Source organism: Bifidobacterium thermophilum, from assembly GCF_002846655.1.
Classification (GTDB): domain Bacteria; phylum Actinomycetota; class Actinomycetes; order Actinomycetales; family Bifidobacteriaceae; genus Bifidobacterium; species Bifidobacterium thermophilum.
In genome coordinates this window covers 1-57,671 of the sequence record NZ_PCGX01000007.1, presented here as the reverse complement: position 1 = coordinate 57,671, position 57,671 = coordinate 1, and the positions used below count along the sequence as shown (strand labels likewise).

General features: G+C 57.7%; 33 protein-coding genes and 1 pseudogene (1 of these 34 running past the window's edge). 12 read left to right on the top strand and 22 right to left on the bottom strand.

The annotated features are described in order from the left end of the window. The 3 genes and pseudogenes from galT to CQR48_RS02320 all read right to left on the bottom strand — a co-directional run. Window positions 1–101, bottom strand: partial view of a galactose-1-phosphate uridylyltransferase gene (gene galT, locus CQR48_RS02330; RefSeq protein ID WP_101451872.1) — the start only. The gene continues 1,183 nt to the left of window position 1, outside the view; the window shows 101 of its 1,284 coding nt (coding positions 1–101); it begins with the start codon at window positions 99–101; its stop codon lies off the left edge, out of view. Between the two features lie 351 nt (window positions 102–452). Beyond that, window positions 453–1,244: pseudogene (locus CQR48_RS02325) on the bottom strand (DeoR/GlpR family DNA-binding transcription regulator); the annotation flags it as partial. A 295-nt stretch (window positions 1,245–1,539) separates the two neighbouring features. Then, window positions 1,540–2,313 (bottom strand): polyprenol monophosphomannose synthase, encoded by a 774-nt coding sequence (locus tag CQR48_RS02320; RefSeq protein WP_240932217.1) that lies wholly within the window; start codon window positions 2,311–2,313, stop codon window positions 1,540–1,542. A 175-nt stretch (window positions 2,314–2,488) separates the two neighbouring features. On the opposite strand from CQR48_RS02320, the gene CQR48_RS02315 reads away from it, so the two are divergent. Then, the gene (locus CQR48_RS02315) at window positions 2,489–3,634 is read left to right on the top strand and encodes a quinone-dependent dihydroorotate dehydrogenase (RefSeq protein ID WP_044092419.1); all 1,146 of its coding nucleotides are present in this window, start codon (window positions 2,489–2,491) and stop codon (window positions 3,632–3,634) included. A gap of 953 nt (window positions 3,635–4,587) precedes the next feature. Here the strand turns inward: CQR48_RS02315 and CQR48_RS02310 are convergent. Further along, a complete protein-coding gene (locus tag CQR48_RS02310; RefSeq protein WP_101451870.1) occupies window positions 4,588–5,622 on the bottom strand; it encodes a hypothetical protein in 1,035 nt (344 codons plus the stop codon). Window positions 5,623–6,311: 689 nt separating this feature from the next. Between CQR48_RS02310 and CQR48_RS02305 the strand changes: the two genes are divergently transcribed. From CQR48_RS02305 to CQR48_RS02285, 5 genes are all read left to right on the top strand, one after another. Beyond that, window positions 6,312–7,712 (top strand): serine/threonine-protein kinase, encoded by a 1,401-nt coding sequence (locus CQR48_RS02305; RefSeq protein WP_101451869.1) that lies wholly within the window; start codon window positions 6,312–6,314, stop codon window positions 7,710–7,712. 50 nt (window positions 7,713–7,762) lie between these two features. Continuing rightward, on the top strand, window positions 7,763–13,951 hold the full coding sequence (locus CQR48_RS02300; RefSeq protein WP_101451868.1) for an Ig-like domain-containing protein: 6,189 nt from the start codon (window positions 7,763–7,765) through the stop codon (window positions 13,949–13,951). 242 nt (window positions 13,952–14,193) lie between these two features. Further along, window positions 14,194–15,465: an AAA family ATPase gene (locus CQR48_RS02295; RefSeq protein ID WP_425513408.1), complete on the top strand. Its 1,272-nt coding sequence runs from the start codon at window positions 14,194–14,196 to the stop codon at window positions 15,463–15,465. Between the two features lie 43 nt (window positions 15,466–15,508). Further along, window positions 15,509–16,729: a DUF58 domain-containing protein gene (locus CQR48_RS02290; RefSeq protein WP_101451866.1), complete on the top strand. Its 1,221-nt coding sequence runs from the start codon at window positions 15,509–15,511 to the stop codon at window positions 16,727–16,729. Continuing rightward, the gene (locus CQR48_RS02285) at window positions 16,726–19,227 is read left to right on the top strand and encodes a transglutaminase TgpA family protein (RefSeq protein WP_244898899.1); all 2,502 of its coding nucleotides are present in this window, start codon (window positions 16,726–16,728) and stop codon (window positions 19,225–19,227) included. The genes CQR48_RS02290 and CQR48_RS02285 overlap by 4 nt, the downstream gene beginning before the upstream one ends. Window positions 19,228–19,407: 180 nt before the next feature. Here the strand turns inward: CQR48_RS02285 and CQR48_RS02280 are convergent, their stop codons facing one another. The 13 genes from CQR48_RS02280 to CQR48_RS02220 all read right to left on the bottom strand — a co-directional run bounded on the left by CQR48_RS02280 (window position 19,408) and on the right by CQR48_RS02220 (window position 38,534). After that, window positions 19,408–20,580: an NADH:flavin oxidoreductase/NADH oxidase gene (locus CQR48_RS02280; RefSeq protein WP_425513406.1), complete on the bottom strand. Its 1,173-nt coding sequence runs from the start codon at window positions 20,578–20,580 to the stop codon at window positions 19,408–19,410. A 326-nt stretch (window positions 20,581–20,906) separates the two neighbouring features. Beyond that, the gene (locus CQR48_RS02275) at window positions 20,907–23,033 is read right to left on the bottom strand and encodes a transglycosylase domain-containing protein (protein ID WP_101451864.1); all 2,127 of its coding nucleotides are present in this window, start codon (window positions 23,031–23,033) and stop codon (window positions 20,907–20,909) included. Window positions 23,034–23,224: 191 nt separating this feature from the next. Then, the gene (locus tag CQR48_RS02270) at window positions 23,225–23,944 is read right to left on the bottom strand and encodes a Crp/Fnr family transcriptional regulator (protein WP_015449959.1); all 720 of its coding nucleotides are present in this window, start codon (window positions 23,942–23,944) and stop codon (window positions 23,225–23,227) included. A gap of 617 nt (window positions 23,945–24,561) precedes the next feature. Beyond that, window positions 24,562–25,680 (bottom strand): lipoate--protein ligase family protein, encoded by a 1,119-nt coding sequence (locus tag CQR48_RS02265; protein ID WP_101451863.1) that lies wholly within the window; start codon window positions 25,678–25,680, stop codon window positions 24,562–24,564. A gap of 11 nt (window positions 25,681–25,691) precedes the next feature. Next, a complete protein-coding gene (locus CQR48_RS02260) occupies window positions 25,692–26,582 on the bottom strand; it encodes a TM2 domain-containing protein (protein WP_101451862.1) in 891 nt (296 codons plus the stop codon). A 748-nt stretch (window positions 26,583–27,330) separates the two neighbouring features. Next, on the bottom strand, window positions 27,331–28,368 hold the full coding sequence (locus CQR48_RS02255; RefSeq protein WP_015449955.1) for a 3-isopropylmalate dehydrogenase: 1,038 nt from the start codon (window positions 28,366–28,368) through the stop codon (window positions 27,331–27,333). 220 nt (window positions 28,369–28,588) lie between these two features. Next, on the bottom strand, window positions 28,589–31,138 hold the full coding sequence (locus CQR48_RS02250; RefSeq protein ID WP_101451861.1) for a S9 family peptidase: 2,550 nt from the start codon (window positions 31,136–31,138) through the stop codon (window positions 28,589–28,591). Window positions 31,139–31,274: 136 nt separating this feature from the next. Continuing rightward, window positions 31,275–32,489 (bottom strand): App1 family protein phosphatidate phosphatase, encoded by a 1,215-nt coding sequence (locus CQR48_RS02245; RefSeq protein WP_033493907.1) that lies wholly within the window; start codon window positions 32,487–32,489, stop codon window positions 31,275–31,277. Window positions 32,490–32,676: 187 nt separating this feature from the next. After that, on the bottom strand, window positions 32,677–33,090 hold the full coding sequence (gene gcvH / locus CQR48_RS02240; protein ID WP_033493926.1) for a glycine cleavage system protein GcvH: 414 nt from the start codon (window positions 33,088–33,090) through the stop codon (window positions 32,677–32,679). Window positions 33,091–33,313: 223 nt separating this feature from the next. Continuing rightward, window positions 33,314–34,993: a L,D-transpeptidase gene (locus tag CQR48_RS02235; protein ID WP_244898898.1), complete on the bottom strand. Its 1,680-nt coding sequence runs from the start codon at window positions 34,991–34,993 to the stop codon at window positions 33,314–33,316. A gap of 248 nt (window positions 34,994–35,241) precedes the next feature. After that, window positions 35,242–36,354: an NAD(+) diphosphatase gene (gene nudC / locus CQR48_RS02230; RefSeq protein WP_015449950.1), complete on the bottom strand. Its 1,113-nt coding sequence runs from the start codon at window positions 36,352–36,354 to the stop codon at window positions 35,242–35,244. A gap of 129 nt (window positions 36,355–36,483) precedes the next feature. After that, window positions 36,484–37,305: an alpha/beta fold hydrolase gene (locus CQR48_RS02225; RefSeq protein WP_180335102.1), complete on the bottom strand. Its 822-nt coding sequence runs from the start codon at window positions 37,303–37,305 to the stop codon at window positions 36,484–36,486. A 602-nt stretch (window positions 37,306–37,907) separates the two neighbouring features. Next, window positions 37,908–38,534, bottom strand: coding sequence for a DUF4916 domain-containing protein (locus CQR48_RS02220; RefSeq protein ID WP_015449947.1), 627 nt, complete (start codon window positions 38,532–38,534; stop codon window positions 37,908–37,910). Window positions 38,535–39,375: 841 nt separating this feature from the next. On the opposite strand from CQR48_RS02220, the gene trxA reads away from it, so the two are divergent. From trxA to CQR48_RS02205, 3 genes are all read left to right on the top strand, one after another. Then, the gene (gene trxA, locus CQR48_RS02215) at window positions 39,376–39,714 is read left to right on the top strand and encodes a thioredoxin (RefSeq protein WP_015449946.1); all 339 of its coding nucleotides are present in this window, start codon (window positions 39,376–39,378) and stop codon (window positions 39,712–39,714) included. Window positions 39,715–40,266: 552 nt separating this feature from the next. Continuing rightward, the gene (locus tag CQR48_RS02210; protein WP_033493931.1) at window positions 40,267–41,271 is read left to right on the top strand and encodes a resuscitation-promoting factor; all 1,005 of its coding nucleotides are present in this window, start codon (window positions 40,267–40,269) and stop codon (window positions 41,269–41,271) included. A 1,485-nt stretch (window positions 41,272–42,756) separates the two neighbouring features. Beyond that, on the top strand, window positions 42,757–43,668 hold the full coding sequence (locus CQR48_RS02205) for a hypothetical protein (RefSeq protein WP_143252459.1): 912 nt from the start codon (window positions 42,757–42,759) through the stop codon (window positions 43,666–43,668). Between the two features lie 856 nt (window positions 43,669–44,524). Here CQR48_RS02205 and CQR48_RS02200 read toward each other — a convergent pair. Both CQR48_RS02200 and CQR48_RS02195 read right to left on the bottom strand, forming a co-directional pair. Then, window positions 44,525–46,690, bottom strand: a complete 2,166-nt coding sequence (locus CQR48_RS02200) for a hypothetical protein (RefSeq protein ID WP_101451857.1) — start codon at window positions 46,688–46,690, stop codon at window positions 44,525–44,527. A gap of 205 nt (window positions 46,691–46,895) precedes the next feature. Further along, a complete protein-coding gene (locus tag CQR48_RS02195) occupies window positions 46,896–48,305 on the bottom strand; it encodes a tyrosine-protein kinase domain-containing protein (protein ID WP_101451856.1) in 1,410 nt (469 codons plus the stop codon). A 366-nt stretch (window positions 48,306–48,671) separates the two neighbouring features. Between CQR48_RS02195 and CQR48_RS02190 the strand changes: the two genes are divergently transcribed. The 3 genes from CQR48_RS02190 (at window position 48,672) to CQR48_RS02175 (ending at window position 53,313) form a co-directional block, all read left to right on the top strand. Next, complete coding sequence (locus CQR48_RS02190; RefSeq protein ID WP_101451855.1) at window positions 48,672–49,127, top strand: hypothetical protein; 456 nt, start codon at window positions 48,672–48,674, stop codon at window positions 49,125–49,127. Window positions 49,128–49,470: 343 nt separating this feature from the next. Further along, the gene (locus tag CQR48_RS02180) at window positions 49,471–52,224 is read left to right on the top strand and encodes a sulfatase-like hydrolase/transferase (RefSeq protein ID WP_101451853.1); all 2,754 of its coding nucleotides are present in this window, start codon (window positions 49,471–49,473) and stop codon (window positions 52,222–52,224) included. A 60-nt stretch (window positions 52,225–52,284) separates the two neighbouring features. Next, on the top strand, window positions 52,285–53,313 hold the full coding sequence (locus CQR48_RS02175; protein ID WP_101451852.1) for a glycosyltransferase family 2 protein: 1,029 nt from the start codon (window positions 52,285–52,287) through the stop codon (window positions 53,311–53,313). Between the two features lie 52 nt (window positions 53,314–53,365). Here the strand turns inward: CQR48_RS02175 and CQR48_RS02170 are convergent, their stop codons facing one another. The 3 genes from CQR48_RS02170 to CQR48_RS02160 form a co-directional block, all read right to left on the bottom strand. Next, window positions 53,366–55,342 carry a rhamnan synthesis F family protein gene (locus CQR48_RS02170; RefSeq protein ID WP_101451851.1) on the bottom strand — a complete coding sequence of 659 codons (1,977 nt, stop codon included), beginning with the start codon at window positions 55,340–55,342 and terminating at the stop codon, window positions 53,366–53,368. A 74-nt stretch (window positions 55,343–55,416) separates the two neighbouring features. Next, window positions 55,417–56,652 (bottom strand): ABC transporter ATP-binding protein, encoded by a 1,236-nt coding sequence (locus tag CQR48_RS02165; protein ID WP_244898896.1) that lies wholly within the window; start codon window positions 56,650–56,652, stop codon window positions 55,417–55,419. Between the two features lie 11 nt (window positions 56,653–56,663). Beyond that, the gene (locus CQR48_RS02160; RefSeq protein WP_101451849.1) at window positions 56,664–57,479 is read right to left on the bottom strand and encodes an ABC transporter permease; all 816 of its coding nucleotides are present in this window, start codon (window positions 57,477–57,479) and stop codon (window positions 56,664–56,666) included. Window positions 57,480–57,671 lie beyond the last annotated feature (192 nt).

Sequence of the window (57,671 nt, the reverse complement as noted above, 5' to 3'; positions counted from 1 at the left end):
GTGGTCGGTGTGATGCGGATGTTGGCGCTCGCATATGCGCCGGGCTGATAGTACTGCCATGCCGGCGTCTGCTGGGCCGATTGGGATGATTGGGTGGTCATGTCGTCTCCTTTGTTGGACGGTTGAGCTTATGTTGTCTGTTTCTTTCACAACAGAATCGCATGCGTCGCCAAGACTGAATGCGCCGCATTGCGCCTCTGTCGCGGCGACGGGCTGCGCTGCCCGCCGCCGAGTCTGGTTGTGGTTGTCTGCTACTTGCCGACCGGCCTCGGCGTCCCCGTTGTCCGTCCGGCCTTCGTCTGTCTGCCGCGGGGTTCACGATCCGCAGGAAGGTCATACTCGTCATCGACGGAATCGGGATATCCCGGGCCTCCCGCGGCAGCATGCGCCCCGACATGTTCGGCGACCACGCCGTTCTCGTTCGGGCGTATCCGGCGGGGCGAACGGACTGATTCGTCCGACTCGCCCTGTTTGGCGAGCACGAGTTCCTTGACCAGTTCGCGTGTTTTGGTGACGGAATCAGGATCGAGCCCGTCATCGGTAATCACAGTGTCGACCTGGTCGAAGTTGGCGAACAGGGACAGCGAGGTGCTGCTCCATTTGGTGTGGTCGGTGAGGATAATCGTCCGGTCGGCGATATCCATCATCGCCATGTCGGTGGCCGCTTCCAATGAGTTCGGCATGAGGAAGCCACGCGGAATGGACACCGAATGCGTGCCGAGGAACACGGTGTTCACGCGCAGGGATTGCACGACCTTGTCCGCAATCGGCCCGACCAGGGAGTTGGAACGGGTGATGACGCCACCGGTGACAATCACCTCAACATCCTTGGATTCGAGCGCCTGGACAAGTTCGGCGACGGGAATCGAGTTGGTGAGGATGGTGACGCCGCTGGACTGCTGGGATTCAAGCAGGTGCTGGGCGAACACGTAGGCGGTGGTGCCGCCGCCGATGGCGATGACGTCGCCCGGGGAGACGTAGTTGACTGCCTCCTGTGCGATGGCGTCCTTGAGGCCGATGTCCATCTGCGATTTTACGGAGAACAGAGGTTCGCTCAGCAGGGTGCTGGTGGTCACTGCGCCGCCGTGGACGCGTTTGAGCAGGCCCTTGTCGGCGAGTTCGGCGATGTCCCTGCGTACGGTCATGGCTGACACGCCGAGCTCTTTGGACAGCGCGGTGATGCGCACCGCACCGCGGGTGCGCAATCTGCTGAGAATCAGATGCTGACGTTGTGACGAAATCATATGAACATTATCGCACACAATTGCGCACACAAGTGACAGCATTGAGCGGATAACGCTCGACAACATCATGAAAACTCACAAAAACGCTAAGTTTTCCGCACTTTCTGTAAGCAAGATGAACATAAACGAACGCATCTTCGTTGTGGTCATCGGCGTGTCGCCCGCTGCGCGTCGCCTGTTGCGCGTCACCCGCTGGGTGTCGTCTGTCGGATACCGTCTGCTGGCTATCTTCTGCTGCGTGTCACAGGCTGAATGCTCTCTACCGCGCGTTACCCGGCACCCGCCAGTCGATCCGCTAATCGGCACGACGGCTATGGGCCGAACGCATCCGCGCAATCCCCCACAAGGTGACATTCCGCATCGCCTCAACGACAATCGCCGAATCCATCTTCGACACACCACGGCGACGTTCGGGGAAGACGATCGGCACCTCGAGAATCCTGCCGCCGACCGCCGCGGCGCGCCTAGTCATATCAATTTGGAAGACATAGCCGTTCGCCTCAACGGACCGCAAATCCATATGCCTGAGCAAATCGGCCCGGTACGCGCGAAACCCGGCGGTCATATCGCGCACACCCAACCCCAGCATCCTGCGCGCATACCATGACCCGCCCCTGGAAATCAAATCGCGATACCACGGCCATCCTTCCGTACGCCCGCCCGGCACACGTCTCGATCCAATCACCAGATCCACGCCACGATCGCAGCGCATCACCTTGAGCATGCGCGCCAAATCCTGTGGGCGGTGCGAACCATCCATATCCATCTCGCATACCACGGCATACCCGCGATCCAACGCCCATGCAAACCCAGCCAGATACGCCGGCCCCAGGCCGCCTTTGCCCCCGCGATGCAGCACATGGATACGCCCATTGTCCTGTGCCATCTGATCGGCAAGCCCACCCGTGCCGTCCGGGGAGGCGTCATCGACGATCAGCACGTCAACACCCGGATTGTAGGCGAACACACCATCAAGGGTTGTGCGGAGGTTCTCGCGCTCGTTATATGTCGGCATCACCACGCACACGCCGTCCCCCGCCATGCCGGTTCCACTTGCAGATGCTGTCATGACTCCCCTTTCAAGCTGCTTCACGTCGTTTCATATCACTTCATGCCACGTCAAACGATTTCAAGCCGTCTGTGCCGCCTCAAGCCGTTTGATGTCACCAGCCCCAATTGGACTCTGTGCTCACTGTACCCGCGTTTGTTGCGAACACGCTGACAACAGTGCCACAATATGAGGCATGAGTTACGTTTCCGAACAGCCGTTGCACGACGCCGTCAACAAGGCGACCACCGACCTTTTCACTTTCGGCTACAAGCACATCGTCAAGCCGTTCTTCGTGTTCAACCACACACCTGACGTGGCACACGACCAGATGATTGAATTCTGCCGTGTCACCCGCAATATTCCGCCGCTCATGTGGCTGCTGCGCGAAATGCTCGACTACACCGACCCGATTCTCGAAACCGATGTGATGGGCGTGCATTTCGATAACCCCTTCGGTCTGTCCGCCGGCCTCGACAAGAACTGCGACATGCCGGTGCTGCTCGACAACGCCGGATTCGGCTTCGAAACGGTTGGCTCGACCACCGCACGCCCGTGCGCGGGCAATCCGAAGCCATGGTTCCACCGGCTGCCGGAATACGATTCGATGATCGTCCATGTCGGGCTTGCCAACGACGGCAGCGAACGGGTTATTCCGCGGGCCGAACGCGCATGGGACAAGGCGAAAAGTATGCAAGTGTCCGTGTCCATCGCACGAACGAACGACAAACTGTGCGGAGACATCGACGAAGGCATCGAAGACTACTGCACGTCGATGCGCCGAGCGGCTGGGCACACGGCGATGATTGAAATCAACATCTCCTGCCCGAACACCTATGTCGGCGAACCGTTCGGAGAGCCGGAAAACCTCGACCGGTTGTTCAGCGCGTTGGACAAGATCGACCGCCCACAGCCGGTGCTCGTCAAGATGCCGTTGAATAAGACGTGGCCCGAATTCCGCGAGCTGCTTGACGTGCTGGCGGAACACAATGTGCAGGGCGTCAGCATCGCAAACCTGCAGAAGGACCGCAGCGGTATGGAGATACCAGCGATGTGGAAGGGCGGACTGAGCGGTGGGCCGACCTACCGAGCGAGCAACGCGATGATTCGGCAGGCTTACCGCGAGTACGGCGACCGCTTCGCCATCGCGGGCATCGGCGGCGTGTTTACCCCCAAGCAGGCGTACGAGAAGATCCGCGCGGGCTCCAGCCTGGTCATGTTTATCTCCTCGCTCATGTATCGCGGACCGCAGCAGATCACGGTGCTCAAGCGCGGACTCGCTGAGCTGTTGCGCCGGGACGGGTTCGAGCACGTCAGCGAGGCGGTCGGCGTCGACGCTTGATCAGGGCTTGATTGGGGCTTGATGGCGGTGTTGTACTGCGCCTTGATTGCGCTTGATTGCGCTTGATTGTGCTGGGGTTCACGTGGCAGGGTTCGCGCGGCGGATGAACTCCACATCAAGCATGTCACCACATACAAAACACGACAGAAAACTGACGGTCCGACACTGACCCGCGTTTTCTGCTGGATTGCGTATGCCCCGACATACAAAACTTGCCTGAAAACTGATGATCCAACACTGGCGCGCGGCATTTGCTGGGTTGCGTATGTCGGGGCACGCACAATCCGGCAAATGCCTCGGGAATCAGCCGCCAAGCAAGCCAGTCAGACGGTTCGCGTATGTCAGGAGATACACGAACTGACACCACCGAACCGCTCACCAACCCATCCAACAACTCACCGACCCACTGCACCGCTGCAATCACCCATCCGCTCCCTTTCTACAAACTGGTTACGCTGACAAAGGAGTTAGCGTAACCAGTTTGTAGAACGCGCGAAGTCCCCACATTGGTCTCGCAAGAAACGGAATTCATGACTGATTCGACGCCCCACCGTGTGAGTCAATCCTCACACAACGACCTCCGACACTGCAAAATCAGCCATCCCCGACCGTCCAAACCGCCAACGTACGAACGAATCCTCACACAACGACTCCCCGGACCGACAAACCAGCCAATCACAGCCCCCAAACCGTCAGTGTGTGAGTAAATCCTCACACACTGTCCCTCTAAGCCGACCAGAAACCAAAACCGGGCCACCCAAACCGCCACCATGCGAGCCAATCCTCACACAACGACCCTCAACGCCACCAAGCCAACTATCCCCGACCGCCCAAACCGCCAACGTGCGAGCCAATCCTCACACAGACGCACTCTCGCGCAGATTGGAATCAGCCGATATTCCGACCAGTACCACCAAATGGGCGGCGCCCGCAGACGCCCCGCGCCACCCCGCTCATTCGGCGAGTGTTGGCGCGGGATCAGGCACCAGGATTCCCGTCCGCGGGTAGTACGTCAGGGTGACGCGCTGACCGGATTCGAGGCCTGACGGCATGAGTCCCTCATCACCGTTCGCCAACGAAATACGGAATTTCCTGCCGGAGTCAGTCCGGAATTCGTAATAGGCACTCGTCGTGGAACCGCTGAACGTACCCCTGTCCACGAATGTGACCGTGTCGGTCACCGGGCCGGTCGAATAATCCGAGGCCGTGAACGCCGTCAAGACTCCGCCTGCCGCCAGCACAACCGCTGTCAGCACCACCGCCGTCCGCCCGGACATGCCAACCTTCCAGCCGCACCCCACGTCTTTGGCCAGACGCAGTCGCGGCACCGCATTGACAAGCATGTAAACGATTCCAACCACACCGACCACAAGCAGCACCACTGCCAATATGAGCTTGCCGCGCAAACCACTGGCACCAACGCCCCAAGAAAGGCCGGGCAGGAACATGATGAACAACGATACGACGCTGAACACGATATTGACGATTCGATTGGGTAGCAGGTCGAAACGATGATCCTGTGATTCAATCACCACCACACCAGCCGCAGGATTGGAATCGCTATACGGTCCGCTTTGCTGCGGGACTTGCTGTGGAACTTGCCGCAACCAAGGTGACCGTTGCATGGGTTGTGGTTGCTGCGATATCGGCGATTGTTGCAAAGGCTGCGATTGCCCGGAAACCGCCGGCTGCTGCAGCCAAGGAGATTGTTGCGGGGCCTGAGCATACCTCGGCATCGATGGCGTGGATGCACCCGGACGGGAGGAAGATTGCGCCAGCGGACCCGGCTGTTGCGGCACTGATGGCATCGCAGATTGCTGTGAATACGACCCGTACGGAGACGGCGCCTGCACATACCGCCCTTGCGGATACGGCAGCTGACCGGACGAACCGAGTTGCCCCGGTACTTGGCCGCCGGACGGCATCCGTCCATCGTGCGGCATCAGTCCACCGCGGCCAACCGGCGGCATCATATTTGGATTGCCCATATTCTTCCTCCATGCGTCGTGACAGTCATCACCGACCAGCCGGCCACCAGTCTCCGTTGTCTTTCCATACATGTCAGCCGATCGTCGGCGGCATCAATGCTCATGAATATACCTCAGTAGTACCAATCACGCATTGCCATTCCCTCTTATGCGGGCCACTTATGCACGCCGATGTCCCGATTCCGCATCGGGACATCAACCGCACGCGCCCGACACGCCGTCTCAACATACGGGCACGCTGCGTTTCAAGGAAATCAAGAGCCTGTCCAGCCGATAGACACGAATGCGAACAGATGATGAAGTGAAACGTTTGACGACGCAGAACATCGCCGTTTTCCAGAATCATTGCTTCGCGTCAGAAGGCAATTCGTTACCGGCGAGATGTGACATTGCGATCCTCGGCACAGGATACGATTTCGACCAATACATTCGCGCGAACACCAACGCGCATGGGGGACAATGTATGCACAATTCTAGGGGGAACTGTCATGACTATCAGTGCACCGCTGTCACTTGGTGGCCCACACGAGCGACCTGTTGCAAGGACGGATGCCGAGGCCTGGTATTCGTCGTGGAGTGCAAAGAGCACGCAAACACACCGAACCGTCGAGGCTTTTCGGACAACCCAGGCGGACCAAACGGGCATCACGGAACACGCAGTCGGGCGCATCCCTGGCTGCTCACCCATCATGCGGCTCGGATCGGGCTCGGAAGCCGACGTGTACCTGTACCGTCAGCATGTCCCCGAACATCTGGTCGCCATCAAGATCAGCAAGCAGCGGTTGGATTCACAGGCGGCGAATCGTTTGCGTTCCGAAGCTGACTTCATGGGACGGATCTGTACGCACCCGCATATTCTGTCCATTTACGGAAGCGGCATCACCGCGACCGGACACGGATACACCGTGTTCGAGTACGCCCCGGGAGGCAATTTCAAGGCCTTCCTCGAGCATGACAGACTCACCGCAGACCAGATGCTCACCATCGGTATCGATCTGGCGAGCGCTCTGTTCACCGCACATCGTAAAGGCATTATCCACCGCGATATCAAGCCAAGCAACATACTCATCAACGCGCAACATATGCCCATGCTCGCTGATTTCGGTATCGCGGGCACCATCTATGGAGGCCCCGGTGTGGGATTCACCGTTGCCTGGGCACCGCCCGAGGTACTGGCCAACGGCGGAGGCGGCAATGAGGCGTCCGATATTTATTCCCTAGGTGCCACACTGCTCGCTATGGTGACTGGGCAATCCCCGTATGAATACGCGTATGCCGACGAGTTAGGCAATTCCCGCGGGAAGGAACGGTCGGAACGGTTGCAGTCCATCATCATGGCAAAGCCGTTGCCGGCATTCCACCGTCCGGACATTCCCGCCCCCGTTGAGCGCGTGTTGCACAAGGCGATGAGTCCGGCTCCCGAGAACCGGTATTTTTCGGCGCTGGAATTCGCCCGTGCCATGCAACGCGTGCAACTGCAAATGTACGGTCATGCCGAGCGTACGACAATCGAGGGCGAGGCGGATATCCCCACGGACCTCGCCGCGCACGCACACCAGACTACGACGGCAACACCGACGACTGCCAAATCGTCCCGCCGCGGCACATCACGGACGAAACCGCTTGCCATCGCATTGGTCGCCCTTGCCGCAATCGTCGCGATCGCGTCGGGATTCCTTTTCCTGATTGCCCCGCATATGGATACAACCTCAGACGACCGCGCCGCGCAGGTCTCGGGCAGCGGCCCCGGTGGCAAGACTTCGGGGCGAAATAACGGGAATGTCCCTGATTCGGGGGTCGTTGCAGGCTCGGTCCCCCAAGTGCGCGGTCTTTCCGGCGCGTACAACGCCGCCGGCACCAAAGCGACGTTCTCGTGGACCAATCCCGATCCCCAGGATGGCGACGTATATGCGTGGACGATTGTGGGTGGCACGGACGAATCCGCGAGTTCGCAAACCGCGCTGACCTCGTCGACATCCATCGACATCGCCCCGTCCGGTGAAGCACACACTTGTATCCAAGTGAGTCTGATCCGCGCGGACAGACGGATGTCCGACACCCCCGCGATGGCATGCGCCATCAGACCGTAATCGCAAGCACAAGAACACAGCACATTTCACGCCCAAGGAAGAGCCAGAATATGAGCAGCAGCAATTTCACCGAACGTCAACCGTTGCCGCCGCCCAACGAGATGCGGAAGCGTTTCCCTGCCATGACGCGACGGCTGGTACCGCCCGGCAACCGGCGGTGGATTACCCCGGTCGTCATGCTGGTTCTGCTGCTTGGCATCGTCGCCGGTTGCGTCATTGTCAGTTCAGTGACGCAGCCGCACGTGCAGCTTGATGACGGCACGGTATGGGTCACTTCGCTCAAGGACCATAAGGCCGCGCGGTTCAACGTGAAGAACCGGGATGCCGATGCCGGTATCGCTTCGACTGCAGCGCGTTTCGAGATAGCCCAGCACGATGGCGACACCGTGATTGCCGAGGGAACAAAAGCGAGCAATATCGCGGCTTCCACAGTAAGCGTACACGGAAACACCAGCATCACCGCCGATATGGAAACCGTAATCGGCGGGAAGACGGCGGCGGTTATCAACACGAAAACGGGGAACGTGTGGGTGGGTTCTGCCTCCGATATTGCCTCGGTGAACCCGACAAGCGGCAGTCCGACCATGAAACTCGGCTCCTCGGGTGCGATTGCCGTGACCCATGATGGTGTCGTGTACGGGTATCGCCCGTCCGATCATGCGGTGTTGAGCGTTGACGGCCCACAGGGCTCGTCGAACGAGGTCGCTCGAATCGAGAACGCCACGGGGGTTGAATCGTTCACGGTCATCGGCGGCACGCCGGTCGTCGGCGGCAATGGTAAGGTGTTCTGGCCGAAAGGAAACGCCGACATCGGCTTGCAAGGTAAGGTGACGCTACAGGCCCCATCCACCGATGGCAAGCAGAGCAGCTGGGTAGCGGCGGCGACCCCGCGCGGCCTCGCCTTGGTCAATCTACATTCCGGTGCTGTAAACACATTGCCGAAAGCGGGCAAGGGCGACGCGGCACGACCGGTGTCGACCGGCGGATGCGTCTTCGCGGCGTGGGCACAGCAGGCGGAAAACTATGTCAGTGCATGCGCCACAAACGGCAAGGGAGCGACATACTCATCACTGGAATCCATCGACCCTACCTCGCAACTCGTCTTCCGCACCAACCATCGTCTGGTGGTGCTCAACGACGTAATCAACGGCAATGTGTGGAACCCGCGGGATTCCGCCAAAGTCATCAAAATCCAGTGGAACAAGGTGGAAACCAAGGAATCCAAACAGCAGGAGCGCAACAACGACAGCGCCAGCAATCAGCGTCATTTCAGCAAAAGCTGCTCCTCCCAGTCAGGGCAAATCAGGGCGCAGGATGATGCGTTCGGTGCGCGTACCGGATCGCAGCAGATTCTCGACGTGTTGCGTAACGATGAGCAGACCGACTGCTCGGTGCTGCACATCGATTCGGTCAGCGCGCCCGACGGTGCGAATATCTCGGTCTTCCCCGTTTATGACGGACGGTACCTGCAACTTGATGCCTCGGCCGCAGGGGCGGGTGAAGTGACGTTCAGCTATGAGATTTCTGACGGACGCGGCCAGACCGCCAGCGCGAACGTGTCTCTGAACCTCACCGACGGCGAGGACCGGGCCCCGCAACAAACCGACGTTCCCCCGGAAATCGACGTCGAACAGGGGGCTTCCTACACTGCCAATGCGTTGGAAAGCTTCTCCGACCCCGACGGTGACCCGCTGACCTTGGTTTCGGCGTCACCGCAGAACACCGATCAGGTGACTGTCTCCACACGAGCCGACGGCCAACTCGTGTTCAACGCCGGTTCTATGTCCTCAGGACGCGCGGGCATCGAAGTCACCGTATCGGACGGGAAGCAAACCGGTACGGGAATGATCTATTTCTCGGTGAAACCGGCGAACACGCTCACCGCCGTGATCGACCCGGTGGCTAGGCAGACCACGCCCGGCACCCGCACCACCATCGCGCTCAAGCAGTATGTGCACGGCACCAGCGCGGAACCCGCCCAACTGACCTCGGTGGAATCCGTGCCCGGCGTATCCGCCACCATGAACGCGGCGGATATGTCGATTGCGTTCAGCGCGTCAAGCCCGGGCACCTACTATGTGCCGTACACCATCACCCAAGGCACCATTGCGGCGACCGGCCTCATACGGGTGGAGGTGCAGGCCGTAACCGGCGACGCCGCCACGCCGGTTGCGACGAACGATGTGGCTCTGCTGGGCGCGGATAACACCGCAATCGTCGAACCACTGACCAACGATGTCGACCCGTTGGGCGGCGTCCTGTCAGTGACCAGCGTCGCCGCGGACACGCACAGCGGCATAAAAACCGGTATTGTGGGCAACAAGCGAATCTACATCACCGCCCGCCAAGTGCCGACAGAACCGGCGCAATTGACATACACCGTGTCCAACGCAGCCGGATCTTCGACCGGCATAATCACCCTGCAACCGCCCGCATTGACCAGATTGAACTCCGTACCGAAAGCCGAGAATGTCACAGCGCAGGTGAGGACCGGCGGCATCGTGTCCGTAAACGTGCTCGACCATGTGACTTACTCGGACGGGACCACAGTAAAACTGCAAGACAACCTGCAGGTCGACAAGGCCACATTCAAGGGCCTGGTGTTCGTCTCCGGGAACACCGTACGTTATCAGGCCGCGGGAGAACCCGGGTCCTACCCCGTCACATACACGGTCAAAGACAATCTGGGCAACACAGCCTCCGCCACCATCACCATTGATGTGCACCGCAAGGATGCCGCCGACAAGGCTGCTCCAACCCCCTCGGATGCGGAGGCCCAGGTGGCAGCAGGCAGGAAAGTCCAGATTCCAATCACACTGACCGGTATCGACCCTGACGGCGACGACGTGCAACTGCTCGGATTGGGTAGCAAGGCACCGAAACTCGGCCGCATCACCGAAGTGGGCGCCACATACCTGGTGTATGAGGCGTACGCCGATTCGTCAGGCACCGACACCTTCTCCTACGCTGTGGAGGATTGGACCGGACAGCGGGCGACCGCGCAAATCCGTGTGGGCGTCTTCTCCTCCGGCTCCGATTCCGGCGTGTACGCGCGCGATGACGAAATCACTCTGCGCCCGAATACGGCGACGACCGTACCAGTAGCCCAGAACGACATCTGCGGCGATAACACGGACCTCACGGTCGCCGAACACGTCGAATCGCAAGGCATCAACGGCATCACCGTCATCGACGGTATGCTCGCTTTCACCACGCCAAAACAGGCAGGCACCTATTACGCGGCGTATACGGTCAAGAACAAGGCCGGCCTGTCCGACACCGCGACCCTGACGGTGAACGTCGACGCGAACGCCCCCATCGATCCTCCGACCGCTTACGATTACCGCGTTCCCGCAGCGGCCACAATCGACAAGAAATCCGTGGACGTGGATGTCTCGCAGTGGATCGCCAATCCTTCGGGAACCGCCGACGAGCTGACCGTGGGCGTCGATCCCTCCGCCGCAGATCATGCTCATGTCAAAGGTGGCAAGGGTTCCACCACCATCACCGTGGAGCTGACCGACGAGGCGCGTGCGGTCCCGTACACCGTGACGAACACGACGTACAGCATCACATCCACCGCGTTCATCCAAGTGCCGGCGTACGGCGTCTTCCCGCCCATCCTGCGTCCGAAAGCCCCCACGTTGAAAGTCAACGCGCGTGAAACCATCACCATCAACATCGCCGACTATGTTCGTGTGGGCGCGGGCAAAACCGCCTACGTGGACGGCGCGGATTCGGTGAGCGCCACAAAAGCCGCGGACGACAACCTGTACGTCAACGACCAAACGCTACGGTTCACCGCGCCCAGCGACTATGCCGGTCCAGCTTCCATCACCTTCACTGCAACGGACGGCAAACGCGGCAAGAACGACAACGTGAAAATCGTCAATTCCGCGGTGCTCACCCTGCCGATCACCGTGATCGGACGTGACGTACCCGCCCCGACCTTCTCCTCCTCCACAATCGATGTGGTGGCCGGCGAAAGCGCTTCAACCATCGACTTGAAAACGCTGACCCATTCGGCATCCGGATTATACGATGACGAGAAGCAATACACGTATTCCGGTGGGGCGAGCACCAACGGTGTCACCGCCAAGGTGAGTTCGACCGGCAAACTGACCGTGTCCGCGGACAAAACCGCCACAGCCGGCACCACCGTCAATGTGCCGATTGCCATCGCCTATGCGAAAGGCACAGTCAACGCCGGCTTGACGGTGCGCGTCACCTCATCCACCAGACCGTTGGCGCGTCTGGGTGACAAGGCGATAACCATCAAAGCCGGATCCGTCAGGCAGGTCAATATGCTGTCCGACGCCTTCAACCCGTTCCCGGACACCCCTTTGACCGTAACCGGCTGCGTTTCGGACAAGAACGCGAAATTCACCGTGGATTGTTCGCCCGACGGCGTGGTATCCATCAAGGCGGCCTTAGACATCGGCGCAAGCACGAACAGGGTGATCGTCACCGTGCGCGACGCCACCCAGGCCAAGGACCGCGAAGTGACCGGGACCATCAACGTTTCCGTGACGGACAAGCCCGATGCGCCGCTCCTGTCCGCGGTTTCAGGCAAACCGCAGGATGGCAGAGTCGATTTGAGTTGGACGGCCGGATCGGCCAACGGCAGCCCAATCACCGAATATCGGGTCATCTGGGGCGGCGAGGGCTCCGGCCAGAAATCCTGCGGCGCGGCGACCTCATGTACGGTGGACGGCCTGAGAAACGGCAGAACCTACACGTTCAAGGTGCAGGCGAAAAACGAGGTCGGCTGGTCGAAGGAATCCAACGCCGCGGAAAGCACGCCCGACAAACTACCGGACGCGCCGACAGATGTGACGGCCGAAGCAGGTGAACACACTGTCACGGTCACGTGGAAAGCCCCGAACGGCGATTTCTCTGCGATTGACAAGTACCGGGTGACGCTGAGCGGCACGAACGCGCCCGCCCCCGTTGAAACGACCGGCACCAGCGTCACCTTCGCCATCGAAAACAACACGATTGTCGACGGCGCATCCTACAAGGCGACCGTGCAATCGCACAACAAGGTGAACTGGAGCCAGCCTTCCAAACAGTCCGGCGATGCGAAGCCCTGGGGCAAGCCGGACGCCCCTGCCGTCACATTGACCAATAATGACACGCGCGGAACCGTCACCGTCGAATCGGTCGGCAATACACGCAACGCGGGGTGCAAGTCCATTGAACTGTCTGGAGACGTCACCATGACGATGTCCTGCTCCGGATCGGAATCCTTCGACATCCCAGAGCGTAATCTCAACACAAAGGAATACGTCGTCGAAGCGATCGTCATCGGTAAGAAGGCGACGCGAAGCGAGCCCTCCAAGGTGACTTTCACTCCGCGGTACACCGTGGAAAAGCCGGAACGCGTCTCCGTTTCCGGCGACAACGGCATCTGCACGGTCACATGGAAGATGCGGGGGCACGCCGACGGGTACACCGTACACGCAAGCGGGTTCGATCCCTATGAGGCCGGGGCATCCGAACGGTCGCACGATTTCATGATGGCCCCATGGCAGTCCTGCACTTCGGCCAGCGTGATGCAGCGGTTCAAGGGTGTGACAAGCAAACCGACCGAAGGCAGCGCCTCCCCTGCCTATGCGAACAAGCAGAAAGCGGGCATCCAGGCACCGCAATTGCGCTGGAGCAGCACCGATACGGACACCATCGACATCACCGGCGGAACCGTGAACATGTACGGGCAGTCAGGCAAAACCATGATCACCTTCACAGCAGAAGGCAAGTCGTACGATGTCCCGTGGGCACCCTCCGATCGCACGCTCAATGTCAACAACATACTCCCGACGGGAGCCGACTATGTCTGGAAGGCGCGCGTGGTCGGCGACGACCCGGCATTGAGCAATGAGACCAGCGGCGAGCGCCTGAAAGATGCCGACAGGTACCAGCCGCCCGCGCAGCCGGACCCGACAACGAGCCCGAGCGCGAGTCCCATCACAAACCCCAGCAAGAACCCGAGCACAACGCTCGGCGTGACGCCCAGCACAAGTCGGAATGTCCGATCGAACAGGACGAGCAAGGCACTCGCAGGCACGGTTACCGTGAACACGGCGAGACGGGAATCGGCCCCCGTCTCCCCCATGGCACTGTTCCAGCATCGGCAGCAGGTCCAAGCCCTAGGACTCAGGGCATGGCGTACGCCGTCGACCAAGGAGCAGCGCATCCCGACCATGATCACCCAACAGCAAGGAGCAATCATCCCATGAGCGACGAATTCGACGACGAAACCCAACTGGGCTCCATCGGCCATACACCGCGCATTCCCGGCCACCCGGAGGTGCCACAGCCGTTCTTTTCGCAAACCGGACAGCAACAGGTCCAGCCAGCGATTCCGGCTCCGACGCCGGTTTCTTTCGCGACCACAGCCGCATCTCCGGTCGCGGCACCGGTATCCACTGCGGCAACGGCTCCAAGCCAAGGACTTCCACCGGCGCATCCAGATGACGATATGGAAGGTACGTTGCTGAGCACTCGCGGCACTCTGCCGTTGACGACACCGCCGGCCGCGATACAAACGACCCCGGCACCATCACCCACGGGGATCGTTCCCACACCGAATCAGCAGTCTCCGCACACCCCGATGGCTCCACAGGCACCGCTGACTCCACAGACATCGCACGCCACGCAAGCCATGGTCTCTCCTTCCCGACCTGCCCAATCTGTCCGACCCGCTCAACCTGCGCAACCACGACAGGAACGGCATGGTCAGCAGGGACGGGCAGCCCAGTCGCATGCCCCATCGTCCCTGCTTCCCACCCCATCGGCGGACATCGCCGAATTCCACAGCATGTTCTCCAAACTCGTTGACAACGTCTCCCACGTTGTGGCCGGAAAAGAAACACCGATCCGCCAATGCGCCGCCGCCATGGTGGTCGGCGGGCACATCCTGCTCGAAGACAACCCGGGAACCGGGAAAACCCAGCTGGCCCGCGGCTTGGCCAACTCCATCGATATGCCGTTCAAGCGCATCCAGTTCACACCAGATCTGCTGCCGTCCGACGTGGTCGGCGTCACCTATTACGACCAGAAAACCGGCGAATTCGAATACCGAGAAGGCCCCATCTTCGCTTCCATCGTGCTCGCCGACGAAATCAACCGCGCCTCCCCGAAAACACAGTCGGCACTGCTCGAAGTCATGGAGGAGCAGAACGTCACCGTCGACAGCGTCACCCATCCGGTACCCCAGCCGTTCATGGTCATCGCCACCCAGAACCCGATCGAACAGCTCGGCACATATAAACTGCCCGAAGCACAGATGGATCGTTTCCTCATCAAAACGACCGTCGGCTACCCCGGTCATGACGTCAGCGTGGACATTCTCAGGCAAATCAACGTCACTGACCGAGCCGCCACCGTACACCCGGTGCTTTCCGGGGAGGATGTACTGCGCATGCGTGGCATCAGCGAGCATGTGCGTCTCGATGATTCAATCCTTGAATACATCGTGCGGCTGGTCGAAGCCACCCGCCACAACGAGCGCATCCGAGTTGGGTCCTCCATGCGAGGCGCACTGGCACTCGCCCGGTGTGCGCGCGTCTGGGCAGCCGCCGACAATCGCGGATACGTGGTGCCCGACGATGTGAAGCATCTCGCGGTCGCGGTTCTCGCCCACCGCATCACCCTGACCGCTGAATCTACATTCGCCGGATCAACCCCTGAACAGCTGATTGGGCAGATTCTAGAAGACGTCCCCGCGCCAACCCTTGGTGCCAACGCGTGAACCATATCGAACCGGTAAACCATCCTCATCGAAAGGTCAAGGAATGCAGCAATCGCACACCATGCGGCGCAGAACAGCCACGGTACGCACCCTGCGACGCATCCGGCACCGGGCCAAACGTCTGCTCACCTCGTATATCTCCGTTCCCGGGTGGACCGTCATCGCCCTGGCCATCATCTCGGCGACGGCATTCCTTATGCTCGGATGGCACGAACTGCTCGCCGTGGCAGTGGCGTTCACAGCCATGATGATATGTGCGGTTGTGCTGTCGCTCGGCAACACCACCTTCAACGCCACCATCGATGTGTCCCGCCGCCGGGTCACTGTATCGGACAAGGTGGCCGTCAACGTATGCGTCGACAATCCCGGCCGCACACCCACCGCTTCGGCGCGAGGCGACCTGCCCATCGGCGACGACCACGAGCGCTTCACCATCCCCATGCTCGCCGCAGGCCAGACACGCATGACAACCGTGGAATTCACCGCAGTATCACGGGATATCCTGCCCATCGGCCCCCTGTCCATCTGCAGAAGCGACCCATTCGGCTTAGTGCGCCGTGAGAGGCGACTCACCGAGCAGATCACCGTGTTCATCCATCCGCGCACAGTCGCGCTGAATACGCTCAGCGCAGGCGTCCCCCGCGACCTCGAAGGCCAGCCAAGCAACGAAATCGTGGACGATGACCTGGATTTCCACGGCCTGCGCGAATATGCCCCAGGCGACGACGTGCGCAACATCCACTGGCTGAGCTCTGCGAAAACCGGAACACTGATGATCCGCCAATACGAAGCCACCCGACGCACCAACACCTCGCTGACCATCAGCGTGAATCCCCATGATTATGCGCACTCGCAGGAGTTTGAACTTGCGGTGTCAGTCCACGCATCCATCGGCGTGCAGTGCCTGCAACAGGACCGGCCGGTGACCGCCCACGCCGGCATCAACCACACAACACCCCGCAATCCCACGGAATTCCTGGATGATTGCAGCGGCATCGATCCCGATATCGATGACAACCCCAATCTCGCGCAGGACACGCTTGCACGCGCCCGGGACGCATCGTTCTATTTCTTCACGGTTGGAAGCCTCAAAACCATTGACATCATCAAACGCATGGCGCTGACGCTCCCCCACAGCGCGACCTGTGTAGTCCTGCAAACCGCACCAGGCCAGCCACGCGCCATCAAGCACTACCCCGATTTCATCCTGGCAACCATAGGAAACCTCGACGACCTCCCGATCATCATGGGAGCACTGGTATGAACCCCACGAACCCCATCAATACCATGAGCACCGGCGATGTCACCAGCGTCACGGACCCGACAGGCACCGCCGCATCGACTGTCACATCCACGGCGACGACGACAGACACCGGCACATGGATGGACTCTATGCGCTCGGCAATCTGGATAACGCGCCCAGGACAACCCGCCCCCATCGCCGGCACATGGCACAGCGCGGCACCCTACACAAGCCTGCTTATCGCCGCGCTGCTCACCCTCGTCGCATCCAGCAATCTAATTGATGTCTACGGATCCGCACTGTCATGGGCCACGGCAGCAATCCCCGCAACCATCATCGGCTCGCTGGTGGCGCTCGCCGGTCTCTTCCCCGTGCTGCGCCTATGGTGGCAGATGCTGTTCATGGCATTTGCGCAACTGGTGGTCGGTCCCACCTTGATACTCAACGACACCACCATCGCCCATATCATTCCGACAGTCCGCACCATCAGACAGGGGTGGATGAGCATGCTGGGCTCGTTCAAATACCTGCTTGCACTCGACCCGCCGGTGGGGACGGCAGACGGCTCGCTCCTAGCCGTATGGACAATCTGTCTGTGGGCGGCGCTGCTAGCCGGCATCTTCGCCGTCACCAAGGACGGACGGTACACCATAATCGCCGTCATCCCTATCTTGGCGAATACGGCGGTCTGCGCGCTGCTCGGCTCCCCGACCGGATTCCACCGCATCGCCGCGGGCACCGTGACAGCCATTACGCTGGTGGCATGGATCAGCTCGCGATGGAATCTGCTGGAGCTGAGCCGGTGGTTGAGCAGCATCGTCATCGTGCTGATTTCGGCGTCGCTCGCGGTCGGTGGATGCGCGGTTGTCGGACAGCACCGCACCATCCTGCGCGACCATTACGAACCGCCGCTGAGCCCCTACCAGTACACGAGCCCGCTCAGCGGCATGCGCTCATACGTCAAGAACCACAAGGATGACGTGCTGCTGACCGTCACCGATCTGCCCGCCGGCTCCACCGTACGCCTTGCCGTCATGGACCGGTTCGACGGCAATGTGTGGAACCTGTCCGACTCGGCGATGGCCTCGGACTCTTCCAACTACCGCCGTGTCGGCACCAGTATCCGCAACACCGCGGAAGGCAAACGTTTTACCGCCAAATTCACAGTGGACAAAGGGCTGACCGACTACTGGCTGCCCATCGCCGGGGCCGCGTCAAGCGTACAATTCGCCAACACGTCCGACGCCGATTCGTTCTACTACAACACCGACACCATGTCCTCCATCTACTCCGCACGCACCTACGCGGGGTTGACCTACACGGAAACCGGCATCATCCCTCGCATGCCGACCGACAAGGAGATCGCCAAGGCGGCGACCTGCCCAATCAGTCAGCCCAAAGCTGAAGACGTGCCCGACAGCGTGGATAAACTCGCCAACGCCACGGCCGGCGGACAGGCCAGCGGCGGCGAGGCGGCGCAATCCATCGCGAAGCAACTCAAGGAATCAGGCTGGTTCTCACATGGGTTGGACGGAGATTACCCCTCCAGTGCCGGTCACGGCAATTACCGTATCGACCAGCTGTTGGCGGGGTCCGCCATGGTCGGCGACAGCGAGCAATACGCCTCCGCGATGGCGTTGATGGCCCGCAGCCTTGGCATGCCGAGCCGCGTTGTGCTCGGGTTCCTGCCAAAGAACGATGAGGGCGACATCAGCGAAAGCCGCACCGAGAAGCACGGCTCATCCACCGTCACACAATTCACCGGCAACGATGTAACCGCGTGGGTGGAAATCAAACTGGACGGATACGATTGGGTGCCGTTCTACCCGACACCGAAGGAAACAAAAATCCCGGACGACAACCAGAACCTGACCCCGCCGAATCCGCAGACGCTGGTGCGCCAGCCCGCAGTCCCGCTCACCAACCCCTTGCGTGACGACAATCAAGCCACCGGCGCATCATCAATCGGCGGCAGCATGGCTGATGAGGCACCGGACAACATGTCTTGGGCACGGTTCCGTACCATTGCCCGAGCGGTCGCCCTGTATGGCAGCCCAATCTGGGTGTTGCTCGCCGTATGCGCACTGCTGCTCATCATCAAGGCAATCGCGCTGCTATGGGCACGCAAGCACGGCAGCCCATCGCAACGCGTCGCTGCAGGCTGGCAGACGGTCACCGCAACCGCCATGCAAAGCGGTCTCAGCGTTCACGGCACCAGAAACGAACAGGCGCAAGCCATCGCCAAGGAAATGGGCCTTGCGCCAGATGTGCTGATCACACTGGGCAAGGAAGCGGACTATGTCTCCTTCTCCGGCAACACCATCGATCAGCATCAAGTCGACCGGTATTGGAATGACGTCATCGAGGAACGCGCTACCATGCTCAAATCGTTGCCGGCGTTACGCAGATGGCGCGCCAAACTCTCGCTGCGAGGGATGTTCCACAAGACATGTTGCACAGGGATGACTTGGAAAACGCCCGGAAGAGGCCGGGAACCATCAGTCCGACGCACCGCATGAACATTCGCCATCCGTATCAGTCCGACGCCCAGCCCGGCGACGCATTCCACCAAACCCACGCCCAGCACAATGATGAGCCCCGCCAAACCCGACGGCATGTCCCACCCAACACAGTGCCGAACCCGACGCTCAACTCGGCAACAAGCCCTACTGCAGAGCCCAGCTGTATCGAAAACAACCTCAGCAGTAAGCTCCACGACGGTACTGGTCCGCGTACGGCGCCTGGTCGGCAGGCACACCCAGCTTGTAGGCGGCACGCAACGGCCAATACGGGTCACGCAACGCGGCACGGCCGATTTCCACAACATCCGCCTTGTCTTTGCGCACAATCTTTTCCGCCTGCTTAGGCTTGGTGATCAGCCCGACCGCGCTCACCGGAATCTCGGCCTCCTTGCGGATCGCCGCGGCGAACGGCACCTGCCAGCCATCCTTGACCGGCACATTCACATGCGGGATGATGCTGCCGGTCGACACGTCGATCAGATCCACACCATGCTCCTTGAGCACACGGGACAGCTCCACGGTCTGGATCAGATCCCAACCGCCGGCGGCCCAATCGGTCGCGGAAACACGCACCACAAGCGGCATGTAGTCGGGAATCACCTGGCGGACGGCATCCACGACTTCGACCACCAAGCGCATCCGGTTCTCCAACGAACCGCCGTACTCGTCCTCACGCTCATTGGTCAGCGGGTCAAGGAATTCCGAAAGCAGGTAGCCGTGGGCTGCGTGGATTTCCACCATATCGAAGCCGGCAGCCACAGCACGCGCCGCAGCATCGCGGAACTGCGCGACAATCCCATGGATCTCATCAACGCTCAGCTCACGCGGAACATCCAGTTTCGCATACGGAATCGGGCTCGGGGCGACGGTCTGCCAACCGCCCTTGTCCTGCGGCACATTCTCATGGATATATCCCAGCGAGAAACTGCCGGTATTGCCTTTTCTGCCGGCATGGTTGAGCTGCACGCCGATGCGAGCTCCGGTCGCTTTCGCGCCTTCGACAATCCAACGCCATGCCTGAATCTGGTCGTCATTCCACAGGCCGACATCGCATGGGGAAATACGGCCTTCCGGGCTCACCGCAGTGGATTCGACGATGACCATGCCGAACCCGCCGATGGCGCGGGAGACATAATGCTGATAGTGGAACGGCGTCGGCTTGCCGTCCTGCGCGTACACCGAGTAGGTGTCCATCGGGGGCAGCCAGATGCGGTTGCGCATCGTCAAGCCGCGCAGCTGGAACGGCTCGAACAGCTTGCTATCGACGCAGGACTGTCCCTTGTCGCTCTGTTCCTTGTCTCCCTTCCCCTTGATGTCCTTCACATTCGTGGTTTTATCGTCTTTCGCCATATCGACTCCTTTCGGCGGGCCGTGATGAACCGTCGACGACTCTTCGATGCCGTTCGACAACTGGCCCATGCGCTAATCGCCCGTGTTGGTCTCTCGCGTGCCTCCATTTGCATTGTATGATGTCCGGTTGCAAATCGCCGGCAGATTCGGTGAACAACGGACGAACAAGCATCCGCCGAGCATCTGCCAAACGTCCGTGCACCGACTTCGGCGCCAATCCGCGACGAGGCGACGGTCCACGCCGATTCGCAACGAAATACGACAGGAGGCGACCCACAACCGCGAATCGCGTCCTGTGTGGCCGTCGTGCCGATGCCCCGGCCGAATCACCTCATGTATTGCTCGGCGGGCGTGCCGTAATCGTTATCAATCGGCGCGTTGATCGCGGCAAGATACGTGTCCACGAATTCCTTCCACGCCGGAGACGCGATATACATGCCGTACCAGGTGCCGTGGCTGACCCCGTTGATGGTTTTACCGGAGAAGCTCTCCTGTACTTCGGCGTTGCCGACAGCGACGAAAGCCGCCACCTGGTTGGGCACAAACCCGGCCGTCAACATGTACGTCTGCTCGTTGGTACCGGTTTTCGCGAAGGTCTTGCGGTTGTTGTCAAGTTGTGCCGCTTTCGCCTCGCCCTTCAGCACGCCCTGATTCAAAGCGTATGCCGTGGTCTGGGCGATTTCCGGTGCGATGGCCTGATGGCAGTTCGCGCTTGGCACCTTGACGCTCTTGCCGTTCTGCTTGATGACCTTCTTGATGGCGATTGGGGTGCATTCCACACCGTTCGCTGCGATAGTCGCATAGACATTCGCCATGGTCAGCGGGGACGCCTGAACGGAACCGATGATCATAGGCGGGTTGAACGAGTTGGCCGAGTAGACGTCCTCCTGCCCCAGGATCGCATTGTGGTAGCCGACGGTTTTCGCCGCGTCCGCGATCGCGCACAGGCCAATCTGCTGTGTCATGGACGCCTGTGTGGTGTTATGTGATTTGATTAGGCCCTGCAACGGGGTTTCCTGGCTGACGGTGCCGCCTTCGGAGTTGTGCAGCGACCATGTGCCGTGTCCGGAGAACTTCGAGCAGTTGAAGGAACTGTTCGCGTAACTCGTGTAGGTTCTCAAGGATTGGTTGATGGAATGTCCTTGCAGCATCCAGGCGATCATGTTAATCGGCTTCCATGTGGAGCCGACGTTGAAACCAATGCCTCCCCCGTCTTTCTGGTCGACCGCATAGTTGATGGACGTTCGTGTCGGATCGGTTTTTGCCGCATCCGTCGCATCATAGGTTCGGTTGATGCCGAAGCCGAGCACTTCGCCCGTCCCCGGTTTGACTGCGGCTATCGTCACTTCGAAGCCCGTGGGGTCATCCACCGGGATGGTGTCACGCGCGGCTTTCATCGCAGCGTTGTTCGCATTGACATCCATCGTGGTGTAGATTTCCAAGCCGCCCTCGTTCAGCAGCTTCTGCCGGGCTTGCGCGGTGTTGCCGAATTCCTTGGAATTGAGGATCTGGTTGGTCACATAGCTGCAGAAGAACGCGGCATCGCCGGCCACCTGGCACCCTTGTTGCACGGACTGGATGTTCAGCGTGTCTTTCAGCGGGGTGGCTTTGGCTTTGTCGTGCTGGGCTTTCGTGATGAACTTCTCCTGAAGCATCAAATCGAGCACGATATTGCGCTGTTCCTCGGAAGTCTTCTGGTTGGCTTCGATGGACGGATCGTATTTCTCCGGGTTCTTGGTGATTGCCGCGATGGTGGCCGCTTGGACGACGGAAAGGTTTGCCGCGGTCGTATTGAAGTAGCGTTTCGCCGCCGCTTCCACGCCGTATAGGCTGCCGGAGCCGAATTGGGCGATATTCAAATACCCTTGCAGAATCTCATACTTGGAGTATTTCTTCTCCATCTGCACAGCGATGAGCATCTCTCGCAACTTTCGCGCGACGGTGTCCTCAGAGGCATGGTATTCGGCGATTGGATCATCATCTTCGCGGGCCTTGACCATGAGCACGTTCTTGACATACTGCTGGGTCAGGGACGAGCCGCCCTGGGTGTCGCCCTTGGCTACGTAGGTCTGCACGAACGCACGCAGCACACCCTGGACGTCGACGCCGGCGTGTTCGAAGAATCGGCGATCCTCGCGTGCGACCACGGCACGCTGCATGTATACGGAAATGTTCTTGATCGGCACGACCTCGCGGTTCTGCGCGTAGAACGAGGCGATCACCGTCTTGCCGTCGGACGCGTACAGCGTGGATTTCTGCGGCAGGCTGGTCACATCGAAATCAATGCCCTCGACAGTTAGGGATGGTGCAAGCGCTTTCGCCGCGTTGTTCGCCCCGAACACGGCGGGCATCGCCATCAGGCTCACGATGACGCCTCCGGCGATACAGAGGGTCAGATACGCGAGCAGCAAAGCGAGCGCACGTCGAGCGGTCAGGGAGTTCTTCTTGGGCATGTGCCCCATTCTATGGTGTCGCCTGTACCATTACCGCGTTGCCGCTCGCACAACGGCACGGTATTTGCACATTCTGCCGGAAATGCGGAAAAGACTGAAAACAAGCCGAAAATCGGCCTATCGGAGAGCGGGTGCATTGTGGAAACCACCACCCGACGGCCTCAATCCGAATGAACGAATCCCGTCCCGGCTCAGCGCTTGGAACGGCGAATCAACGCTCCCGGTTGATAGATGACGATACTTCTGCCGTCACGCGCGATCCACCCGCGGTTCGCGAATTCAGTCAACGCCTTGTTCACCGTCTCGCGGGACGAGCCGACCAGCTGTGCCAGCTCCTCCTGGGTCAGATCGTGCGGGATTTTGACGCCGGCTTCTTCCGGTACACCGAAGCGGGACGCCAGATTGATCAGGGTTTTCGCCAGTCGGGCGGGCACATCCATGAATACCAGGTCGCTGATGCGCTCGTTGTTCGCGCGCATACGGCGTGCGAGCACCTGCAACATGTCGACAGCGACACGCGGATATTGGTCGAGCCACGCGAACAGTGCGTCATGCTCAAGCCAGACGACCTGGGTCGGGCTCGAAATGGCGATCGCCGATGCCGTACGCGGCCCGCCTTCCGGGTCGAAAACCGGAATCTCACCCAATACTTCACCCGGAGCATGAATGCTCAGAAGTTGCACGCGGCCGTCGCTGGAACGCCGGGTGAGCTTCACACGCCCCCGCTCCAGCAGATACATGCGGTGATCAGTGTCCCCTTCCGCGAAAATCACGCCGCCCTTGCCGAACTGCGCACGTTGCAGGTACGGCAGAAGCCGCGCCGCCTGCTGCTCGGATACCTGTTTGAACAGCGCGGTGCGCAACAGGATGTTGTCAGGCTCGGGCATCGCGTTGGGCTTGGGCATGACCATGGGCTCCTCCTTGCCGCTTCGCTTGGCATCGATGCGACACATACGGCACCCATTGTATCCCGGTTCCCGACGAAATCGGCGCCGTTCCCCGGGTTGACGTATGGGTCACATGGGTCAATGTTGCCGGCGATTGACAACGCCGGCGGTCGGCCGGAGCTTCTTCGGCAGACATCGGTACGGTACAGCGCAATACCACACGCAGCTTTGCCGCTATCTGCGGTATCTGTAGTACTTCACACAAGCTATCTCGCGTATTTGTGTACGCCGGCGGCTGATACTTGGAGTATGCCCGTTGGAATTGCGCGAGTCATACTTGCGGTATCGGGTGTATACGCACACAGATAGTGAAGATATGGTCGGGGAGGTACTACAAATAGACAAGATGCACACTTGGCGGTACAGCAGATCAGTACCGCAGATATGCAACTGCCGTTATCAGACACCGGTTCGGGTCGCCGATTGCACGGTCCTGCCTGGGTCAAGCTTGCATCGCATTGGCCGCACACCTCATACGTGCGCACTCACACGAACGGCGTGGCACGGGCCGCGTCACCTAGACCGCGTCATGCGAACGAGGTTACGCATGACGCCACCCGGACAGCGTCACACGAACGGCGTCACACGAACGGCAACGCGAAGGGCATCACCGCTGGCTGCCGACGACGCGCCGCTTCAATCAGCCGATCGACGATTTCACGCCGGCCCAACCCGGTTTGCGAGCGCAACGGGTCCACGCGTTTGATGGCGGATTTCACGGCCTTGTCCGACATCTTCTCCTGCGAAACCCGCAGTACGCGGGACATGGCGACCGCATCGATGTCGTAGGCCATGGTCACGTGATGCAGCACGGCCCCTGGCCCTTTCCCGATCGGCGGGAACCGTCGCTGGGCGGCCCCTGCGATCTTCCCCGCGCTTGACGAGATGTCGTTGATTGAGCTGAACGAGGCCTCGATGCCCAAATCGCGCAGGGCATCAATCAGCCATTGGTCGCACAGCCGATAGGATTCCTCGATGTCCATGCCGGCGACGAAATCACGCGGGGCATACAAGGAGTAGGTGATGGTGTTGCCCGGTTCGATGAACATGGCTCCCCCGCCCGTGCAACGACGAACGACGGTGAACCCGGACTGCTGCGCCTGGTCAAGGTTCACTTCGTCTTCGAGTGACTGGAATCTGCCGATGACGACTGCGGGTGCGGCCCACTCCCAAAAGCGCAAGGTAGGCGGCATCTTACCGGCGGCGACACGCTCAGCAAGGCGGATATCGATGTCCATTTGCTCCTGGGGCATGCGGGGAGTGTCGTGGATGACTTCCGGTCTCAGCGCCTGCCAGCGGGCTCGACGACGTCGTTCCGTCTTCCGCTCAGCTTGTTCAAGGGTGCGATGCGCTTGGCCGGATGTCGTCGCCGCGTGGCCGCGTGACGGTGCGGTATCGTGTATCGCTGTGGAGTGCAGTACCGCACCGCCGTTGCCGACCGCCCGATGGAATGCGATGAGGAACGCGTCGGCATCGGCACCAATCAACTGGACATGCGGATGGGCGGCAAATACTGCGTTGAGATCGTCCCCATGACGCAACGCATCCGCGAGCGCGCCCAACACGGCCTGTTGCTCGGATTCCTCGCCTTCCATGAAGAAATCGCCGTCAATGCTGCATGAGGTGATGAAGCCGGCGGGGTCACACGCCACCGTGACCCCGACAAGCTTGCCGCCTGGAGTTTTATATTCACCGCGCATAGGGCAGATCCTCAGTCCTGAAGCTCGTACCCCTTGCCATCCTTATGCCATTCGCTACCTGTAGACGACGTCAGGATGAGAATGCCCTCAATCAGCCCCCAGATACCTGCGATAACAGGACCAATGAGCACAATCCAGCCGATGAGCGTCAACAACAGCTGAGCCACCGCCTTGCCGGTGTTGCCGAGGTAGAAATTATGCACCCCGAGAGAGCCGAAGAGGATACCCAGCAGACCTGCTGCGATTTTTGATTTCTGGCCGACGTATCCATACCCGCCGTAGTTCGCCGGCGGATAGGGATAGCCTTGCGCAGCTTGATACGGCTGCTCGTACGACTGCTGATATTGCTGGCCGTAAGGCTGCTGCTGGTACTGGTAGCCCTCGCCCATCGCTACTCCGGCCGCCGGGTAAGCTGCCGACGCTGCAGGCTGCTCGTACTGCTGCTGCGGAGATGCGTACTGGTATCCCTCTTGATATTGGGTGGTTTGGGTGTTGCCTTGACCATAGGTGTATTCCTGCGATGCCGGCTGAGAATACTGTGCGTACCCGGGTTGATCCAGCTGGGACTGACCGTACTGATTGTACTGACCGTACTGATCAGGCGCGGGCTGCGGTTGCGCGGATGACTGCTGATTGTACTGCTGCTCGTACGACGGCTGCTGGTTATACGCAGGCTGCTCAAACTGCTGCGGCTGGGACTGGTCATACTGCGGCTGGGCGGACTGCTGCCCGTACTCCTGACCGTATTGGGGTTGCGGAGTTTCCGATTGCGGTTCCGGAGCAGCCTGCGCGGACTGCTCATACTCTGACTGCTGCGATGCAGCCGGCGCGTACTGGGACTGCTGCGGCGCTTCCTGACCTGTGATGTCGGAATTCTGGCTGTTCTGGTTATTTTCTTCCATACCGTCAGTATCGCATAACCCATGCCTTTGCTGATGCCGAAGCCACCGCCCATGGACATCCAGCGTCTGCAATGCGAAACCCACCGAAACCACACCCCCGTGGACGTTCAATCACAAGCAGGACCGCCAAACCCGGTGCACGTCACCTCACGCATGCCCCGACATATGTAACCCCGCCAGAACCGTTCCCTTTCCCTGACTGCAAGAACCATCTCACCCACCCACGCATGCCCCGACATACACAAGCCGCAAAATCCAGCGATGCCTCCCAACCACCAACGCTGTTTCAACAGGCCACGCATGCCCGGACATACGTATCGCGACAGAACCGCTCCCCTTCACACGACCGTACACGCCGTTCCACCCACCCACGCATGCCCGGGCATACGCAACCCGCCAGAACCACGCTGAATCCGCAGCCAACGACGGCAACCGACCCCACACGCATGCCCGGGCATACGCAACCTGACACATCAAGTACGATCCGCCGCCCCCGCGTCGTCAAGCACGCTCCTACGCATACCCGGCCATACACAACCCGTCAAACCCCGCAATGTCCCAGCCCGCAACCGCGTGCCGTCGCGTGCAAACCCCACACTCATCCACCCAACTCACCGAATCTTCACAGTGGATATGGGGGTGATTACGATACAGAAAATAAACCGCCCTGCATCCCCGTGCTGTTGTTGACTTCTTCCGTTGCACAGGATTGCAGGGCGGCGCTCACACGCTTGTGGCGTGAGAGGTATCAGATGCGCGCCAAGATGTCGCGTCCCACTTCTTCGGTGGTGCGCTTGGTCGACCCGAGTTCGGCGATATCCGCTTCGACCGCACGGTCGATTTTCGCGGCGGCTTCGTCGAATCCGAGATGGCGCAGGAGCATCGCGCTCGACAGCACGGCGGCCGTCGGGTTGGCGATCCCCTTGCCTGCGATATCCGGTGCCGACCCATGGATCGGTTCGAACATCGAGGGGTATTCGTTGGAAGCATTGATGTTGCCAGAGGCGGAGTATCCGACGCCGCCGACCACGGCACCCGCCTCATCGGTGAGAATATCGCCGAAGAGGTTGTCGGTGAGAATCACGTCGAAGCGCGAGGGGTTCGACACGAGGAAAATCGTGGTCGCGTCGATGTGCAGGTAGTCGTGCGTGACCTGCGGGAATTCCTCGCCGACCTTGTCGACGATCCGCTGCCACATGTCGCCCGCGTTGACGAGCACGTTCTTCTTGTGCACGAGCGTGACATGCTTCTTGCGCTTCATGGCGAGCTGGAAAGCGTAACGGACCACGCGCTCGACACCAAACGCCGTGTTGATGGACACCTCGGTGGCCACTTCGTTCGGCGTGCCGCGACGGACTGCGCCGCCGGCACCGCAGTACAGGCCTTCGGTTCCTTCGCGCACGACGACGAAGTCGATGTCGCCCGGATTGGCGAGCGGCGAGGTGACACCGCGGTACAGCTTGGACGGACGCAGGTTGATGTACTGGTCAAGCGAGAAACGCAGCTTGAGCAGCAGGCCGCGCTCGAGGATACCCGCCTTGATGCGCGGGTCGCCAACCGCACCGAGCAGAATCGCGTCGGTGCCCTTGATGCGTTCGAGATCCTCGTCCGGCAGAATCGCGCCGTCGCGCAGGTAGCGTTCCGCACCGAGATCAAAGTTTTCGTAAGTAAACGATGCCACGCCGTCAGCCGCTTTTTCAAGCGCGGCCTGGGCGACGGGGGTGACTTCTTTGCCGATGCCATCGCCCGGGATGACGGCAATCCGATATGTCTTGGTTGTGCTCATGTTCGCGACAATAGTCGGTTCACCCGCGGCCGAGACACGCGTATTCCGTCAGTTGGACACCAGTCCGAATGATGGAATTACGTCCGCATTTCGGCCAAATTCATGGGTTTTCGACATGATTGTCCACAAGCACGCTATCGGCTGGCGAGCGCCCCGGACACCGACACACGACCGACGCCTGGCCAAAGACACCCGGCTGAAGCACACGCCCAAATAATCCCTATCTCGTGATGCCCATAGTCGCCAGGCACCACGCGTTCTCGTACGAAATCTCGCGCCACTGACGGTACCTGCCGGACGTCCCGCCATGCCCCGCTTCGGTTTCGATCTTCTCAACGGCATCCACGCCAGCCGCCTGCAAGCGAGCCACCCATTTGAGCGGTTCGACGACAAGCACGCGCGTATCGTTCATTGACGTGGTCACGAAAATCTTCGGGAAGGCGCGCGCCCGCGAGTCTCCCGGTTCGGGAGCGTTTTCATACGGTGAATACGATTTCATGTACTCGTACACCGCGCGGTCGTGCAGCGGATCGCCCCACTCGTCCCATTCCGTCACCGTCAACGGCAGCGATGGATCAAGAATCGAAGTCAGCGCATCCACAAACGGCACATCCGCCTCGATGCCCGCGTAACATTCCGGAGCCATATTCGCAATCGCGCCCATGAGCAGGCCGCCCGCCGAGCCGCCTTCCGCAACCGTACGCGCCGGCGAGGCGAGTCCCATGCGTTGCAGGGCGCGCGTCGCATCGACGAAATCCTCGAAGGTGTGCTTCTTGTTGAGCCGACGACCCTGTTCATACCAAGCACGGCCCATTTCCCCGCCGCCACGAACGTGCACGCACGCGTACAGCACGCCGCGATCGAGCAGACTGAGCCGGGCAACCGAGAATCCGGGGTCAGAACTGACTTCATACGCCCCGTACCCGAGGATGAACATCGGAGATGACCCGTCGGCACGAATGCCATAGCATGCCGACTCGCCGGGTTGCGCAGACAGTTTGTCGCGACGCCACACCAGCGACACGGGGATTGATTCGCCGTCACGTGCGCGCACCCAGATGCGACGTTCGGCGTACCGGTGGGCATCGAAATCGCCAAGTACGCGGGCCCTTTTAAGCAGCGTGTCCGCGCCCGTGGCCGGATCGATCTCATGCAGTTCGCCGGGGCGGGTGTAGCTGCCGAAGGAGTAGCGCATGCGCGGGGCGTCATAGGACGGATTGCCGGCGGCCCCGATGGAGTACAGCCGCCCGTCGTTACCGCGGTCGTTGGTATCGTCGCTCACACCATCGTTCGTACTAGTACCATTATTGCCACCATCATCCGCGCCATCGTTCGTACCATCTGCGCAACTATCGCCGACACCCGCTTCCGCCAGCGGCGGCGGGACCAATTCGCGGAATCGCCAAGGACGCCCCGCAAGAAAGTCTTGGGCGGCATCGGTTTTCGCCATCACGGCGAGATGCGGCAGACTATCCGCGCGATACGACAGGGCAACGAAATACCGATGCAATGCGATTCCGTCGATGGACAACCCACGCACACCCTGCAAAATCGCCGGGTTGCGCGGATCATGATATGGCGTGCCGACCGGCATGTCGGACGCACCGGCGAGCGCCACATCCCCCTGTTCGCAGCCATACGGCGACCCGGCCGCCACGCACACCCCTTCGCCGAGCCGGAACGGCGGCTTATGAGATCGCATATCGATCACATCAATCTCAAAATTCGGATTCGTCGCGTTATGGTCCACAACGGCGACCGGAATGTCTTCGCCATGCTCGCCGGCGCCTTCGAAACACGCGAAACTCACGTCATACTCAATACCCTCACGGCGCGGGATGAACGAGGTGAACTCCCCCGTCGGATCGTTTGCGGGGAGCATGAGCACTTCGCTGGTGGTCTTGGACCCGGTGCAGATGACCACATGCCGTTCGTCGAAGCTCAGGCCGACACCCACCCAGAAGCGCTCGTCCTGCTCGCGGAACACTTCGACGTCGTCGTCAACCGGCGTGCCGACGCGATGTCGTAACACCGCGTACGGACGCCATGCGTCGTCAAGCACGGTGTAGAACACCCATGCGCCGTCGGCCGTGAAGCACGCCCCCGCAATGCCTTTGAGCACCTCAGGCAATTCACTGCCGTCATTCAAGTCGCGAATCCGGAAGTCGTAGCGTTCGTCGCCCGCAGTATCGACGCCGTAAAGCAGCCAGCGGCCGTCATGACTCACGTCCATGCCGCCGATGCGGAAGAAATCATGGCCCTGTGATTCTTTGTTCGCGTCGAAATACACCTGTTCCCCGGGCATGGAACCTGGTTCGGCCTCGCGGTCGATATGTGGCGGATCCCAATCATCCTCACCACGCACGGGAATGCGGCAGGATGCGGCGTATTGGCTGCCTTCCCGGGTCCGGGAAAAATACCAGTAGTCGTTCACTCGCGTAGGTACTGACATGTCGGTTTCCTGAACATGCGAGGTGAATTCCTTGAACAGGGTTTCGCGCAGATGGTGCAACGGAGCCATCCGGCGGTCGCAGTAGGCGTTTTGCGCGGCGACGTAAGCGGCGAGTTCCGGAGAATCCTTGTCGCGCATCCACTCATACGGATCGTCGAACACATCCCCGTGCTCAATCCGCCGGTGGGGCTCCTGCTTGGCGTACGGCGGGTTGTCGCCGGAGCCCAAGCCTGATGAACCAGACAAGCCTGAACCAGATTGCGAGCCCTTGCCGCAAAGCCCTTGCGGACGGTCGTCATTGCGCTGTTCGTCACTCATAGGCACCATCGTAAAACAAGCCCGGGGACGGTCCGATGACGGCGAGTTCACGCATGTCGCCCGCCGTTCTCCGTTGAGTCACCCCGCCTCTCGAAGTTGCATGCGTCGCGCGTCGAGCATCGCTTCGAACGAGACCTCAAGCGAACTGCCGCAGGTACGGCAGCATTGTCTTCATGAGATTGGCGCCAGTCGTACCCGTGAACACCGGCACGTCCGTGACCGGCGAAGGCTGCGACTGCGTCATGCCACGAACCGGGCCGAGCGGCGAGGATTCCCGCGGGCTCAACTGCCGAATACCAATGGCGAGGACACGCCCCGGATACCGTTTCGCGATGGTTGCATACGTGGTCGGATCCTTCTGCCCGTCATCGCCGATCAGAATGAACTTCATGTCCGGAAAATCGCCCATCAGCTGCTCGGCATACTCCAGCTTGTGCTGCACACCCGAAGGGATGAAGGTCTTCGGCCTGGGATCGAGGTCCCGCAACAGCAGAGGGCCGGCCGGGAAACCGTAATTCTCGATGAAATGGCGGATTGAGCTTTCCACATTCCACGGCGAGGTAGACAAGTAGAAGAACGGCGCGTCCGGGAAAATATCCGCGATCCGGTTGAACAGCACCGCCATACCTGGGACGGATGCGCGCTTCTGCGGATTGAGCAGCAGCAGATTGTATGCCGCCTTCCACAAGGTGGGCGCCTGCGTAATCATGATGGTGTCATCCACATCAGATATCACACCGACACGCGTGCCCGGCGCGATAGTGAACAGATTGGAATTGACCGCGTGACGACCCTCGACCTGATAGGACACGTGATGGATTCCGGGTTCAAGCGCCCGGTCGGCGACCAGATCCAGATATCCCGCGGAATCAGAGACCGCATAGTCGATGCTGCGCTCGCGGAATCTGTCGACCCGATCGTAGACTTCACTTGTGCCGACCTGTACGGTTTCCACCGGAACACCGTCGATGGACAGCTTCACTTTGACTTTGGGCGCGGGAACCGCCAGCATGCCGCGCCATCCGCGCATCAGCGCGCCTGGTTTGCGGCGGAGCGGCTCGTACACGGTCCGGCAGATCAACCGCGAGAAATTGCTGGTGCCGTACCCAACATACGGCTCGACCTGTTGCCGCCAATTCAGATTGGTCACGATTGTCGTGGAAATCTTCGCCCACAGGCTGAACACGCCGGTAACGATGCGGCGGAAAATCCTCACAGGAAGAGGCTTGACGTCGATTTGCTCATGTTTGGAGGCGGCATCGAAGGTAGTGACGACATGACGCGCCGGAATCGGCACAGTCGCCATGTCATCCTCATTCCGTTTGTGAGGGAATTGTGTAATGCTGCTCATGCCCCCATCATACGGTGGGGTGTTGAAGAAGGGATGACGAGGGAACGTGAGTTCCGGAAGAATTCAGGTCCGGCTCAGGGACATCCCGGATGGACATATCCGATGCAGACGGCCCTCTCTGGACAATCTTCTGCTTCTGCCGACGCTGACGGGTGCCACAGCGCCGGCAGAAGCTTCCGGGGGCGACTTACAGCCGGCGAAGCATCGCCGCATACTGCTCGGCGGACAGCAGATCCGGCTCGTCGTCATCGAGTGCGATCTTAAGAATCCAGCCCTCGCCGTACGGGTCGCCGTTGATGATGCTCGGATCGTCCGCGGCCTCACGGTTCACGTACCGCACCGTGCCGGCGACCGGGCTGACCAGGGGTTCGACGGCCTTCGACGATTCCAACTCGACAATCTCGTCGCCCGCCTCGACGCGAGTACCTACCTCCGGCAGATCGACGAAAACCAAGTCGCCCAACTGGTTGGCCGCGTATTCGGTGATGCCGACCACCGCGGGATCCACACTGGCGTCAACCCACACATGCTCGTCGGAGTATTCCAGATGATCCGGGACTTCGAGATTCGGGCGATCATCTTCCTGTTCGTTATTGCTCATGGCTTCAGCGTACCGCATAAAGTCAACCGCCGCGCAAAGATCGCGATACCACAGCCGCAACCTACCTGGTCAGTACCCCACAACAGTCGCATATCACAAACTGTCTACGCAAACCCGGCTCCCAGCGTAACCAGTTTGAGGAGTTATACAAACTGTCTATGCAAACCGGGCACTCAACGTAACCAGTTTGTGAGGGGAGAACAGCTGTGGGCCGGCCTGCGGCTCAGCGCACCGGGGCAGTCGGTTGGGCACCGACCACCTGAACGAGCGTGCCATCCGGGCAGTTGTCGTAAATCCACTTGGCGTCAGCTTCGTTCATGTTGACGCAACCGTGCGAACCATGACCGGTCGGGTCTCCAGAGGCGATGCCAGCCGCGTTCCAACCCGCCGTATGGAAGCCTTGCCCGCCATTGAAGTAGCTGACCCATTTGACACCTTTGCTCAGGTATTGTGAACCGTCATCATTGGTGCCGCGCATGTCCTGCACCTGGTATTTCAGGTAGATGAAATAATTGCCGGGTGTAGTCTCGTGCTTTCCGGTCTTGCCGGTGCACACGTTGAAGGTCTGGACAACCTGGTCGTTGTTGTATACGGTTGCGGTCTGCTTCGAACGGTCGACCACGATCTTCCACGTAACTTTCTGCTGTTCAGTGTCAAACTTCGTGACATCGCTGGCAACTGTCAGCGTCGCTGAACGATTCGCACTCAACGCGCTGTACACCTGATCGGCGACCGTAGCGGTGTCTTTGATCGCCACACCGTTCACGCCCTTGGTTCTCGTCATGATGACGTTGCCGGACGTATCCACCAGATCGACCTGATTGGTCTTCGTCTGGTTGAGGTGGTTGCCCAACTCGCCATTCATGTAGTCACTGATGGCCTGCTTGTTATAGGACACCGCGATGGTGCCCTTCGCCGGGTCAGCTGTCGTAACGGTCCACGAAGCGATGGTTGCCGCCGGAATCTTGTATGTCGTAGCATCGCCGTTGTTGATGGTGATGCTCAGCCCAAGGCCGGCGTTCGCCTGATCGGCGGCGGTGGTCGCAGCCGCCTCGCTGATCGGCATGTCGGTCTGCGTGTAGGTGATGCTCGCGGTCCGCGTGGTTCCCGGCGTGTCTAGCGCCTGATCTATCGTCTTGACCACGTTGTCCGTCACAGGCGCCTGCCCGCCTCGTCCCACGGTCACTGTGAATTTCTGCGACGTCTGATCATAGGCAATGGTGGATGCGATGGCCTGGCTGTCGTTCGGAATGAGCTTGCCAGTCAGGTATTGGCTGAGCGCAAGCTTGTCGGTGGTTGCGGCGAGCTTGACATTCTGCTTGCTGAACGGATTGATGCGCACGAACGGATTGCCGTCTTTCGCGGCGATCAGCGCGGATACCGTTTGCTTCTGGTTGACATTGACGCCGAGATCCTTGAGGCTTGCGGTGATGGTATTGCCTTGCGAGTCGGTGACAGTGATCTTCGTGTTCTCCACCGCGGATTTGACCGTGGCAGCCAGCTGCTCACTGTTCTGCCCTGCCACCGATGCACCGGCAAACATGACTCCCGGCGCGGCTTTGTCCTGATAGTACCAACGTGCCGTAAAGAAGGCGGCAACCGCCGCGGCGGCAAGCACTGCGAACACAATCAGCAGGATTCTCAGCCACAGACGCTTATGCGGCGGGCGTAACGCGGTGGCCATCTCATCGTCTGCATTGCCGTTTCCGGCGTCGGAGATGGCATACAGAGGGATCTCCATACCCGAGAGCGTGTCATCGTTCACATCGGCAGCATCGGCAGCCAGATTGGTTTTCCAGATGTCCCCTGGGGCATCAGGCTGCACCGGCATGCGCGTATTTCGCGGCATGTCGGGGCCCCCAACTCCGTATCGTGGCACGGAACCGTCAAAAGTGTTCGTCACATTGATGCCTTTCCTATCCATTCCTGCCTGACTTTAGCCGCATCACATGACCAGTTCAGGGCACACACGCTTCGGAAACGATGTCACGTGTCGAACATCACATCCGGCACGCCGACAGCGTTGCGGCACGACCTGTGCATGACAACCTATGCGACTCAACCCACAACCTGTGTGCCGCAACCGTGCTCAGGCGCATACCCGCACTCGAGCAGATAGCCACAGGTATCCAGCAGCGCAGCGACCCCAGTTCACAGCTCGTGCCCGAGCCACTCCTCGATCATGTAGCGCGCGATGGCGGCTTTGACCGGAGGCGTGACTTCGCCGGATGCGAGCGCCTGCTCATATTCGTCGCGGGTGAACCAGCGTGCGTCCCCGGTTTCCTCGCCGTCCACGCGGATATCCGTGCTCAGTGCCCGCGCCTTGAACGCAACCATCAGGGATGCCGGGAACGGCCACGGCTGGGAACCGAGATATTTCACCTCGCCCAGTTCGATGCCGGTCTCCTCGCGGGTTTCCCTACGGCAGGCGTGCTCAAGGTTCTCCCCGGCTTCCACGAATCCGGCGGATACTGAGTACATGGTCTTGGTCTGCCACGCGCGATTATGTTGCAGCAGCAAGCGGTCCTGCGAATCCACGACGGAGACGATGACGGCAGGCTCGATGCGAGGGAACAGCAGTCTGTTGCCGTCCGCCGCGTTCGTGCAGCGCTGTGCCCAACCACCCAGTGCTGGTTTGACCTCGGCCCCGCACGTCGGGCAGTGCCGTTGCCGCATATGCCACACGCTCAACGAGGCTGCTGTGGTGGCCTGTCCTGCCTCACGTGCGGAGGCATGCGGCGCGAATCCTCGCAGATCGACCCAATCGAAGCGTTTCGCCGCCTGTTCGAGCGCCGACGGAACTGCGCGCGGCTTGCGTGAAGCGGCATCCCCGGCCGTAGCGCCGAATGCGTCGTCGGCACCCTCGTATGCGGAATCCGGCACACGGTCGTCGAGGTTGTTGTCATGAAGCCCCGGCAAGCGCGTCACGTCTACAGCCACAACCTGTTCCGCGCGAGCACCGCCGTAGGAGCCAAGGAATATCGGGACGGCCTGCGGGTGCGAGGCGAGTTCCGGAAGCACATAGGCTCCGGGGAGCGTTGCCAAACGCAACTTGACATTGTCATAATCGACCAAGTCGCCTTGCCCCTTGGGTACGGCGACTTTGCCGCCATCGACGAGCATGACCGTGCACACCGGCGATGACAGTACTGACGAGAACAGGTCCGGGTCGTTCCTGCGATCGACCTGATAATCGATATCCCCTTGTGCCAGAGGAAGAAACGGCAGAGCTTGCGTGAGCGCAAGCGGTGAAAACATGCTCATTGTTGGTCGTCCTCGATTCGTTCATTGTGGCCGTGACATCCATTACGACCGATACTTCCAATAATCCCCGTCATGATCGTTTTCTCATTTTCGCGATATCCCATATTCCTGCGATATCCCAGAGCGATGTCAGGGACGCTCGGAGCACTCAAGCCGCTGAACACGCGACATCAGATCGACTAACGCCTCGGCGACGACATCAGGATGTTCGACAGCGCTGAAATGTCCGCAATCAGGAATCTGTGTGAACGAGACCTCCGTGCCGGTCATCGCCGCGGCGAGCGCCCGCATCTGCTCCGGCGGGCTGGACGGATCGCATTCCCCACTGACGACGGCAGCCGGAGCATGTACCGCGGCGAGCAGGTCGCCCAAATCCGGCCGTCCTGCCGCCATGCGCTGCCGCCAAGCGATGCCTTCCGGACTTTGGGCCTGAATCCAGGCGGTCATCTGCTTGATGAAGGCGTCGGAACGTTTGATGCTCGAATCGCCGTCCTGGGGCTGGGCGAAATGCATGACCGGCTCAATTGTGTGCTCATGCTCGCACTCGTCGGCGATACGAAGCCTGTTCGCGCGTGCGGTATCGTCGTCCGCGGATGCTTTGGTATCACACATGGCGAGCCCCGCAATCAGGTCTGGGTGGCGTCGTTGCATGTCCATGACCACATATCCGCCCATGGACAGGCCGACCCATACGGCCTTACGGTATCCCGCACGCCGCAACAGGGACGCGTAGGCATCGGTCATCAGGTCGAGTGCGTCCGTGTATGCGCCGTCTGCGGCGATGCGGCCGCTGTCTGCGACGGCGGGAATCGGACCGTCCCCTGCCCCCGGCATGTCAGGCGCCCACAGGGCGAAGGTGTCCAGCCCTTGCGCGTTCGCACGCTTGATGATCTGGCCCGCGCAAGCGTCCCACATATGGTGGTCGACCGGGAAGGCATGCACCAGAATCATCGGCGTCGCCGTGCCGTCGCGATACACCGTGTTGTTGAGCGCGAATGGATGATGATGTTCGACAACGGTAGCCGACACACCGGGAGTAGCGACGGTTTGTGCGGGTTCGAGTGTTTCGGGTTCCGGTGCTGCGCCAGTTGCCGTAGTTGCGCCAGTTGCCGTAGTTGCGCCGCTTGCGTCGGTCACGCCAATTTCCGTGATTGCCCCAGCTTTCCCGCAAATATCGCGATATCCAGCATTATGTTGCTCTGTCATTGTTGTCTTTCATCCTTCCTTCATCCTGACCTGTGTTGACTGAAATGTGGCTGGTATGTGACCAGTAGGTGGCTGACATCCGACTGCGTGTCCCACACCAGCGAATCACCCCGCATCACATCAAACTGCGTTCAACGATGGTCCCAAGTATCCGCGAAATCGACCGTCCGACCGTTCCGATTCTTGTTTTCCGTGAGCTTGATTTCATGGATTTCATGCGATCCGTACGCGCCTGACGTTGTCATAACGCAGCCGGATCAACGGTTCCGGTGTTGTTGTCGCCGCATTCGTCCCCATTCCTCAACTCTCGTCTCGACTGCTTGACGTCGGTCCGCGGCCCACACAAATCAAGCTCCGGCCCAGGCGAGGGCACGACGGACGATTTCGCCATACCCGTTGGCCATCTGGTCGATGCACTCGGTCAGCTGCTCGCCTTGTGCATCACACCATTCCACGTCGAGCGTCTCATCCTGTGGCTTGCAATCGCCCGGAATCGGCACCACATAGCACAGGGCGATTGCGTGCTGGCGAGGGTCATAAAACGGCGAAATACCAGGGGTTGGGAAGAATTCGGCCACGGTGAACGGCTGCAGGCTCTGTGGCAGGGTCGGCAGCGCGATATCGCCGAGATCCTTGGAGATATTGCGGGCGATGGCCTCACGCACAGATTCGTGATACAGCACTCGTCCAGCAATCAACGTGCGTTCAACCGACCCGTCCTCGCTGACGCACAGGAGGGAGCCGACCTTGCTGATTCGGCCGAAATCATCGACGCGCACCGGCACAACGACAACGTACGGCATCGGGGTTTCACGGCGGATCCGGGTGATTTCGCCCGAGTCAAGCCATCCCGGAGGGTTGCCGTGGCCTGATCCGCGGATGAAATCCTCCGGCGTGATATGGTCGAACTCGCCTCTGCGGCGATTCGCATCGTAGTCGCCCTCGTCGGGCACCTCGTCATTCAGCACTGGCATGGTTCCATTATTGCCCAACCCCAAGAATCCTGGCGGCGTGTTCGCCAGCAGGTGCGGACCACGGAGTCGCAAGCAGGTGACAACGGAATCCTCACGATGCCGTGACTGCCGTTGATTGTGCAAGCACGCGGTCGCCACCACCATGCGAGCGAATCCTCACACACTGACTTCCCAAGCCATCCAGAACCCCAATCCCGACCGCCTCAACCGCCACCATGCGAGCGAATCCTCACACAACGCCACCCGACCCCATCACGTCAACGGCCTAGAACCGTCCCAACCGCCACTCTGCGAGCCAATCCTCGCACAACGCCGGTCAAGACCAACAATCCAGCCAAACGCAACCACCCAACCGGTCACCATGCGAGCTAATCCTCACACAACGACCACCCGGCACCACCAAACCAACCAAACCACCCCGCCAAACCGCCATCGTGCGAGCCAATCCTCACACAGTGACCCTCCAAGCCACCCAGAAGCCCAATCTCGACCACCTCACCCGCCATCGTGCGAGCGAATCCTCACACAACGCCGGTCAAAACCAACAACCCAGCCGACCCCGGCCACTCAAACCGCCATCGTGCGAGCGAATCCTCACACAACGCCGCATCCGCCCGTTCACGGTGCGCAACCGCGTGCCAGCATCCGGACCATCTGCGGTTCAGCTATCGGCAGTTCGGCTATCGGCGGACAGCGCTAGACTTTCACGCACGGTGTGGGATGCTGGGAACCACGCAAAACCCGACACCGCGACAGTCCGAGTCCCGCGACAGTCGCCCCGGTAAACAGAAAATCCGGAAAGACAGTGAAGACCGGAAATCCGGAAAGTAAGGAGCCCAACATGGCAACCACCGCCGTCACTACGCAGACGTTTGAGAAGACCATCACCGACAACGACTTGGTATTCGTTGACTTCTGGGCCACTTGGTGTGGCCCGTGCAAGGCGTTCGGTCCGGTGTTCGAAAAGGCAAGCGAAGAGCATCCCGACATCACCTTCGCGAAGGTCGACATCGATCAGAATCAGGAACTTGCCGCCGCGGCCCAAATCCAGGCCGTGCCCACGCTGATGGTTGTCAAGGGCGGCAAGATCATTTTCAAGCAGGCAGGCGCTTTGCGCGGCTCCGATTTGGAAAACCTCATCGGACAGGCCAAGGCCTATCAGAGCGGCGATCAGGCCTGACCTGATTCGTTGCGCAATAATCTTTCCAACAAAGACAAATCAAGCATCAACAGGACCGCACAGCCGACACGCCGTGCGGTCCTGATGTTTTTCGCCGGACGGTTTGCGCACAAGTCCAGGCACACAAGCCACTGTCACCACAACCGCCCATCCGCCGGCATCCAACCAACTACGCAAACGCAACACAACTGCAACACCGATCCATCAACATGGCCCATTAACTTTACGGATTCCGCAGATTACTCAGCGAGCGAACACGCACGGCGCGCCACGTTTCCGCACGGGAACACACCCGGCGCACGCGGGCTGCCGGACACCTACTGACATTCCGAACGCCAGTAGGTGTCGACTATACGCAAGGTCAGAATTCCGGGCCGCACGCGCCCGACCGCAATCGGCAATCCGCTTGTCCGGAATTTGCCGTTTCACATCAGCGCGGTAGTATAGAGAAGGTGTGCAACCCGACGGCGGCAGCGTTGAGCAGTCGGCGACGTGGGGTTATGCAGTTGATGACCCCGGCACACGGCATCTGTAGGTCGAGCAAGGAGCGACATGGCTAACCACCGTAAGAAAGTGTCCACCCTCAGGTCGCTGAGCAAGCGTCAGCGAATCAAGGTCATGGCGGTAATTGCCGCAGTGGGCGTTCTTGTGGGGACGGGCGTCGTGTCACGCAACTACTACGCCGCCGAACATCACCAGTCCACTGTCACTGCATATTCGGCGACGGAAACCAACGCCGATGAAGTCTCCCGTGGTACCACGCGTAGCAGCCTCAAGGGCGCTGACGCCGACACCTCGTACATCACGGTGAAGATCAACGGCAAATCCCGCGTAGTGCTCGGCAAGGACTTCACGAATGTCAAGTCCGTTCTTGAAGCGGGCAATATCACACTTGAGCCGAACGATACCGTCTCCCCCTCGCTGACCACCAAGGTCACCGAATCCACGGTCATCTCCATCGAGCGTTCCGGCGCTGATCTCGAAACATCCGATGATGCGATTGCATTCAACGTCGTGCGCAAGGAAACCGCGGACCTGCCGAAGGGCACCGAAAAGGTCGAAACTGAAGGCAAGGACGGTGTCATGGAGACCACAAGCCTCGTACAGCGCGCAGGCGGCAAGGTCGTATCTTCCAACGTGTTCGCGTCGTATGTGAAGACCGCTCCTGTAGACAAGGTGATTCTTGTGGGCACGGGTACCACGAAGACAGCCAGCTCCAACCCGACGAGCACCGACATCGGCACCACCACCCCGGTGGGCGAAATGCAGCAGTGGGCACATGATTATCTTCTTGCCAACGGCGGCAGCGAAGCCGATTTCACCGCGACCGTATACATCATTACGCACGAATCCGGTTGGCGTGTGAACGCTACCAACGCAAGCTCCGGCGCGTACGGCCTGCCGCAGGCGCTCCCCGGTGGCAAGATGGCCTCCGCGGGCGCTGACTGGGCAACCAACTACCAGACGCAGCTCCGTTGGTTCTGGGGGTATTGCAACTCCCGCTATGGCTCAGTACAGGGGGCTTATAGCCACTGGCTGAGCGCGCACAGCTACTGATCGCTCGATTGCTGCTGGCAGTGATTGCCGGCTGTTTTTCTCACAAACTGGCTACGCTGAGACCTCGCTCAGCGTAGCCAGTTTGTTTTGTTGGGTGTGGTGCTCTTCTCAGTCACAGGGGATAACGGTTACATGACAGCACGCACGTTGTCAGTAAGACCAAATGATAATCGTGCATGACTCCATCGCGCGAGTCACGTTGTTCATGGATTACTCTCATTGGACTCAATGCCATTCCTTTGCGATGATTCCGCTTACCATCAGCTGGATGCCGCCATTACATCTCGAACCAGCGATTTCCGCGATTGCGTATGTTGTCAATAGAGATGTTCCAACCCCCGACATGGGCGGGTGATCGATTCCACGGACCAATGTCGGAATCGACCGGTGAAAACCGAACCAGTCCATGTCTGCCACCTACCACGTATCGCATGCAAGGTGCATAGGGCTCAAGAACTTTGGAATAGCAACAATCCTGGCCGTGCGCTCAATCACTGCAGTCATAAACCGGCCTCAGATTACGGACTGAATCTGAAATCGAGTATGGAAATCATATTCAGTCCGTCGGTGGCAGTTGCCACGGGTCATGCCCAAGTCATTGTGTGCCAACGACCAATCTCACAATCAAGAAATATCAACGGTCTGCAATCCGGTGCACCTGGTTGATATCCATTCCCCGGCACGTCGACGCGGATTAATTCGAGGATTGCCCCGCAGTATCGGATTTGGTCCGAGCCTCGCATCTGCACATACCGTGGCCACTCTTGCAGTGCAACCGAAATCCGCAGAATACCAACAAATCTATTCTACCTGCCATCAGCCAAGCCTACGCATTCGTCCATCCTCGGTGACTGAATGCAAAATCTATTCCCGAACTCGATTCCAATCCACGAATATCCACCCTGCATCTGCCATCTCGCAAGACCACACCTCGCCTACCTCATAGCCTTCACACCGTCATGCTCTGAAGGGCGTCTGACCGAGGACTCATCCCTGAATCAACCACCGATTCCCGATCCGGTCCAAACCCCTCGCGCACACAGACCCCGGCCACTCTCACAGTTAAACCGAAATCCGCAGAATACCAACAATTCATAATCATCACTCCAGCACTCTACGCCGCATATCCCGTTCTTTGGCTCAAATCCTAAATCAATCATGAATATCGGATGCAGTCCAACACACACGGACCCCGCTCAACCACCGGTTTCATCCCATTAGATACCTGCAAGGCAGCGGTATTTGCCCTCTCGCTTGCATCCATACCCGATGCCTGCACAGCATCCATTCCCTGCAATGAATCCAATCTCCGCGTTGAATCTCCGATTCAGTCCATCGTCCGATATCATGCGCCCGAGTTACTCCTGTCAGCACAGCGTATCCGTAATCGACCTCAAGAATCACTGATGACAACTCACCATCATCTTCTGACCACATTGTTCGCGCGGAATCGTTTTCCCACTAACCATCACATATCGTCGAACCATGAGCAGTCCATCACCCAACCCAGACAAACTGTACAAGCCAATCACAGCGAAAACGCTATCAGAACGACAACAGCAAGCGTTACGGACTTGCTTGAGCGTGCGCTTCAAAGGGGTGGTTTCGCACACCACGGCCCTCGACCTGTTTCGGGTCGAACGTCCAGAACGGCTACTCAACGATCATCAGCTTCATATCACCGTAAGCAAACGCCATTTGCGTCGTCAACAATTCGGTCCGGACAGTCCGGATATTGCGATGCACCAGTGGAAAGACCTGACTGTAGAACATACCATTATGCTGTCCGCCGGATTGCGGGTGTTATCGCCTGAAGCGACATGGGGATTGCTGGCACCGGGCTTGCGAATCGATGAACTCACCGAAGTCGCCGAGTCGCTTATCAGACATGGGCATGCAACGGAAGCCTCACTCGAAGAATTCCTCACATCACAGCGTTTCCCGGGCAAAGCCAAATGCCGTGCCTCGCTCGCACTGGTCGTCACCGGAAGTGATTCACCAAAGGAGACCCAGCTGCGGTTATGCCTGTATTCATACGGACTGGACCGATTCGAAGTGAATTATCGGGTTCCGGATATCCTTTCCGATCAGGGAGGAGATATCACGCTTGATCTCGCTGATTGCGAACTGAAAATCGGCATCGAATACGCAGGCGACCAACATCGGACTGAACAACGTCAATGGCGTAGGGATCTTCAGAAGCACCGTCTTCTCGAATCCATGGGTTGGATGATTCTGCAGGTGACCCAACTTGATCTTGCGAATCCCATCAACCGCGAGCGCCTTGCCATGAGAATTGCCTCAGCACGGGCGCAAAGAGCCGGGCATCCGCTCATGCTGTCCACTCAAATTCCGTGGGAGATGTTGGCTGACCGGCGTAGGCATTCGCTACGATGACGGGGTGGTGATTGGACTTATGCTGGATTGATATTTGGGGCAGATTATGGGCTGATTGGCTGGCTGATGACCGGATTCATTGCCTGATTGACGACCACGCCAGATGACAGGACTAGAGCGAGTATCGGGGATTGATTCCTGATTCGGTCCCATATTGTCGCCAAGCGACAGCCTCGCGCAACGGATTGGTCCACCAGCATGGCAGCGCGGGCACTGGAATTCTGGTGATCTGCGTAAACCTCGGAGAGGGCGTCGACTCGTCGATTTGTGGAATCGGCTGAATCCGCGGACTGAATCGGAAATCGCGTGCAGATTCCTAATCCGGTCCGCGCCATGCCACCAGACTCCGGACCATCGACCACAACGACAGCACAGGAACCGCAGAATACCAACAATTGACCACACCTCACCAACCGCCAAGTAGCCGAATCAATGGACCAGCTCAGGAATTACACGCCGATTTCGAATCCAGGGCACAATCACAACACCCGGCGCCTTGCCACCGACAATGCCGATCATCCAAGAACCGCTAAATTCTGGCAATCCACCAGCGCGGCAGACACCAGGCATCGAGCCACCAACCACAGTGCAGCCCAAACCCACGGACCAAATCGCAAATCACTGGCCGATTCCCGATCCGGTCCGCACAACACCACCAGCCAACAGACCACCAACCGCGATAATCACCAAACCGCAGAATACCAACACTCAAGCAACGCTCAGAAGACAATCAACCGATCCACCGGCCATCAGACAGCCCACGCCAGCGGACCAAATCGGAAATCACATACTAACCTCGGGTCCAGTCCGCTCGCGCAGCCCCGACGACCGGAACGCCGCCTCAGCAATCACTCGATCACTTGCCACTCGCGCTTGCAGAAGGAGAGGCGGACTCCGACGGTGATGAGGTTGGGGAATCCGGGGAGGTAGGGGTTTTCGTGGGCGTAGGTTGAGATGTTGGCGTCTTCGTGCTTTCCGCACCAGACTCCGCACCACCGCTATTATTCTGTCTCTGCGTCTGTCTCTGCGTCTGCCCCTGCGTTTGACTCTGAGCCTGTGCAGCCGCAGCCGAGGCAGCAGCTGCAGCATCAGCGGCGGCCCGCTGGGTCTTGTACTCTTCCATCGATGCGTTCACCGCGTCAGAAGCGGTTTGCAAGTCGTTTTGCGCCTTTTGCACATCCACGAGCGCCGGCTTGTCCTTCTGCAACAGCGTATTGGCCGCGTCAATCGCGGATTGCAGCGTCGTTCGCGTGTTGTCATCCGCGACAACCCCTTGACTGTTGGACAGCAACGTCGAGGCTTCGCTTGTCGTTGTCTTCAGCGTGTCGACCGCAGAGTTGTAATCATTGGTCTGCTTGGTTTTCGCGCTGGTCTTCACATCCTTTGCAGCTGCTTTTACGGTGGAATTCAAGTTGACCAGCTGCGTGGCCAGTGTCTGATTGGTTTCTGCCGCCTTGCCGAGTGCGTCCGTACTCATGGAAGTCTTGCACATGACCGGCTTGCTTGCGGACTTCGCCTTGCTTACCGCGGTTTTCAGCTTTTCTACGGTCATGACATCGGCGACCTGATCAGTGCCGATTTTCTGTTGCGCTGCAGTGCTTTTCAGTGTTGCTGTAAGGGTTTCTGAGTTTTCTTTGACTTGGCTATACGCTTTCGTGCAGTTTGAATATGCATTGCTGCGATTGCGATTGGTCCGGACCATCCCGGACAGGTAGTACACACCCACCCCGGCAGCGATGATGGTGATGATCAGGAATATCACGACAATCGCCCGGCTACGGGTTTTCGTTCCGCGCGATGATGGAGAGTCGTCGGCTTCCTCAGCACGCCGCTGCTCGTTACCCGATGCTTGTCGCACGCTGTTGTCGACCAGTTCTTCCTGCAAGGAGCCGACGGCATCCTGCGGACCGGTCGTCCCGCTTTGAGGGGTATGGATAGTCCTGGTGGCATTGGTTTTTGCAGCCCCCGGAGCCGTGACTTTTGCGCTAATCGCAGCAGTTCCAGCGACGACAGCCGCCGAGGAGACGGGCGTCATAGTTTCGGTTTCCGCATTGGCGACGCGTTCACGAGCGATATCATCCGCGCGCGGAGCCGGAGGAGTAAGCAATGATGGTCCCGGCTGCTGAAGACCGACGTGTTGACCGACGTGTTGATTACCGCCCCGTTGAGCCCCAGCCGCACCTGCAGCACCCTCAGCACCAACAGTAGCAGTGGCAGCAGCTGAAGCAGCCGTGCCCGAAGCAACACCACCCGAAACAGCAGCTACCGGATTCGGCATCATCATTCCCGGCACATCCGGCATCGACAAGCTGATGTTTGACGTCTCAAGCGCCGCGTTCGACACGCCACTTTGCGTTCCAATATTCGATGGCGCCAGCGCGGCCCCGAATTGTTGAGTCTCCGCCTGATTATTGTCTTGCCTCGCCGCGTTCAACCATTGTTCGGTTTTTGTTCCGGCACGATGTTGAGACGCTCCCGCTGTGAGATTGGACGGGGATATTGGAGCCGCAGCAGCCGCAGAACCTGCAACTGCGGCGCCGGCAACACCGGAAGCTGCCGCAGGCCCGCCGGCAGTTGACTTGCTGGTGCGGGGAGCGCGCGAGCTGATATCCGCAATCTTGCTGATCGGCGAAACCTCGCCACTCTGCTCATTGTCCAGCATCGGGAACGTGATAAGCGGAATATCCCAGTTCGTGTCAACGATATCTCCTGGCAGTATCCCGTCCTCATCGGCGGACGCCGGAGCATTACCCGTTCCGAGCGCTCCGGCAGCTGGAATGCTAGAGGAATCGGCGGTGATGCCGCCCGGAGCATCCGAGTCAGCCACGCCATTCATACCGTTCAGGCCATTCACGCCAGCAGAACCACCCGCGTTGCCCAAACGCCCCTGGGCCCCCTGTTGCTCGTCATTACCAGCAGCTGCGTCTTTGTCAGTATGCCAGGCTTTGTCAGCATCGTCGGTCGGCTTGGCGATCGGAAACAGCAGGTTCATATCCGATTGCTGATGCTCCTGTCCTGTCATCGACTTCTCCTTGTTTCACTTCGCGCAACTCTTGCCGCGCGTCACGCCATGCACATCTTTACCTATGGTAGGTCACCGCCGGTACCTCCACGGATTGCGATCGGTTACCCGCTCGTCGGTACCACCGCGCACCAAGAAAATACACGCGGGGGCAGCCGGAATCCTTCGACTCCGTCTACCCCCGTTTTCGTCTCAATGACGGGTGTCACTTGCTATGTTTGCTCCCACCGTGATTACCAGTGGATTCATCATAATAATAGTAGTAATAATTGCCGTTCTTATTGGAATGCTTCTTCTCGTCCGCAAAGTTGAGCACGAAGCCGAGAACCGGAACATCCGCTTCCTTCAGCGATGTGGCGGTATCCGCAAGATCCTTCTTCTCTGCAACACCCCTGCCGACGACGAGAATCAGACCATGCGCCATACGGCCGAACACCGTCGCATCGTTCGCCACAGACAGCGGCGCGGTATCGATGATGACGTAATCGTACTGGGTGAGCGCCTGTTCGACCATCTCGGTCATCAGCTCCGAATTGAGCAGCACGCTGGCGTTGGCAGGACGCTTGCCTGCGGGCAGCACATGAAGATTCTGCTTCCAATACCTCTGCACCACGTCACGCGGCGTCGCCTGAGCGGAAAGAATATGAGACAAGCCGACGTGGCCCTCGATGCCCATTTCCTTCGCCACGGACGGATGGCGCAAATCGGCGTCGATAAGCAGCACGCTCTTGCCGACTTCGGCGATGGCGGCCGCGGTATTGGTTGCCGTGGTGGTCTTGCCTTCGCCCGGCCTGGTCGACGTGAAGACGAGCAGATGACCGTGTTCCTTGACATTCGGTGCAAGGAAGGAGATATTCGTGCGAATCTTGCGGAACTCTTCCGCCTCTTTACTACTTGGCTGCGAAATAACGACAGGCCGCGGTTCGTCAAGCAGTTCCGAACGCTGAATCGAACCGAGCGACGAAGCCTTGGTCAGCTCGCGCACATCGGAGGAGCCCTCGACACGCGTGTTGATCACGTCAAGCAGCAACGCCATGCCGACTCCGCAGATCAGGCCAAGCACCACGCCCGCTGCAAGGTACAGTCCGACTTTCGGAGAGCTCGGAGACTGCGGCGTACGGGCCTTTTGCACGAGGTTGAGCTGAATCGGGGATTTCGCAGATTCATCGGTGTACAGGGACGATGAAATCTGCTCCGAAAGGTTCTTCGCGACGCTGTTGGCAATCCGGGCGGACTGCTCTGCATTGCCGTCTTGGACGGAGACATCGACCATGAATGTGTTGCTTGGATTGGTGGCGGTGACCTTGCCGGCAAGCTCGTCGGTTGTCATGTCAAGACCGAGTTCCTTGATGACCGGCTTTAGCACGGCCTCGGTCTTCACCAGCTGCGGGTAGGTCTTGATCTGGGTTGACAGATACGATGCGCCCGAATTCATATCCGATGAATTCTGCGACTCCCCTTGCGAAGCGTAGGTTGCGAACAGCTCCGCGGTCGCAGTGTACTGAGGCGGCACCAAGAACGTGTATCCCGCGACTGCGGCCACAATCACGACGAATGTAGCGATCGCAGCCACCATATGCTTGCGTACAGCCTGGAGTAAATCAGCGATTGTCAATGGTTCCCCAATTCTCGTGGAATCTCCTCAAAAACTCTTATACGATACCACTAGCGCGAGAATTCACTCCGCCACCTACCCCTCTTTCACACGACCACCTAATTCTTGCTGGATGCCGGTAACACGAGCTGATCTGTTGCTCATGATTCTCAGATGGTTTGCATTGTCTTGTCCGTGCATCTGCTGGATACATTACTGGTTTCGAAGTCAAAAGTATTCATTTTCAATATTCACGGAAAAATCGGTAAGAAGTACACAAATCAACGGTATACTTTTAATCACGATATACAAACACTCAAGCATGAAGCCTGAGTTAAATTCGCGGATACGTCCGCGGAACAACGCAAGAATATAAAGGAGTATCTAATGACCTCATTACACGGATTCCAAGAGATCAATATCCGCAAGCCCGCCGGAAAAGCCGTGATGACCGTCACCAAGACGCTGGTCCGGTTCAACAAGGCGACGGTGGTCGCAATGGAATGCCCGGAGTACGTGAAAATCCTCGTCAACACGAGCACCCGCCAGATTGCCGTTGAGCCGTGCGAGGCCTCGGATCGCAACGCGGTGAAATTCAGCCGGGCAAAGAAGCAGGGCGAAGAAGCCACAAAGGCCTCTTCGGTTACTGTGCGCGAACCGTCGGTGGTGGACGCCATCGCCTCGTTCTTCGATTTTGCCGAGGTCGATGAGGGCCACGTCGCCTATCAGGCGATTGTCGGGCAGGTTTCCTCAACAGACCGTGTGACCGTGTTCGCCGCCGAAGATGCGACCGCAGGCGTGATGAAGCGTCGTGGCCGCAAGAAGGGCCAGCCCGTGAAGTAGTCAGCAGTTTCGTAGACGCAAGAGGTGCGACGCGAGCGTACCGACCGATATCAATGCGCCGTCACGACTGCGTCTCGCCTCATCACTCCGTCATCTCATGCGGATCTGTATGACTTGGCTGAAGCTATGCGTGGCTTCCGGCAGAGTTGTCGGGAGCCACGCATTTTTGGCGGACTTCCGCGCCGCTTCACCTCCGCTCTCAATTCGCAATGATTCGAGCATCAGTGTGAGATCCGGAAGCACCGCCCAATGGTTGCGTTCACATTCAGTCATCGTTCAGCCGTTAACGCGTTGTCTACCAAGGGATTCGCTTGTCTATGCCATGCCGGTACGATTATGTCTCGTGCAAGACGAACAAGGACAACGGCAGTATGCGGGCGACACCTCTCACGACACCCCCGACAACGCATCCTTGTTCGAGCAGTTGCTTGATACCGATGGAATCGGTTATGACACGGTTATCCCCGGAGATGACGGATTGATTCACACGCACCATACTCCCGCACAACAGGGTACTTCCCCAACCAATTCCGAGACTGAAATTGAGCAAGATACTGTCGATACTAACGACAAAACCTCGGAAACAGCGCCCAAGCAGCCGGCAGTGAAAGCCGCACCGCCTATAGGTGCGGTGTTCAGGCCTGATGGATCCGTGGATTTCACCGACTCGTCAGCCGATAGCAGTAAGACGACAGGTGATTCTGAAGATGATTCAGAAGAAAAGGACGAGCCCAGCACATCCGCAGACTCGTCACAACGGAGCAACGAGACAGCCGAAGACATCAAGACACCAGGTGATTCAGGATTCCAAGCGCGGCATGCGTTCACTGGAGTCGCCGCCCTCCTCGGCAAGGCATGGAACACAGTCCGCAGCGCAGTGTCCACCGCTTGGGCAGCTGTAGTCTCATTCTTCGCCCCGGTGTTTGGTGCAATCGCCCACGGCTGGCGCACATTCGCATCCACCATCGTCCGCGGTTGGCACGCGTTTACATCTTTGAAAGCCGTGCAAGTCGTTTTCTCCGCCTGCAAGTTCTTCAAGACCCGCATCTGGGACAAGCGGATGCGCTTCTCCTTCGCCTTCTACACCATCGTGTTTATTGTGGTGACCGCGGCAAGTGTCATCGGCTTGCAATGGAGCGTCTACACCGAGCCGACGTACGCCAAGGGGCAGGTTGTGGACGACCAGACCAAGGCGCTGAATTCCGTCGCCGGGCAGCTCACGAGTTTCGTCAGCCAGATCTGGCTGCACCAGAGTTACCAGGCGTGGCTGAACTTCATTGTGCTGGGCGTGCTCTATCTCACGATTATTCTTGTGATCAACCGGTTCTGGGTGGCGACCGCGGTCTTCGGCACTCTGATGACCGTGTTCGCCATCGCCGACAAGATTAAGGTGGAACTGCGCAACGAGCCGATTATTCCGGCCGATCTGCAGTTCATCACGGGCGGCAACGGCGACAGCATTATGTCATTCACCACGAAGAAGGACATGATCCTCATCAACTCGGCCGTCACCGGAGTGATCTGGCTGATCGTGGTATGCGTGGTGTTGCAGTTCCTCGACCGGCGCCGCGGGCTGATCCCGTACACGTGGAAGCGTTCAGCATTCGTCAGTGCCAAGAACATCACCGCCATGGTGTGCAGGTGGGCGACCGCCATACTCAGTGTGGTGTTGTGCGTGTCGTTTACGTGGGGGCTGCCTGTCGAGGGGTCCTGGGCGAAGAACTTTGCGACTGGGCTGTCAGATGCCCCGCAGCTATGGGATGCGATGGGTGATGCGACAGCGAACGGCCCCACCATGAACTTCCTGCGGCTCGCACACGTCAAGATCATGGACAAGCCGAACGAGTACAGCAAAGAAAACATGGAAGCCCTCGCCAAGAAATATGCAGGTGAAGCCGAAACCATTAACCAGACGCGCACCGCGAACCTCACCGACAACACGGTGATTATGGTGCTGTCTGAATCGTTCTCCGACCCCACCCGCGTTCCGGGCGTGTCATTCGCCGAAGACCCGATGCCGCAAATCAGGGCCATCAAGTCGGCGACCACATCAGGGCTCATGCTCTCCCCCGGGTACGGCGGCGGAACCGCGAATATCGAGTATCAGGCGCTGACAGGCCTCAACATGGCCAATTACGACTCATCACTGTCCATCGCCTACCAGCAGCTGGTGCCGAAACTCAAGTGGACGCCCACGTTCAATAAGCTCTGGAACGAGGCGAATGGCAAATCCAGCTCTCTCGCGTTCCATGCGTATTCCCGTACCATGTATCTGCGCGACAGCAACTATAACAAGTTTGGGTTTTTCAAATTCTACGCTTCTGATGGCAAACCAAAGTTAAATGGCTTGCAACCAATCGATTCGAGCTGGTATGCCTCTGATTCGTCGTTCTACTCTGGAATTTTCACAAACATCAACACCGACGCTGGAAACAATCAATTTATCCAAGCAGTCAGCATGCAGAATCACCTGCCCTATGCCGATTGGTACCAGAATAACCAATTTAAGTATGCAGGAGACACTTCAACCGATATCACCGAAGACGAACGCACCAACATCGAAACTTATGCCAAAGGTGTGAACTACACCGATCAGGCGACTGCGGATTTCCTCAATCAGCTCAACCAAATCAACAGTCCAATTACCGTGATTTTCTACGGTGATCATCTTCCTGGCATTTATGCGACGGCAAGCGAAGATAAGAACAACCAGATTGGATTACATGAGACAGATTACTTCATCTGGTCAAATACGGCATCAGCGTCTGCCGGCACCAAGCTTGATGATTCAAGTAGCGCGTATACATCATCAAACTATTTCATGGCACAAGCCGCGCAACATCTCAATGCGAGGGTTTCGCCATACCTCGCATTTCTCACTAAAATGCACTCGGCGATTCCTGCAATGTCAGTGTCTGCCTCTGCAGGAGATTCCAACCAGCCGGTATATCTTGATGACGCAGGCAACCGCATTCTCACCAAAGATCTCACAGCGGACCAGAAATCGCTGCTTCATGATTACCAACTCATCCAGTACGATCTCACGGCAGGAAAACAGTATTTGAGGAACACCGATTTCATGACCGTTGCCAAGTAGACGCACTATACTGCACAATCTACGTTGCCAGTGGGCCGGTATCGCGTACACTAGAATTCCATGACAGACAATCCGCTAGTAACCATCATCGTGCCCGTCTACAACGCTGAACGATACCTTCCCTGCTGCGTTGAATCGATTCTTGGGCAGAGCTACCGCAATCTGCAGATTATTCTTGTCGATGATGGCTCAACTGATGTGTCAGGCAAAATGTGCGATGTTTTCGCTGCAAAAGACGCGCGCGTCGTTGTTGTGCATCAGTTGAACGGAGGGATTGGCAAAGCACAAAATGCCGGCCTTGATCGTGCAGAAGGGCAATATATCGCATTTGCCGACAACGATGATATTCTGGATCGACGCAATATCGAACTTCTGCTCGATGCCTTGTTACAGACGAACGCGGATATGAGCAAGGCACGTTGGCGGCAGTTCGGCGTATCCACACTCGATACGGTACAGCAGCAAGCTGCAATAGGCGCTTCCGAGCCGAGCACGATAACCGTATTCCGTAACCCGTTGCGCGCTTACCAGACCGTCTTCTGCAAGAGTTTGAGAATGATTGGTACAGCGCTCGGCAGGAAGACTGAGGCACGCTATTTCAACGAGGCGAACTGGTGCCGGTTATATCGCCGTGAGCTATGGGATGACTTGAGGTTCCCGGAGGGTGCTTACGCGCAGGACGTTATGGTTGCGGGTGAACTGTATTCACGAATGAGCTCGGTAGCTGATCTTGACGTGGTCCTCTACAACTGGCTGCAGTCCGGGGACTCCGTGACACATTCCGAGCGGAGTTTCGGTTTCTACCATGACAACGTTGAAGCCGGGGCTGCCAATTTCGAGCTTGCGCTAAACCACGGAGTCACACCAATGCGCAGTTACTATACGCTCATGGGATCGATTGCGGAAGAGCGCACGGCCAAAGACGTGCAGTTTGACGACCACCCCCATACCCTCGACGAAGATATAGCGAAAGCGGAAGCCCTTATTGCCAAGTTGACACCATTCCAGCGTATGCAATGCGCATCGACCCGCGTTCTGAGGCTAATGGACAAGTACTTATACGACCGTGTAGTAAAGAACATGAAATAGCTGTGTGGCGACAGCTTGAATATCACCACACAGCTAGAGGCATGACGATCTTCTACTTGTATATGAGATGAGTAATTGCGTCACGAGTATGCCTGTATCCGTTTATCGGTGCCCAAGCGATTCGGTACAAGACATTCTTCACCGACTCTGGCAACGGTTTGACGAATGTCTGAGTGAATCCCTTGAGAATCAAATGCGTTCTTCTACGGATGCGTCTACGCAAGCGGCCTCGTCGACTTGTTGCATCGCTAATTGACAGAGCGTTAGCAAGAATCGTCTCACCTCTTCGCGCCATCCCTGCAGCGCTGATGAGTGTATTTGTTGTATAGAACAATGAGTCAACCTCAATGCGTGCATACCGATCCGACAGCACCCATGCCGGATAATATCCTTGCGACTGGGCAACATATCCATTTGCACGTTCAATAGCATGAGAAATGGAACCGTCTGCCCCCATTTGGCCTTCAGGAAGGAAGTCCTCATACTGCCATCCATGTTCGAACAACGGTTTAAGTGCATCCACCCGGAACCAGTAGCATGATCCCATAGCTGACATGGTCGGTTTTGCAGGGTCCATAGGCACATGAAGACCTAAAGTGTCTTCGATGAGTTTTTTCGTATTTTCGAAGTTAGGACCCCACTCCACAGGTAAAGTGTGCGCAAAGTATAGGGCATGATACGGCGGCGGCGGGCAGAGAAGTCCCAAACGCGGATTATTAGTGAACAACGTGAGAATATTGTTCACGAATTCACGACTGCCTAGCGTATTCTCCATCAACTTATACGTGAAACCTTGGGTTTCAGTCCCATTATGGCCATTTTCCTGGTTCTGGCTTGATTTCTTATCATGCGCGAATCCAATGACCTCATATCCGCCATTGAGCACTACATCGCATGCAGCCACAAGCAACGCTGAAACATCGCGACCACGATTCTTCACAGGAATATAGTGAATTTCGTGACTGAATCCATGCTCTTGGGCATACTGCTGAATCAGCGGAATCTTCTTATCTGACGACGTCACGTAAATATCTGTTTCTTGAGGAACAGACTCTAGATAATGGAATGTCTCATCGAGAAGATCCATGAAATACACATGGTAAATAAAGGCCGACTTGACCACGGTATGTTGCCGTGGGTTGAGCGTACGGGAAGGTAGTACATAATCCAAATGCATGGCACGTGCAATGTCGGCGATGTTATATGAGGGGAGAATCGCATCCCATATCAAATTCACGTCATATGACGTGTGATCCTTGATGTACTCATATAAATCCATTGCCGGCTGGCCTGCGGTCTGATCAAAATAGAATGAATAACCAAGGAAGAATGATCGCCTTTTAAATACCGGGCATCTATCTTCTCTCAGCATTTGCATCGGCATATAAATTAATGGGTAAGGCGAAAACTCAGCATATTTCTGATAATCGATGTAAGTACTCCAAGAAAAGCCAAGTTTTTCAAAATGAGGAGTAAAAGCAATCTCATGCTTTCTCGTAACTTCTGCATAGCTAGAATAATTCGGCATGCTCTCCCAATAATGCTGAAACTGCGGAGAACTGACTATAGATCGTCTATACGCATGCCAATATGCTTGTACATGGGTTGGAATATGTTCTTCGTTCAAATTGCTTTCCGGGCTTGCCGTAATACCCCAGAAATCTACATCTCTACTATCCATTACGTCGAACATCTCAGAAAATGGATAGATGGGTCCCAAAACTGTATCATTTAAACATATGACTTCATCATAGGAGACGAGATTATTCCACCCCTCATGTAACATTGCATCACGATAGGCCGCGGCATCTAAGCCTTTGTTTTCACGTATAAGTATCGTATTTGTGTATTTTTCAAACAATTCCTTTGATTGTTGATTCAATTTGCCATTAACTACGATGACGAGTCTATCGATATAACGATTTAACTCCGCTAAAAAGGTATCAATATACTTTCCAGCTCGTCCGTTCTTGTCATAGAAACAGTAAATCGCCATGCGACGAACATCTGATTCATTGAGCTGTACCATACTCGCAGTCTCCCAAAAATACAATAATAAAATAAGCTGTTTATGAATGCTGCATTGATATTAGCATATAAATATCATTTAGTATTGAAATTACTATTATCTACGGAAATAGTTATTTTGGGGTGCAACATAACATGATTTGCGGAATATTCTTGTCCTACAGAGAATCGACAGGCACCCACCATTTCATCCAAGGGACCCGTAGAGTCTGAAATTGAATAATTAATTGTATACTCACCAAAGGGCAGCAGATTGTCAATATTGAATATCACGTCATGCGATCCCGAGTTTACAACCTCAAGCTCATGCAATGAAACAGTTGAAGAGGAAAACATCTTTCTTCCAAGAGCATCAATGACATCAATTGCACAGACTACGTCGTGAAGTATGTCGTGGCACGTGAAATGAGTGCGTACAAGGAAATTCTCACGCATATTGAAATTGTTGACAGCCCTGCCACGAACATCAGAAACATCAACGCTACAAGTTTCAAGAGCATTTGAAGAGTCAGTGCCAACAGACTCAGAAACACTCACAGCCTTCTGATTTTGTTCAATAGCATCATTGAACATCGCAGAATAAGCTGAAGCGACTTCATCCGCATCACCTATCTTCGCAATCCTGCCGTCCTGAATCAACATTGCTTTATTACAATATTTTCTAACATCTGGCATTGAATGTGTTACCAAAATAATGGTCTTCTTCTGTTGTTTGGCTTGCATGAAATAATCTTGACATTTCTTCTGAAAGGCCTCATCGCCAACCGCCAAGACTTCATCCAGCACCAATATATCGCCTCTAGATTTAATGGCAACAGAAAAAGCCAATCGTACTTGCATGCCGCTTGAATAATTTTTTAGCTTTTGTTCCATAAAGTCATTCAACTCGGCAAAATTCACTATATCATCATACATTTCATCTATTTCATCATGCGAAAATCCTAACATTGCCCCATTGAGATACACATTCTCGCGTCCTGTCAATTCAGGATTGAAACCAACTCCAAGTTCAATGAAGGGCACTAATTTACCGTTAACTTCTACGCTTCCTGAATCTGGAGTATATATTTGAGATATTATCTTAAGTAATGTAGATTTTCCTGAGCCATTCCTACCTACAATACCAAAAAAATCACCCTTCTTAACTTCAAAGGATATATCCTTCAATACATGCTGTATGCGATACCCGTGTACACCACGTACTAGATTAAATAGGGCATTTTTCAAGCTGCCTGATCGTTCGGTCGGCAATTTGAAGCTTTTTGATACATTACTTACCCGTAACGCTATATCTCGATTGTCTTGTTTCATCTTCATTTTCATTACACCAACTCAGCAAATGATTTAGATTTAGAATTAAAGAATACAATTCCTGCAATAAAAATCACTATTGATATCAACACTGGAAATATCATTAATAAGTGGTTAGTATACGAAGTCCAAATAACGGGATATTGATCAGATATCAATACATAACGGGCATCTTGAATGATTTGTGCCATAGGATTAAGCAACATAGCGTGTGCTATCCTCGGCCCCGCATTTGCCACTACCAACGAAACAGGATATATTATCGGCGTAGCGTAAAATGCTGCCTGCATCACTACTTCCCATATTGGGTTCAAATCTCTAAAGTTAACAAATAATGCCCCCAGAAAGAACGCAACACCAGATGCCAAAATTATCAATTCCAAGAATATCGGCACCAATAGTAGGACCGTCCAGCGTATTCTGACTCCATTAATTATTGAGAATATTAACACTATACTAAAGTTTATTCCAAAATTAATCAAAGCACTCATCACAGCTGAAATTGTGACTGTTAACTGCGGAAAATGTATTTTTCGCAGTAAATCTCCGTGACCCACGACGGACATCATTCCCCCAGAAGTTGCTTCTGCAAAAAAAGTCCACATCACTGTACCCAATAGCAGAGCCACGGCGAAATGAGGTACATCAGCTCCAAACTTCAAAAACCGCACAAACACCATATACATAATCGCAAATAGCATCAACGGCTTTAATATCGACCAAAGATAACCAAGCACTGACTGTTGATATCTAAGCTTAAAATCTGTGCTTACCATTGCTTTTAGAAGCACCCAGTTTTTTCGCGAGAACAATTGTTTAATTTCCAATTAATTTCTCCTTGAGCCAATATCCTCTTGCCATGATGATGTTGCCATTAGTTGTTAATTTGTGGTACCTTGCTGTTGTCTACGAGGCGGATGTCACCGTCGGCGATGCCCTGCAAATGCCTGCCGTACGGGCTCTTCCCGTACCGTCTGGCCGACNNGAGCNACTCNNNGNGTTCTTGGACAAGCTGAACA

Bases quoted from the DNA above. Each gene is read 5' to 3' on its own strand.
- CQR48_RS02320 (WP_240932217.1), bottom strand. From the start codon at position 2,313: ATGACAGCATCTGCAAGTGGAACCGGCATGGCGGGGGACGGCGTGTGC.
- CQR48_RS02315 (WP_044092419.1), top strand. From the start codon at position 2,489: ATGAGTTACGTTTCCGAACAGCCGTTGCACGACGCCGTCAACAAGGCG.
- CQR48_RS02310 (WP_101451870.1), bottom strand. From the start codon at position 5,622: ATGGGCAATCCAAATATGATGCCGCCGGTTGGCCGCGGTGGACTGATG.
- CQR48_RS02305 (WP_101451869.1), top strand. From the start codon at position 6,312: ATGCGGCTCGGATCGGGCTCGGAAGCCGACGTGTACCTGTACCGTCAG.
- CQR48_RS02300 (WP_101451868.1), top strand. From the start codon at position 7,763: ATGAGCAGCAGCAATTTCACCGAACGTCAACCGTTGCCGCCGCCCAAC.
- CQR48_RS02295 (WP_425513408.1), top strand. From the start codon at position 14,194: ATGGAAGGTACGTTGCTGAGCACTCGCGGCACTCTGCCGTTGACGACA.
- CQR48_RS02290 (WP_101451866.1), top strand. From the start codon at position 15,509: ATGCAGCAATCGCACACCATGCGGCGCAGAACAGCCACGGTACGCACC.
- CQR48_RS02285 (WP_244898899.1), top strand. From the start codon at position 16,726: ATGAACCCCACGAACCCCATCAATACCATGAGCACCGGCGATGTCACC.
- CQR48_RS02280 (WP_425513406.1), bottom strand. From the start codon at position 20,580: ATGGCGAAAGACGATAAAACCACGAATGTGAAGGACATCAAGGGGAAG.
- CQR48_RS02275 (WP_101451864.1), bottom strand. From the start codon at position 23,033: ATGCCCAAGAAGAACTCCCTGACCGCTCGACGTGCGCTCGCTTTGCTG.
- CQR48_RS02270 (WP_015449959.1), bottom strand. From the start codon at position 23,944: ATGGTCATGCCCAAGCCCAACGCGATGCCCGAGCCTGACAACATCCTG.
- CQR48_RS02265 (WP_101451863.1), bottom strand. From the start codon at position 25,680: ATGCGCGGTGAATATAAAACTCCAGGCGGCAAGCTTGTCGGGGTCACG.
- CQR48_RS02260 (WP_101451862.1), bottom strand. From the start codon at position 26,582: ATGGAAGAAAATAACCAGAACAGCCAGAATTCCGACATCACAGGTCAG.
- CQR48_RS02255 (WP_015449955.1), bottom strand. From the start codon at position 28,368: ATGAGCACAACCAAGACATATCGGATTGCCGTCATCCCGGGCGATGGC.
- CQR48_RS02250 (WP_101451861.1), bottom strand. From the start codon at position 31,138: ATGAGTGACGAACAGCGCAATGACGACCGTCCGCAAGGGCTTTGCGGC.
- CQR48_RS02245 (WP_033493907.1), bottom strand. From the start codon at position 32,489: ATGAGCAGCATTACACAATTCCCTCACAAACGGAATGAGGATGACATG.
- gcvH (WP_033493926.1), bottom strand. From the start codon at position 33,090: ATGAGCAATAACGAACAGGAAGATGATCGCCCGAATCTCGAAGTCCCG.
- nudC (WP_015449950.1), bottom strand. From the start codon at position 36,354: ATGAGCATGTTTTCACCGCTTGCGCTCACGCAAGCTCTGCCGTTTCTT.
- CQR48_RS02225 (WP_180335102.1), bottom strand. From the start codon at position 37,305: ATGATTCTGGTGCATGCCTTCCCGGTCGACCACCATATGTGGGACGCT.
- CQR48_RS02220 (WP_015449947.1), bottom strand. From the start codon at position 38,534: ATGCCAGTGCTGAATGACGAGGTGCCCGACGAGGGCGACTACGATGCG.
- trxA (WP_015449946.1), top strand. From the start codon at position 39,376: ATGGCAACCACCGCCGTCACTACGCAGACGTTTGAGAAGACCATCACC.
- CQR48_RS02210 (WP_033493931.1), top strand. From the start codon at position 40,267: ATGGCTAACCACCGTAAGAAAGTGTCCACCCTCAGGTCGCTGAGCAAG.
- CQR48_RS02205 (WP_143252459.1), top strand. From the start codon at position 42,757: ATGAGCAGTCCATCACCCAACCCAGACAAACTGTACAAGCCAATCACA.
- CQR48_RS02200 (WP_101451857.1), bottom strand. From the start codon at position 46,690: ATGACAGGACAGGAGCATCAGCAATCGGATATGAACCTGCTGTTTCCG.
- CQR48_RS02190 (WP_101451855.1), top strand. From the start codon at position 48,672: ATGACCTCATTACACGGATTCCAAGAGATCAATATCCGCAAGCCCGCC.
- CQR48_RS02175 (WP_101451852.1), top strand. From the start codon at position 52,285: ATGACAGACAATCCGCTAGTAACCATCATCGTGCCCGTCTACAACGCT.
- CQR48_RS02170 (WP_101451851.1), bottom strand. From the start codon at position 55,342: ATGGTACAGCTCAATGAATCAGATGTTCGTCGCATGGCGATTTACTGT.
- CQR48_RS02165 (WP_244898896.1), bottom strand. From the start codon at position 56,652: ATGAAACAAGACAATCGAGATATAGCGTTACGGGTAAGTAATGTATCA.